Consider the following 56,812-nt stretch of genomic DNA (forward strand, 5'->3'; position numbering starts at 1 on the left):
CGGGCCGCCTTCGCCGAGCGGCTCGCGGCGCTGGCCGACGTCTACGTGGACGACGCCTTCGGCGCGGTGCACCGCGCCCACGCCTCGGTGTTCGACGTCGCCGAGCGGATCCCGCACTACGCGGGCCGCCTCGTCGCCCGCGAGCTCGAGGTGCTCACCCGGTTGACCACCGACCCCGAGCGGCCCTACGTGGTGGTGCTGGGCGGGTCCAAGGTCAGCGACAAGCTGGCGGTGATCGAGGCGCTGCTGCCCAAGGTCGACCGGCTGCTCGTCGGCGGCGGGATGTGCTTCACCTTCCTGGCCGCGCAGGGCCACGAGGTCGGCACGTCGCTCCTGGAGGCCGACCAGGTGGAGACCTGCCGCCGGCTGCTCTCCGAGGCCGGTGACCGGATCGTGCTCCCCGTCGACGTCGTCTGCGCGCCGGAGTTCAGCGCGGAGGCGCCGACCACGATCGTGGCCGTCGACGCCATCCCCGGTGACCAGATGGGGCTCGACGTGGGGCCGCGCACCGTGGAGCTGTTCGGCAGCACCCTGGGCGACGCGCGCACCGTGTTCTGGAACGGCCCCATGGGCGTCTTCGAGCTGGCGCCCTTCCAGGCCGGCACCCGCGGCGTGGCGCAGGCGGTCTCCGCCGTCGCCGGGCTGTCGGTCGTCGGCGGCGGGGACTCGGCCGCCGCGGTGCGGGTGCTCGGCCTCGACGAGAACGCGTACGGGCACATCAGCACCGGTGGCGGCGCGTCGCTGGAGTACCTCGAGGGCCGGGACCTCCCGGGCCTCGCGGTGCTGGCCGACTGAGCGAGGAGCGGACATGGCAGGCACGCGTCCCACCCCGGCCCGCGAGGGCCGCCGGCCGCTCATCGCCGGCAACTGGAAGATGCACATGACCCACCTGGAGGCCATCGGGCTGGTCCAGAAGGTGGTCTTCTCGCTCAAGGAGGAGGAGCTCGAGGCGGCCGAGGTCGTCGTCCTCCCGCCGTTCACCGCCTTGCGCAGCGTGCAGACGCTCGTGGCCGGCGACAAGCTGGACATCGGCTACGGCGCGCAGGACCTCTCGCCCCACGACTCCGGCGCCTACACCGGTGACGTCAGCGGCGCGATGCTGAGCGCCCTGGCCTGCCGCTACGTGACCGTCGGGCACTCCGAGCGGCGCGCGCTGCACGACGAGGACGACGCGGTCGTCGCCGCCAAGGTGCGCAGCAGCCTGCGGCACGGCATCGTGCCGATCCTGTGCGTGGGGGAGGGGCTCGACGTCCGCAAGGCCGGCACGCACGTCGCCCACTGCACCGGTCAGCTGGACGCCGCCCTCGAGGGGCTCACGGCCGAGCAGGTCGCCGGGCCCGGCGGTGGCGTCGTGATCGCCTACGAGCCCGTGTGGGCGATCGGCACCGGCGAGGTGGCCACCCCGGAGGACGCGCAGGAGGTCTGCGGCGCCCTGCGCGCGCGGCTCGCCGAGCGCTTCGGGAGTGACAGCGCGGCCACGGTCCGTATCCTCTACGGCGGGTCGGTGAAGGCCGCCAACACGGCCGGGATCCTGGCCGGGGCGGACGTCGACGGCGCACTCGTCGGCGGGGCCAGCCTGGACGCCGAGGAGTTCGCGCAGATCTGCCGGATCGCCGCCGGGGGTAGCTGAGCCCTGCTGCCCGCCGCCGGCCGGACACGGATGGGGGTGGGCAGCAGGTGGAGCCTTCGACGCTGGAGCGGTGGACCGACCGGCTCCCGCCCTGGGCGCGGGGCTGGTCGCGCCGGCGCCTGCTGGCCTCCGCCGCGGTGATCACGCTGGTCGTGGTCCTCGCCGTGAGCTGCCTCGGAAGCACGGGTGGGCGGGCCGACGTGCCGGTGCTCGCCGACGGCCCCGACGCCGGCGTCGAGGGCGTGCGGTCGCCGTCGGACCAGCGCGGCGGCACGCTGCGGGTGGTCGCGCCCGCCGTCGACAGCCTGGACCCGCAGCGCTCCTACCTGCCGGGCGTGTGGAATCTCATGCGGCTCTACACCCGGACCCTGGTCACGTACTCGAGCGAGGCGGGGGGTACCACCGAACTGGTGCCCGACCTCGCGACCGATCTCGGCACCGTCTCCGAGGACGGGCTGACGTGGACCTTCACGCTGAAGGAGGGCGTCCGCTTCGAGAACGGCCGCCCCATCACCAGCGCCGACGTGAAGTACGGGATCCAGCGGTCGTTCGCGTCGGACGTGATCGTCGGTGGGCCGACCTACCTGGTGGGCCTGCTCGACGACCCGGCCAACCCCTACCCGGGGCCGTACTCCACCGACGAGGACGACCCCGACCTCACCTCCATCGAGACGCCCGACGAGCGCACCGTCGTCTTCCGGCTGCGCACCGCGCAGCCGGAGCTGCCCTACGTGCTGGCGCTGCCGTCGGCCGGCCCGGTGCCGGCCGAGGCCGACACCCGCGGCGCGTACGGTGCCGACCCGGTGTCCTCCGGGCCCTACGCGATCACCTCGGTGGACCCGGAGACCGGCATCCTGCTGGAGCGGAACCCGGAGTGGGACCCGGCGACCGACGAGGTGCGCACGGCGCTGCCGGACAGCGTGGTGGTGCGCACGGGGCTCTCCGGGTTGGCGCGCGACCAGGCGCTGCTCGCCGGCTCCGCCGACCTGGACATCTCCGGCACCGGGGTCATGCCCGCCACCACGGTGCGCCTCGCCGGTGAGGACGGGGAGCAGCTGATGGACCGGGTGGACGACGTCACGACCGGCGCCGTCCGCCTGCTGGCGCTGCCCACGGACGTCGCGCCCATGGACGACGCCGGCTGCCGGACCGCCGTCGCGGCCGCCGTCGACCGGCGCGCCGTCCAGGATGCGCTCGGCGGGGCGGTCGACGCGGTGCGCAGCAGCTCGCTGTGGCCGCGGGTCCTGTCCGGCGGCCCCGAGGGCGGCGCCGAGGGCCCGGACCTGGCCGCGGCCCGGGCCGCCCTGGAGGAGTGCGGGCGGCCCGACGGGTTCGCCACCGTCCTCGCGGTCCCCGACGTGAGCAGCAGCGTCGACGTCGCCGAGGAGCTCGCCGCGCAGCTCGGCGAGGTCGGGATCGACGTCGAGGTGCGCCCGCTGGACCCCGCGACCTTCTACGCCACCGACGTCGGCAACCCCGACAACGTCGCCGCCAGCGGCTACGGCCTGATCCTGGCCACCCGGACCGCGGATTTCCCGACGCCCGGGTCGTTCCTCGTGCCGCTGGTCGACGGGCGCAGCATCGCCCGGGTCGGCAACCCGAACTACGCGCGGCTGGCCGACCCGGAGGTCGACGCCCTGGTCGACCGGGCACGGGCGGGCGAGGCGGAGTGGGCCGAGGTCGCCGCGGCGGCCCAGGCGCGGGCGGCCTACGTGCCGCTCGCCGAGACCCGCATCCAGCTGCTGGCGGGGCAGCGGCTGCGCAACGGCCTGGTGATGCACCCCTACGACGGTTACGACGTCGCCACCGCCGGCGTCCGCTGACAGCCGCGGGAGCATCGCACCGAGGAACGGTCCAGTGGCCGCGCTCCAGGGTCCCGCCGCGAGCGAGCGAGCGGTGCTGGGCAGTGGGGTCCTTCCTGGACCGGGGCGCGGGAGCGGACCGGTGTGTCAGCCCGCTGACAGCGGCGGGCGGCACCGGCAGTGCTGACCGGTGCACCGCCGCCCGTCGGCTACGCTCGAACCGAGAGCTGGCGTCCGTCGCCGGTCGCCGACACTTCCGGAGAGGTCAATGGAGCTGGTCCTCAACGTGCTGCTGGTCCTCAGCAGCCTGCTGCTCGTGGTGCTCATCCTGCTGCACCGCGGCAAGGGGGGCGGGCTGTCCTCGATGTTCGGGGGCTCGGTGTCCTCTTCGCTGTCCGGGTCGTCGGTCGTGGAGAAGAACCTCAACCGCCTGACCGTGCTCACCGCGATCGTCTGGACGGTCTGCATCGTCGCCCTGGGCATCCTGATCAAGGTCAATCCCTGACCTTGCCCCACGTGGCCTGCTTCACAGCCGGCGCGCAATCGTGACCGGGAAACAGCCTCCCAGGCCCTAGACTCCTCCCGCGGTGGTCGGCGTCGCCGCGCCCGGACGGACGATCAGGGGGCACACGTGGCTGGTGGGAATGCGATCCGGGGCACCCGGGTCGGGGCGGGTCCGGTCGGCGAGGTCGAGCGCGGCGAGTCCGCGCCCCGCCGGCGGATCCCCTTCTGGTGCGCCAACGGCCACGAGACGCGCGTGGTCCTCGCGAGCGACGCCGAGGTGCCCGAGCTGTGGGACTGCCCGCGCTGCGGGCTCCCGGCCGGGCAGGACCGGACGGCCCCGCCGCCGGCACCGCGGATCGAGCCGTACAAGACCCACCTGGCGTACGTGCGGGAACGGCGCAGCGACGCCGACGGCGACGCCCTGCTCGAGGAGGCCCTCGACCGGCTCCGCGTGCGCCGCGGCGGCTGACTCAGCCCCCGGCGCGGGGCAGCCGCGACGCGGCACCGGCGTCGAGCAGCCAGCGGGTGGCCCGGGTCCCGTGCACCCCGGCCGCGGGGAGGTCGACCGGGTCGGCTCCGCCCAGCGCGGCGGCCACCGCCTCGGCCTTCCCCTCGCCCGAGACGAGCAGCCAGACCTCCTCGGCGCTGTTGATCGCCGGGAAGCCGAGGCTGACGCGGGTCGGCGGCGGCTTGGGGCAGTCGCGCACCGCGACCACCGGGCGCGCGTCACGCACCGCGGGGGAGCCGGGGAAGATCGAGGCCGTGTGGCCCTCGGCCCCCATGCCCAGGAGCAGCACGTCGAAGCGGGGCAGCTCCGCACCCTCGGCGGCGTGCGCCCGGAGTTCGGCCAGGTAGGCCTCGGCGGCCTCCTCGGGCGAGCCGGAGCCGGAGTCCGACGCCGGCATCGCGTGCACCCGCTCCTCGGGGACGCCGACGCGGTCGAGCAGCGCGGCGCGGGCCTGACCCTCGTTGCGCTCGCCGTCCCCGGCGGGCACGAAGCGCTCGTCGCCCCACCAGACGTCGACCGCGGTCCAGTCGACGGTCTCGCGCACCGGCTCGGCGGCCAGGCCGGCCACCCGCTCCAGCACGGCGATGCCGATGCCGCCGCCGGTCAGCACCACCGATGCGGTGCCGTGCACCGCCTGGGCCGCGGCGAGCCGCGCGACGAGCGCCTCGGCGACCGCGCGGGCCAGCCGGTCGGCGTCAGGCTCGATCACGACGTCGGGGACGGGGCGGCCGGCGTGGGGGAGCTCGGCGGACACCCGGTCGCCGGGGGAGAGGCTCATCCTCCTGCACCGTCCTCGGGGTCGGTGTCGTCGGGCGCGGCGGGGTCGAACCACACGTGCTTCCGGACCGCGGGCCGGTCGGACAGCCCGGTGAGGCCGGTCGCGGCCTCCAGGGCGTCGCTGTAGGGCTCGTCGGGGTCGAGCCGGTGCAGCTCCTCGCTCAGCAGGTCCCCGAGGGGCCGCTCGGGCAGGGCGACGCTCGAGTCCGGCCGGTAGGGCTGGGAGATGACGGCGCCGCCCCGGCGATCGGCCCGGACCCGCACCTCCTCGTCCTGGTCCAGCTGCAGGGCGATCGACCCGACGCCGCTCGGCCCGGTCCGCTGCTCGGCCGGCGTGATCTCGATGCTGCAGCCGCTGCGGGAGGCGAGCCACCCGCCCAGCAGCTGGGCGGTGGCGTTGTGCGGATCGCCCTCGATCGTGCCGCCGCGCACCCGGACGGCGTCGCCCCGGCGGCCGGAGACGGAGTCCAGCGTCGAGGCGAGCGCCGCGCGCCAGGCGGTGCTCCGGGTCCAGGCCAGGTCCGAGTCCCCGGGGGCGTAGTCCTCGGCCCGGATGCGCAGAGCGGCCAGCGGGTCCTGCGCCAGAGCGGTGTCGGTGATCCGCCGGTCGGCGAAGACGCCCAGGGCGTCGGTCGCGATCCGCTCCGGCGGGCCCTCGTGCCACCAGGTGACGACCGGGGCGTCGGCGGCGAGCAGGGGCAGCACCACCGACTCGGCGTGCAGGGCCAGCCGCCCGTACATGCGCATCACGACGGCCTCACCGGGGCCGAGCCGGCCGCCGATGAGCACCTCAGCGTCCAGCCGGGGGCCGGGGGCGTCGATCTGCCGGCGGACCACGATCAGCAGGCGGCAGGGGTGCAGTTCGGCCGCGTGCGTCGCCGCCTCCTCCGCCTCGGCGACCCGGCTCTCGTCGGCCACGACGACCAGCGTCAGCGCGACCCCGGACAGGACGGCACCGCCGGTGCGCCGCTGGGCGGCCAGTTCCTTCACCACGGCCGATCCCGTGGTGTCCCACAGCGTGGTCATGGGGTCTCCTCCGGTCGGTGGCGCGGGCGGGCGGCGCTCACGGCCGCCGCCATCGACGGCCCTCGGCCGCGAGCATCTCGTCGGCGGCCCGCGGGCCCCACTCGCCGGCCCGGTAGGGGTAGGGCTCGTTGCCGGCCCAGAACTCCTCCAGTGGGTCGATGACCGCCCACGACGCCTCCACCTCGGCGTTGCGCGGGAAGAGGGTGGCGTCGCCCAGCAGGACGTCGAGGAGCAGGCGTTCGTAGGCCTCGGGGCTGCTCTCGGTGAACTGCTCGCCGTAGAGGAAGTCCATCGAGACGTCCCGGACCTCCATGACGCTGCCGGGGACCTTCGACCCGAACTTGAGGGTGACCCCTTCGTCGGGTTGCACCCGCACCACCAGCTGGTTGTTTCCCAGTTCCTGGGTGTCGGTCTCCGCGAAGGGCAGGTGCGGAGCCCGCGTGAACACCAGGGCGATCTCGGTGACCCGGCGGGGGAGCCGCTTGCCCGTGCGCAGGTAGAAGGGCACCCCGGCCCAGCGGCGGGTCTCCACGCCCAGCCGCACCGCCGCGTAGGTCTCGGTCGTCGAGGACGGGTCGACGCCCTCCTCCTGGCGGTAGGCCTGGACCCGCTGCCCGGCCAGCCAGCCCTGCTGGTACTGCCCGCGGATGGCTGACCGGCGCAGGTCGTCGGGCAGCGAGATCGCCCGCAGCACCTTGAGCTTCTCGGTGCGGATCTCCTCGGCGGAGAACTCGACCGGCTCCTCCATCGCGGTCAGCGCCAGCAGCTGCAGCAGGTGGTTCTGCAGCACGTCGCGGGCGGCGCCGGTCTTCTCGTAGAAGCCGGCCCGGCCGCCGATCCCGACGTCCTCCGCCATGGTGATCTGCACCGAGTCGACGTGGTGGCCGTTCCAGACCGGCTCGAAGAGGGTGTTGGCGAACCGCAGCGCCATCAGGTTCTGGACGGTCTCCTTGCCCAGGTAGTGGTCGATGCGGAAGACGTCGTCGGCGGTGAAGACCGAGTCCACCAGCGCGTTGAGCTCGCGGCTGGACTCCAGATCGGTGCCGAACGGCTTCTCCACCACGACCCGCCGCCAGCGCTCCGGCGTGCTGTCGGCCATCCCGGTGCGCTGCATCTGCTTGAGGACGACGGGGAACATCGCCGGCGGGATCGACAGGTAGAACGCCGCGTTCCCGCCGATGCCGTGGCTGCCCTCCAGCTCGGCGAGGTGGTGGGCCAGCTCGTCGAAGGCGTTGTCGTCGTCGAAGCTGCCCTGGACGAAGCGGACGGTGCCGGCCAGCCGCTCCCAGACCTCCTCGCGCCAGGGCGTCCGGGCGTTGTGGCGTGCGGCGTCGCGGGCCAGCTCGGCGAACTCGGTGTCGCCCCAGTCGCGGCGGGCGAAACCCAGCAGCGCGAAGTTCGTGGGCAGCAGGCCGCGGTTGGCGAGGTCGTACACGGCCGGCAGGAGCTTCTTGCGCGCGAGGTCACCGGTGATGCCGAAGACGACGAGGGCGCAGGGCTCGGGGACCCGGGGCAGCCGCCGATCGCGGGGATCGCGGAGGGGGTTGGGGATCATCGCGGGCCGCGCAGCGGGGAGAGGTTCACGAGCGGGCCGCACAGCGGGGGAGGAGTCACCAGCGGGCCACGCAGCGGGGAAGATGTCATCGTCCGTCCTCGTGGTCGGAGGGGTCGTCGTCCGGCCCCGGGGAGCCGGACGGCGGGGTGCAGCAGGCGCGGGTCGAGCGGCGGCTCCGGCGTCCTCAGCAGCGCAACGCGGTGAGCAGCTGGTCGATGCCCGCCGCGCGGTCGGTGAGGTGCAGGTGGAGCAGCGGGCGGTCGCGGTCGGCCAGCGCCTTCCGGTCGCCGGCGGCCTGGGCCGCCTGCAGGGTGCCGAAGGTGTACGGCCGGTCGGGCACCGGCAGGTCCTCGCCGATCGCGCCGGTGATCTGCAGGAAGACACCGACCTGCGGTCCGCCCTTGTGGTACTGCCCCGTGGAGTGCAGGAAGCGCGGGCCCCAGCCGAAGGTCACCGCCTGCTCGGTCCGCCTGGCCAGCGCGGTGCGCAGCGCGGCGGCGCGGGCGTCGCGGAGCCGGTCCAGGTAGGCCATGACGGCGAGGTAGCCACGCGGCGGCACGGCGGCGAGGAGGGCGTCCAGCGCCAGCGAGAGCCCGTCGTGGGACGACAGGTCCACCCCCGTGAGCACCGCCGCCGTGCCGCGGATCTCCACCGCGCCGATCGTGGCCTCGGCCGGCTCGTCGGGGAGCCCGGCGGCGAGGATCGCCCGGGTGTTCTCCTTGCTCTCGGTCACGTTCGGCTGGTCGAAGGGGTTGATGCCCAGCACCCGCCCGGCCACCGCGGTGGCGTACTCCCAGCCGAGGAACTGCGCGCCGAGCGGCCCGGTCACCCCGAGCACCGGCTCGGCGCCGGTGGCCTGCGTACCCACGAGACCCAGCAGCACGTCGGCGCCGGAGCGACCGGGCGCCTCGGGCGACTCGAGGACGACCGGCAGGATGCCGCGCCCCTCCTTGCCCGTGGACTCGGCGATGAGCTGCTCGGCCCAGTCGCCGAAGCCCTCGATCGGGGTCTCGCCGGCGTCGGCGAGGGCGAGCTTGTCGCGGCCGGCGCAGACCGCCGCGCCCAGCACCACCCCCAGCTCCATGGCCGGGTTGGCGGGGTCGGCGAGGTGCTCGGCCAGCTGCTCGGCGTCCTCGACGAGCGCGGCGACGTCGGCACCGGCGAGCGCGGAGGGGACCAGCCCGAAGGCGGAGAGCGCGCTGTACCGCCCACCGACGGTGGGGTCGGCGAGGAACACCGCCCGTGCGCCCATGGCCTGGGCCGTCTCCGCCAGCGGCGAGCCGGGGTCGGTGACGACGACGAAGCGCGCGCCGATCCGGCTCTCGTCGAGGCCGGCACGGGCGAACGCGCTCATGAACGCCCGCCGCTGGCTGTCGGTCTCGACCGTGCCGCCCGACTTGGAGCTGATCACCACGACGGTGCGCTCCGGCTCGGTCATGGCCGCCGCCACCTGCCCGGGGTCGGTGGTGTCGAGCACGACCAGCGGCACGCCGGCGGTCCGGCAGATGACCTCCGGTGCGAGCGAGGAGCCGCCCATGCCGCACAGCACGATCCGGTCCAGCCCCTCGGCGACCAGCTGGGCGCGGAGCTCGGCCAGGGACGCGAGCAACGACCGGGAGGTGGCCGGGAGGTCCAGCCACCCGAGCCGGACGGCGGCCTCGTCCTCGGCTTCGGGGCCCCACAGCGTCGCGTCCTTCCGCACGAGGCGGGCCGCGACGCCGTCCTGCTCGAGCTGCGCCCGGAGGGGCTGCGGGATCTCCAGCCCGGTGCAGGTGACCCCGAGGGTCACGCCTTGTCCTCCAGCTCCGTGCGCACCGACTCGGTGAGCTCGTCCCAGGACTCGACGAACTTCTGCACGCCCTCCTCCTCGAGCACCCGGAAGACGTCGTCGAGGTCCACGCCCGCGTCACGCACCGCCTGCATGACCCCCGCGGCGTCGTCGTAGGACTTCTGCACAGGGGTGCCGGGGGCGCCGTGGTCGGCGTAGGCCATGAGCGTCTTCTCCGGCATGGTGTTGACCGTGCCGGGGGCGATGAGCTCGCTGATGTAGAGGGTGTCGGAGTACTCCGGGTTCTTGACCCCCGTGGACGCCCACAGCGGCCGCTGCCGGCGGGCGCCCTTGGCCTCGAGGGCCTGCCAGCGCTCGGAGGAGAAGACCTCCTCGTAGGCCTGGTAGGCCAGCTGCGCGTTGGCGACGCCGGCCTTGCCCTTGAGCGAGGGGTCGGCGCCCGCGGCGTCCAGGCGCTTGTCGATCTCGCTGTCCACCCGGGAGACGAAGAACGAGGCCACCGACTCCAGCTGGGAGAGGTCGGCCTCCGGGTCGTCGGCGAGCCGCTGCTCCAGGCCGGAGAGGTAGGCGTCCATGACGGCCCGGTACCGCTCGAGGCTGAAGATCAAGGTGACGTTGACGCTGATCCCGCGGGCGATCGAGGTGGTGATCGCCGGCAGGCCGGCCTCGGTGGCGGGGATCTTGATGAACAGGTTGGGGCGGTCGACCAGCCACCACAGGTGGGCGGCCTCGGCGGCGGTGGCGTCGGTGTCGTCGGCGAGGCCGGGGGCGACCTCGAGGGACACCCGTCCGTCACCGGGCTGCCGGTCGGCCACCGGCCGCAGCAGGTCGCAGGCGTCGCGGACGTCGGCCGCCGTGACGGTGCGCAGGGCCTCCTCGACGCTCACCTGGCGCACCGCGAGGGCGTGCAGCTGGTCGTCGTAGGACTTCGAGCCGCTGATCGCCGCGGCGAAGATGGTCGGGTTGGTGGTCACGCCGACGACGGAGTGCTCGTCGACCAGTGACTGGAGGTTGCCGCTGCGGATGCGGTCGCGGGAGAGGTCGTCGAGCCAGACGGCGACCCCCGCGGACGACAGCTCGGCCAGGTTCTCGTTCTGTGCCATGTCAGGTGCCTTCCTGAGAAAGGACCCCCTTGCCCCCCACCACTCGCGAGCTCGCGGCGGGACCCTGCAAGGGGGCCAGGGTTTACCGATCGCCTGTTGCGTGGGTGAGGCCGCCGGTGGCGGCGACCGGACCGGCGGGGACGGCCGCTCCGGAGCGGGCCGCCTCGAGGCTCTCGCGCGCGGCGTCGACGACGGCCTGGTCGGTCAGGCCGAACTCCTCGTAGAGCACGGTGTAGGCGGCGCTGGCTCCGTAGTGGGTGAGCCCGACGATCCGCCCGGCGTCGCCGACGAACTCGCGCCAGCCCATGGGCACGCCCGCCTCGACGCTGACCCGGGCGCGGACCGAGGGCGGGAGCACCTCGTCCTTGTAGGCCTGCTCCTGGTCGGCGAACCACTCGACGCAGGGCACCGAGACCACCCGGGTCGGGACGCCGTCGGCCTCCAGCCGCTCGCGCGCCGCCACCGCGATCTGCACCTCGGAGCCGGTGCCGAGCAGGATGACCTCCGGGCTGCCGCCCGAGGCCTCGGCCAGGACGTAGGCGCCGCGCGCCACGCCCTCGGCGGAGGCGAACTGCTCGCGGTCGAAGACCGGCAGGTTCTGCCGGGAGAGCAGCAGGCCGGCGGGCCGGTCGTTGTTCTCCAGGATCGTGCGCCAGGCGACGGTGACCTCGTTGGCATCGGCGGGCCGGACGACGTCGAGCCCCGGGATCGCGCGGAGCGCGGCGAAGTGCTCGATCGGCTGGTGGGTCGGGCCGTCCTCGCCCAGGCCGATGGAGTCGTGCGTCCAGACGTAGGTCACCGGCAGCTGCATGAGGGCGGCCAGCCGGACCGCGCCCCGCATGTAGTCGGAGAAGGTGAGGAACGTCCCGCCGTACACCCGGGTGCCGCCGTGCAGGGCGATGCCGTTCATCACCGCCCCCATGGCGTGCTCGCGGACGCCGAAGTGGATGGTGCGGCCGTAGGGGCCGCCGGACCACATCTTCGTCTGCCGGTCGGCGGGCAGGAACGACGGCTCGCCCTCGACCGCGGTGTTGTTGCTCTCCGCGAGGTCGGCCGAGCCGCCCCAGAGCTCCGGCAGCCGCGGGTAGAGGGCGGCCAGCACCTTGCCCGAGGCCTTGCGGGTGGCCACGCCCTTCTCGTCGGCGGGGAAGGAGGGCAGCTCCTCGGCCCAGCCGTCGGGCAGCCGGCGCTCGCGCATGCGGGCCAGCAGCGCCGCGCCCTCGGGGTTGGCCCGCTCCCAGTCGGCGAACGCCTCGTCCCACTCCGCCCGGTCGGCGCGGCCCTTCTCGACGACGGAGCGGGTGTGGGCCAGCACCTCGCCGTCGACCTCGAAGGTCCGCTCGGGGTCGAAGCCGAGGATCTCCTTGGTGGCCCGCACCTCGTCCTCGCCGAGCGCCGACCCGTGCGAGGCGCCGGTGTTCTGCTTGGTCGGTGCCGGCCACGCGATGACCGTGCGCAGCACGATGAGCGAGGGCCGGCCGGTCTCGGCCTTGGCCGCGGCGAAGGCGGCGTCGACGGCGGCGAGGTCCTCGCCGTCGTCGACGTGCTGCACGTGCCAGCCGTAGGCCTCGTAGCGCTTGCCGACGTCCTCCGTGAAGGCGACGGTCGTGTCGTCCTCGATGGAGATCCGGTTGTCGTCGTAGACCAGCGTCAGGTTGCCGAGCCGCTGGGTGCCGGCCAGCGAGCAGGCCTCGCCGCTGACGCCCTCCTCCATGTCGCCGTCGGAGGCGAAGCACCAGACGTGGTGGTCGAAGAGGCTCTCGCCCTCGGCGGCGTCGGGGTCGAGCATGCCGCGCTCGCGGCGGGCGGCCATCGCCATGCCGACGGCGTTGCCGACGCCCTGCCCCAGCGGGCCGGTGGTGGTCTCCACGCCGGGGGTGTGGTTGACCTCGGGGTGGCCCGGGGTCTTCGAGCCCCAGGTGCGGAGCGCCTGCAGGTCCTCCACCTCGAGGCCGTAGCCGGAGAGGAAGAGCTGCACGTAGAGCGTCAGGCTGGAGTGACCCATCGAGAGCACGAACCGGTCGCGGGCGATCCACTGCGGGTCGCTGGGGTCGTGCCGAAGCCACTTGTGGAACAGCAGGTAGGCGGTGGGCGCCATGCTCATGGCGGTGCCGGGGTGGCCGTTGCCGACCTTCTGGACGGCGTCCATCGCGAGCACCCGCGCGGTGTCGATGGCGCGGCGGTCGAGGTCGCCGAAGTCCTGGGGGAGGGTGGGCTGCGGCTGCGACGGGCTGCCGGTGGGCGCGTCGGTCGCGGCCTCGGCCGGCGCTTCCGGCCCGGTGCTGCGCGTGTCCATCTGGTCGGTTCTCCCTCGAGGTTGGCCTGACGTCGTGCCCGGGCGCGCGGCCGGCCGGCGGTGGACCGGTGCGGAACCGGGGGGCGTGACGGCGTCGTCGTCGCCCCTACCCGCTGCACCGGCGGCAGCAACGTGATCAACCCTAGTCATCCGAGGTCATGCCGCGCGCCTGCGTCGGGACCGGCCGGGGCTACAGTGGGGGAGTTCCGCCTCCAGGCTCGAAGGGATCCCGTGGTGCCCTGCTGCCCGCGCGCGACCGCGCACGAGGGCACCCGGTGACGGCGCTCTCCGAGCGCGTCGCCCCTGCTCCCCGCCTCACCAGCCGGCTGCGTGCCCGCGTCGGCGCCTACGTCGGCCTCACCAAGCCGCGCATCATCGAGCTGCTGCTGATCACGACGGTGCCGGCGATGATGCTGGCCGACCGGGGCTGGCCGTCGCTGTCGCTGCTCTTCTGGACCCTGCTGGGCGGCACCTTCGCCGCCGGCGCGGCCAACGTCTTCAACTGCTACTTCGACCGGGACATCGACCGGTTGATGCAGCGGACCAGCAAGCGGCCGCTGGTGACCGGTGAGGTCACGCCGCGGGCCGCCCTCGTCTTCGGTTCCGTCCTGACGGTCAGCTCCATCGTGCTGCTGCTCGTGACGACGACGCCGCTGGCCGCGGTGCTCGCGGCGGCGGCGATCTTCTACTACGCCGTCCTGTACACGATGGTGTTCAAGCGGCACACCCGCCGCAGCACCGAGTGGGGCGGCGTCCCCGGCGCGGCACCGGTGCTGATCGGCTGGGCGGCCGTGACCGGGTCGCTGGACTGGCCGGCGGTCGTGGTCTTCGGCGTCGTCTTCTGCTGGCAGATGCCGCACTTCTGGGCGCTGGCCCTCCGGTTCAAGGACGACTACGCCCGGGCCGACGTCCCGATGCTGCCGGTTGTGACCACCGCGCTCTCGGTCGGCCGGCAGTCGGTGGCCTGGGCCTGGGCGACCGCGGTGGTCTCGCTGCTGCTCTGGCCGGTGGCCGCCGACTACGGCATCGGGCTGGGATACGCGATCCCGGCGGCGCTGCTCGGTGCCTGGTTCGTCGTGGAGTCCCACCGGCTGCTGGGCCGCATCAAGCGCGGCGGCGACATGAAGCCGATGCAGCTGTTCCACGTCTCGATCTCGTACCTGTCGCTGCTGTCGGTCGCGATCATCGTCGACGCCATCGTCTGAGCCCCGGCCCCGCCGAGCGTGCGCGCCGGCGCCCGGTTCCAGCGCTCGGAACCCGGCCCCAGCGCACACGCGACTGCCCGGATCGACCGGAAGGCCCTGGCCGCCTGGGTGTCGACCGGCCGGCTCCGCCGCATCCAGTCGGGCGTCTACGCGCTCCCCGCCCTGGCCGACGACTGGCGCCTCCGGGCCCGTGCCGCGGTGCAGGCGCGCGACGGGGCGCTCAGCCACCACACGCCGCTCTCGTGCTCTGGGGGCTCCTCCGCCGGGTGGACGGGCTCCCGGTCACCTGCGCGGAACGCGCGGTCGTGGACACCTGGGGCCGGCCGCACGGAACGTGCCGGGCGGATCTCCGGGCTGCCGCGATCACCGCCGTCCGCCGACGGCTGTGCCTCCCCGGGCAGCTGTTCGGCGAGATCGGCGGCGACCGTGCCTGCCGGGGCGCGCGGCGCTGGTCGAGCTGATCGAGCTCTTCGCGGAGGGGTGCCAGAGCGAACCGGGGATCTGGGGGTGCGTCGAAATGCTCCGCGCGCCGGGGATGCCCCGCTCCACCCAGCAGCGGCAGGTCACCGTCGGCGGCCGGACCCACCACCTGGACGCCGCGTACGACGACGTCCTGCTCGCCGTGGAGATGGACGGCGCGGCACGGCACGGTTCGCGGGAGCAGCGCGAGCGGGACATCCGCCGGGACGCGCTGCTCGCGACCGCCGGCCGGCGGACGCTCCGCTCCAGCTACCGCCGGCTGACCGCTGAGCCCGAGGAGTGCCGCCGTCAGATCCGGCCGGTGCACGCCGCGAGGCGACGCCTTCTGCGCGAGGGCGTGCGCTGACGCCCGGTTGCACCGGCCCGAACCGGGCGTCGGCGTACACGCTCAGCGATCCGCGCCGGTCAGCGGGCGGCGACCGCCGGCTCGGCGGGGGCGGTCACCGGCAGCTCGGACGCCGGCCCGCGGACCGACCAGACGAGCCGTGCGGTGTACGCGGTGATGAGCACGGCGCCCAGCATGTGCAGCAGCACGAGCAGGATCGGCAGGCCGGTGAAGTACTGGGCGTAGCCCACGACGCCCTGGGCCAGCTGGACGACGAGCAGGTCGCGGGCGGCCCGGCGGACCCGGCCGGGGGAGTCGGTCGCGTAGAGGGCGACGAGCAGGGCGACGGTGAGGCCCAGCAGCAGGAAGACGGCGTCGGCGTGCAGGTGGCTGACCAGCTCGGGGTCCAGCCCGGTGCGCCCGGCGTCGGGGTCGCCGCTGTGCGGGCCGCTGCCCGTCACGACCGTCCCCATGACCAGCACGAGCGCGGTGACGACGGCGATGGCGCCGACGAGGAGGCGGAACGGCGGCTTCAGCAGCGGCTGCCCGACCCCCGGCTCCCGTGAGCGCAGCCAGAGCACGGTGGTGAGCGCCACCAGGCCCATGGAGACGAGGAAGTGCGCGGCGACGGTCCACGGGTTGAGGCCGGTGAGGACGGTGATGCCCCCGATGACCCCCTGCGCGGGGATGCCGAGGAACGCGGCCGTGGCCAGGGGGCGGAGATCACGGCGCGGCGACCGGACGACCACGACGACGAGCGCCACGGCGAGGACGGCGAGGACGAACGTCAGCAGCCGGTTGCCGAACTCCACCACACCGTGGATGCCCATCTCCGGCGTCGTCACGAAGCTCTCGTCGGTGCACCGGGGCCAGGTGGGGCACCCGAGGCCGGAGCCGGTGAGGCGGACGACACCCCCGGTCAGCACGATCGCCCCGTTGGCCACCACGTTGGCGAGGGCGACCCGGGAGATGGTCGTGGTGGAGAAGGAGGCGGGCAGGACCGGCACGCTCCGATGCTAGTTGACGGACGCCGCTGCCCCGCGGCCCGCGAGCACGCCGCGGGGCCCTGCAGCCCGGGCCGCGTGAGGCTGATCACGAAGGCGTCCGGTCGGCGTCCTTCTTAGGTCGGCCTTGCTTGCGAGGTCCCCGAAATAGGACACACTCGTGTTGTGGAAATTCTCGCGGCGCACCCCCGGCCGTCGGCGACCGCCGACGACGGGCGCACCCGCGACCGCGTGAGCGGGCTGCTGCTCGAGCACGGGCCGCAGACCGCGACCGAGCTCGCCGACCGGCTCGGCGTCTCCCCGGCGGCGGTGCGCCGCCACCTCGACGCCCTGGTCGCCACCGGTCGCGTCGAGGAGCGGCAGGTACGGGACGCCCACCGCGGCCGAGGGCGCCCCGCCCGGCGCTTCCACCTCACCGATGCCGGCCGCTCGGCGTTCCCGCACGCCTACGACGACCTCGCGCTCACGGCGCTGCGCTACGTCGCGGCGGCCGGTGGCCCCGACGCCGTCCGCGCCGTCGCCGAGCAGCAGCTCGCCGGGTTGGAGGCGCGCGCCTCCAGCGCGGTGGAGGCGGCCACGACCGGCAGCTCCGGTGCCCCGGCGGACCGCGCCCAGGCGCTCGCCGCCGCCCTCACGGCCGAGGGCTACGCTGCCACCGCTTCGGCGCTCTCCGGCGGTGGGCAGCTCTGCCAGCACCACTGCCCGGTGGCGCACGTCGCGGCGGAGTTCCCGCAGCTCTGCGAGGCCGAGACAGCGGTGATCGGCCGGCTGGTCGGCACGCACGTCCAGCGGCTGGCCACGATCGCCCACGGCGACGGGGTCTGCACCACCCACATCCCCGGGCCGGTGCTCCGCGGCAGCGGCCGGGGCCACATGCGCGAGGGGAACAGATCGACCCCTGAACGCCCTGTACCAGGTGAGCGAGCAGCGCCCGACCGCGCGCGCACCCGCACGACCGAGTCCACCAGCACCGCCCCCACGAACGACCGGGAGAGGACGCCCGCATGACCAGCACGCAGCAGCCGGTGACCACGCCGCTGACCCAGGACGAGCAGATCGACCAGCTCGGCCGGTACGAGTACGGCTGGGCCGACACCGACGTCGCCGGCGCCTCCGCCCGACGTGGGGTCGACGAGGACGTCGTCCGCGACATCTCCGCGCGCAAGAGCGAGCCCGAGTGGATGCTCGAGCGCCGCCTCAAGGCCCTCAAGCTCTTCGGCCGCAAGCCCATGCCGGACTGGGGCTCGGACCTCTCCGGCATCGACTTCCAGAACATCAAGTACTTCGTGCGCTCCACCGAGGCCCAGGCGGCCTCGTGGGAGGACCTGCCCGACGACATCAAGAACACCTACGACCGGCTCGGCATCCCCGAGGCGGAGAAGCAGCGCCTGGTCTCCGGTGTCGCGGCCCAGTACGAGTCCGAGGTCGTCTACCACCAGATCCAGAAGGAGCTGGAGGACCAGGGCGTGCTGTTCCTGGACACCGACTCGGCCCTCAAGGAGCACCCGGACCTGTTCCGCGAGTACTTCGGCTCGGTGATCCCGTCCGGTGACAACAAGTTCGCCGCGCTGAACACCGCAGTCTGGTCGGGTGGCTCCTTCATCTACGTGCCGCCGGGCGTGCACGTCGAGATCCCGCTGCAGGCCTACTTCCGGATCAACACCGAGAACATGGGCCAGTTCGAGCGGACGCTGATCATCGTCGACGAGGGCGCCTACGTGCACTACGTCGAGGGCTGCACCGCGCCGATCTACAAGTCGGACTCGCTGCACTCCGCGGTCGTGGAGATCATCGTCAAGAAGAACGCGCGCTGCCGGTACACGACCATCCAGAACTGGTCGAACAACGTCTACAACCTGGTCACCAAGCGGGCCGTGGCCCACGAGGGCGCGACCATGGAGTGGGTCGACGGCAACCTCGGCTCCAAGGTGACGATGAAGTACCCGGCCGTCTGGATGACCGGCGAGCACGCCAAGGGCGAGGTCCTCTCCATCGCGTTCGCGGGCGAGGGCCAGCACCAGGACGCCGGCGCCAAGATGGTGCACGCGGCGCCGCACACCTCCTCGACCATCGTGTCGAAGTCGGTGGCGCGTGGCGGTGGCCGCACCTCCTACCGCGGCCTGGTCCAGATCGACGAGGGCGCCTACGGCTCCAAGTCCACGGTGAAGTGCGACGCCCTGCTGGTCGACACGATCAGCCGGTCGGACACCTACCCCTACGTCGACGTCCGCGAGGACGACGTGGCCATGGGCCACGAGGCGACGGTCTCGCGGGTCAGCGACGACCAGCTCTTCTACCTGATGAGCCGCGGCCTCTCCGAGGACGAGGCCATGGCGATGGTGGTGCGCGGGTTCGTCGAGCCGATCGCCCGCGAGCTGCCCATGGAGTACGCCCTCGAGCTGAACCGGCTCATCGAACTGCAGATGGAAGGTGCCGTCGGCTGATGACCGACCAGAACACCGGTACGACCGACCTCACCAGCCAGCCGAGCACCCTCGCCTCGGAGCTCTTCGCTCCGGGCGTAGGCGCACAGGCCGGTCCGCCGACCACCCCGGCTTCTGAGACCGGCACCGCCGGTGACGTGCAGCCTGGTGCGCACTCGCACGGCGGTCCCGCGCCGACCGGTTCGCCGGCCGAGCGGTTCACCTCGACCGACCCGGACGCCTTCGGCGTGCCCACCGGGCGCGAGGAGACCTGGCGCTTCACCCCGATGAAGCGGGTCCGGGCGCTGCTCGACGGCGCCCCGTCCGACGCCCACCTGACCTGGACGACCGACCTCCCCGAGGGCGTCGAGCTCACCAGCGCCGAGGCCGGTGACCCGCTGCTGAAGGAGCTGCCCGAGCCGGTGGACCGGCTCGCCGCGCTGGCCCGCCAGCGCAGCGGCGGCGCCGCCGTCGTCCGGGTGCCCGCCGAGGCCCAGCTCGACCGGCCGGTCACGCTCGGCCTGGCCGGCTCCGGCTCCGACGAGGTCGTCTGGGGCCACCTGGTCATCGAGGTCGGCGCCTTCGCCCAGGCGACGATCGTGCTCGACCACAGCGGTCTCGCGAAGTACGCGGGGGGCGTCTCCGTCCTCGTCGGCGACAGCGCGCAGGTGCGGCTCGTCTCGGTGCAGGACTGGGCCCCGGGTGCGGTGCACGGCGGTCAGTACGACGCCGTCGTCGGCCGGGACGCCACCTTCACCCAGGTCGTGGTGACCCTCGGCGGCGACCTCGTGCGCCTGGTCAGCAACGTGCAGTACGCCGGCCCCGGCGGGAGCGCCGAGCTGTTCGGCGTCTACTTCTCCGACGAGACGCAGCACCAGGAGCACCGCCTCTGGGTCGACCACGCGGTGCCCAACTGCACGAGCAACGTGCTCTACAAGGGCGCGCTGCAGGGCGAGGGCGCCCGCACGGTCTGGATCGGCGACGTCCGCATCCGGCCCGCGGCCACCGGCACCGAGACCTACGAGCTCAACCGGAACCTGGTGCTCACCGACGGCGCCCGCGCCGACTCGGTGCCCAACCTCGAGATCGAGACCGGCGAGATCGTCGGCGCCGGTCACGCGAGCGCCACCGGTCGGTTCGACGACGAGCAGCTGTTCTACCTCTGCTCGCGCGGGATCGACGCCGAGACCGCCCGCCGGCTGGTGGTCCGCGGCTTCTTCGCCGACGTCGTCCAGCGGATCGGCGTCGACGGGCTGCAGGACCGGCTGATGGCCGCGATCGACGAGCGCCTCGGCGCCCTGCCCGCCCTGCACGAGCAGCCGGTCGAGGTGTCCTGAGCCATGGCCTTCGAGCGCGTCTGCGCCCTGTCCGACATCAAGGAGCCGGGGTCGCTGCGGGTGGAGCTCGCGGACATCGACATCGCGGTGGTCCGGTACGAGGGCGCGGTCTACGCGCTCGAGGACCGCTGCTCGCACGCCGACGTCCCGCTCACCGACGGTGACGTCGAGACCTTCGACGGCGCACCCACGATCGAGTGCTTCCTGCACGGGTCGTGCTTCGACCTGCGCACGGGCGCGCCCACCAACCTGCCGGCCACCGAGCCGGTCCCCGTCTACCCGGTCCGCGTGGAGGGGGAGGACGTGTACGTCGACACAGAGGCCGACGGCGCCCTCCCCGCCGCGGCCGCCAACTGAGGAGCGAGAAGAAGTGTCCGTTCTGGAGATCCGCGACCTGCACGTCAGCGTGGGCGAGGGTGACGACGCCAAGGAGATCCTCCGCGGCGTCGACCTGACCGTCCGCTCCGGCGAGACCCACGCGATCATGGGCCCCAACGGCTCGGGGAAGTCCACCCTGGCCTACTCGATCGCCGGCCACTCGAAGTACACGATCACCGGTGGCACCGTCACGCTCGACGGCGAGGACGTCCTCGCGATGAGCGTCGACGAGCGCGCCCGCGCCGGCCTGTTCCTGGCCATGCAGTACCCGGTCGAGGTGCCCGGCGTCTCGGTGTCGAACTTCCTGCGCACCGCTGCCACCGCCATCAAGGGCGAGGCCCCGAAGCTGCGGACGTGGGTCAAGGACGTCAAGAGCGAGATGGAAGCGCTCGAGATGGACCCGGCCTTCGCCGAGCGCAACGTCAACGAGGGCTTCTCCGGCGGTGAGAAGAAGCGCCACGAGGTCCTGCAGATGCGGCTGCTCAAGCCCGGCATCGCGATCCTCGACGAGACCGACTCCGGCCTCGACGTCGACGCGCTGCGGATCGTCTCCGAGGGGGTCAACCGCACCCGCGAGGAGGGTGACGTCGGCGTCCTGCTGATCACCCACTACACGCGGATCCTGCGCTACATCAAGCCCGACTTCGTGCACGTCTTCGTCAACGGCAAGGTCGTCGAGGAGGGCGGCCCGGAGCTGGCGGAGAAGCTGGAGAACGAGGGCTACGCCGCCTACGGCAAGGGCATCACGGAGGTCGCGTCCGCATGACCACGACCGTCTCGCGTCCCGGAGCCGGGGCGCAGCGAGCGCCCCTGCCTCTGGACGTCGAGGCGATCCGGGCGGACTTCCCGATCCTGACCCGCACCGTCCGTGACGGGAAGCGGCTGGTCTACCTCGACTCCGGGGCCACCTCGCAGAAGCCGCGCCAGGTGCTCGACGCCGAGCGCTGGTTCTACGAGAACGTCAACGCCGCGCCCCACCGGGGGGCCCACCAGCTCGCCGAGGAGGCGACCGGCGCCTACGAGCAGGCGCGGACGACGATCGGCGCGTTCATCGGGGCCCCCGAGAACGAGGTGGTCTTCACCCGGAACACGACCGAGGCGATCAACCTGGTCGCCTACGCGCTGTCCAACGCCGCCACGGCGAAGGAGCCGGAGTTCCGGACCTACGCCGTCGGCCAGGGGGACGAGATCGTGGTGACCGAGATGGAGCACCACGCCAACCTGATCCCGTGGCAGCAGCTCTGCGAGCGCACCGGGGCGACCCTGCGCTGGCTGGGGCTCACCGACGACGGCCGGCTGGACCTGTCGGACCTCGCCACGGTGGTCAACGAGCGCACGAAGCTCGTCGCCGTCACCCAGCAGTCGAACATCCTGGGCACCATCAACCCGATCGAGCCGATCGTGGCGCGGGCCCGCGAGGTGGGCGCGCTGGTGCTCGTCGACGGCGCACAGTCGGTGCCGCACCAGCCGATCGACGTGGCGGCGCTGGGCGCGGACTTCCTGGTGTTCTCCGGGCACAAGATGCTCGGGCCCACCGGCGTCGGCGTGCTCTGGGGCCGTTACGAGGTGCTCGACAAGCTGCCCCCGTTCCTGACCGGCGGCTCGATGATCGAGGTCGTGCGCATGGAGGGCTCCACCTTCATGCCGCCGCCGCAGCGCTTCGAGGCCGGCGTCCCGATGACCGCGCAGGTGATCGGGCTCGGTGCCGCGGTCGAGTACCTGACCGCCCTCGGCATGGACAAGGTCGAGGAGCACGAGCGGGTGCTCACCGGGTACGCGCTGGAGCAGCTGGCCGCGATCCCCGGCGTCACGGTGATCGGCCCGCCCGACACCGTCGCCCGCGGCGGCGCGATCTCCTTCACCGTCGAGGGCATCCACCCGCACGACGTCGGCCAGGTGCTCGACGACCTCGGCATCGCCGTCCGCGTGGGGCACCACTGCGCGTGGCCGGTGGTGCGGCGCTACGGCGTCCCGGCCACCACCCGCGCGACGTTCTACGTGCACACCGGGTACGACGACGTCGACGCGCTGGCCGACGGAATTCGCGCGGCCCAGAAGTTCTTCGGAACGGTGTGAGGTCCGTGCACACGAAGATGGCCATCTGATGCAACTCGAGTCGATGTACCAGGAGATCATCCTGGACCACTACAAGAACCCGCACGGGCGCGGTCTGCGCGACCCGTTCGACGCCGAGGTCCACCACGTCAACCCGACGTGCGGTGACGAGGTGACCCTGCGGGTCAAGCTCGACGGCGACACCGTCGCCGATGTGTCCTACGAGGGCATGGGGTGCTCGATCAGCCAGGCGTCGGTGTCGGCGATGTACGACCTCGTGGTCGGCAAGCCGGTGGCCGAGGCGCTGGAGACCGGCGAGCACTTCATGACCCTCATGCAGGCCAAGGGTGACCCGGCGGTCGCCGAGAAGCTCGAGGACGAGCTGGAGGACGCCGTCGCGTTCGCCGGCGTCTCCAAGTACCCGGCTCGCATCAAGTGCGCGCTGATGAGCTGGATGGCCCTCAAGGACGCGTCCGCCCGAGCCCTGTCCACCACCGTGTCGGCCACCCACCCCACCACCCCGGCCGGAGGCCAGTGATGAGCGAGACCACCGAGAACGCCACGACGCAGAACGCGACGCCCGCCACCGACGGTGCGCCCGGCGACCTGCCGGCCTACAAGTCGGCGCTGATCGAGGACCTCGAGGAGGCGATGCGTGACGTCGTCGACCCCGAGCTCGGCGTGAACGTCGTCGACCTGGGCCTGGTGTACGGCCTGGACGTCGACGAGAGCAACGTCGCGATCATCGACATGACGCTCACCAGCGCGGCCTGCCCGCTGACCGACGTCATCGAGGACCAGGCTCGCCAGGCGCTGACCGGTGGCCCCGGCCCCGGCCTCGTCGACGACATCCGGATCAACTGGGTCTGGATGCCGCCGTGGGGCCCGGACAAGATCACCGACGACGGCCGCGAGCAGCTGCGCGCCCTCGGCTTCCGGGTGTAGCGACCCGCAACCGTGCGCTGAACGGGGTCATGGCAGCTGCCATGGCCCCGTTTCGCGCACCACGGGGCCGGGTTCAGCCGCGGAACCGCACGGTGCCGCCGTCGGTCGCACTGAGACGGGCGGCGTCGAGCACCGTCGCCGACGCGATGGCGTCACGCGGGTCCACCGGAGCGAGCCCCAGACCCCGGACCGCGCGCGCGAACGCCGGGTAGAAGCCGTCCCAGCTGCCGCGCTCGCTCGGGACGTGCTCACCGGCGTCCCCCCGGCGCAGCCTGCCCCAGTGCAGGGCGGGCTCGGCACCCCAGGCCGGACCGAGGGACGCAGGCGTGTGGCCGGCGAGCAGCAGCTCCTCCTGCACGTCCATGGGGCTGCCGCTGACGTAGCTGGCTGCCGTCCCGGTCACCCGGAAGCGCGGGCCGGGCGCCCCCTGGATCCAGCTGCCCCACAGGTGCGACCGCCCGCCCGCGACGTGGGTGAGGGCGACGAAGACGTCGTCGTCGAGCCCGTCGTCGCGCAGCCGCCACTCGGCGTAGACGGACGCGACCGGGCCCATGAGGACCAGGGCCTGGTCGACCAGGTGACTGCCGAAGTCGAGGAGCGTGCCCCCGCCCGAGGCGCCCGGCCCGTCACCGGGAGCCAGTCGCTCGAACCGCGACTCGAAGCGGAGGAGCTCGCCCAGCGTGCCGTCGCCGGCGAGCCGCCGCACGGTGAGGAAGTCCGAGTCCCAGCGGCGGTTCTGGTACGGCGCGAGCCGCAGCCCCAGCCGGTCGGCGAGCTCCACCGACCGGGTGGCCGCCGCGGCGTCGAGCGCGAACGGTTTGTCGCACACCACCGCCAGGCCCAGTTCCAAGGCCTGGTCGGTGAGCTCGCTGTGCGTGCTCGCGGGGGTGGAGATCGCCACCGCCTCCGCGCCGGCGGCGGCGAGCTCCTCCATCGAGTCGAAGGTGCGCCGGGCGTGCCCGTCCTGCGCCACCAGCGCCTTCCGTGCGGGGGACGAGGTCACCACCCCGAGGAGTTCGATCTCGGGAGCCGACCGCAGCAACGGGGCGTGGAACCAGCGGCCACCGAAGCCGTAGCCGACGAGGCCGACTCGGACGGGGGGCATCGGGTCGGGCGAGCTCATGTCGCCATCCTCTCCTGCCGCCGTCCGGTGTGGTCCGTGCGCGCGGCCGTGTGCGTCAGCCCTGCCGGCCCGCCAGCTCGGCGAAGGTGTCGGCGTCCCGGTCGGCGAGGACGTGCTCACGTACGGCAGGTGGTCCAGGCCGATGTGCTCGACCACGCCCTCCAGCACCACGGCGTCGGCGAAGTCGAGTGCTCCCAGTAGTGCGGGACCGGCCGCTCGCCCTCGCGCTCCTTGCGGCGGCGCTGCACCGCGCCCCAGTCGTGGTTGGCGGCCCAGGCCACGCACAGGGCGAACCGCTTCTCGAAGGCCGCTGCGCGCGGGGCGTAGTAGCCGCCGAGCGACCAGCCGACGATGCCGATCCCTGCCGCGTCGACGTCGCTCCGGGCCTCGAGCCAGTCGACGGCGGCGCCGGCCCAGACCTCCGTGTCGATGCGGGCGATGAGCCCCTGCAGCCGCAGCTTCTTTGCCCGCTCGTGTTGCTGCGGCCGACGCGGGTCACCGGAGGTCGGCGAGGCGGGCGGCGAAGCCCGCGACCGGCGCGCGTTCGCGCACCACCCCCACGAACAGCAGCACGGTCCCGACCGCCAGCGCGGCGGCCAGCGGCCAGGGCAGCGCCCGCACCGCGAGGCCCAGCGCCAGCACCAGCGCCGACCCGGCCCCGACCAGGATCGGGGCGCGGATGCCGGCTCGGCTCCCCGCCACCATCGCCACCGCGGCAGCGGCCAGCACCAGCACGGCTCGCGGGTCGTCGGGGGAGAGGACGGCGAGCGCGGTCGACGGGACCGCCGCCGCCAGCAGGCCCGGGCCCCACGACGGCCACGACGCCTCCCGCCCGAGGGCCCGCCCCGCCGCCAGCAGCAGACCTCCGGCGGCCGGTAGCGTGTAGGCCTCCACGGTGCCGGTCCCGGCGAGGGCCGCGGCGATCCAGCAGGCCAGGACCAGCTGCGCCGCGCCCACCCGCCAGGCGGTCGTGGCGTCGGTCCCCATGCCGGTGTCGCGGGCGGCCGACCGGCTGGTCCACCACGCCCAGGCGAGCGTGGCCGCGCCCTGGACCGCGAGGTGCACCAGCACCTGGGCCCGGTCACCCTGCACCACGAGGAGCAGCACGGCCAGGGCGGCGACGAGCCCGGCGGCGGTGACCGTGGCCCGCCGGGAGCCGCGGTCCAGCACCGCGGCCGTGCCCAGCGAGGCCACGTACAGCGCGGTCAGCAGGACGGCGGCCCCCGCGGGGGACGCCCAGCCGTCGGGCATGCCCAGGACGGCGGCCCCCGCCAGGCAGCCGACCGCCGTCGGCGCCGCCACTTCCCGGTCGTCGGGCCGCAGCGCCGCCACCCACACCGTCGGGGCCGCCGTGAGGAGCAGCAGGAGCGCCAGCGCCGACCAGTGGGCGCCCGCCACCAGGCGGAGCACCGACAGCACGGCCAGCAGCACGCCCCCGCTCAGCGCCGACGGCAGCAGCAGGCCGCGCCGCCACCCGCTCAGGGAGCCGGCCGGCACGGCGGCGGCCAGCACGCCGGCGAACCCGGCCACGGCGACGGCGACCGGCCCACCGGCGGCGGACGCCCCCGCGACGGCGGCGCCGGTCACCGCCCCGGAGGCGACGGGGACCAGGCGTGGGGGCCCGAGCAGCACGTCCAGCGGTTCGCGCAGCCGGGCGAGCAGCAGACCGGCCGCGGCGCCCGCCACCAGGGCCGCGGCGATCCAGCGTTCTCCGGCCGTGGCCGTCCACGCCTCGCGCAGGCCGGCCAGCACCCCGGCCGCGAACCAGGGAGCCGTCGTCGCCAGGACCAGCCGGGCCACCAGCGGCCGGGCGCAGAGCGCGACCGCGAGCCCCGCCAGCGCGACCGCGAGCAGGAACTCGGTGCGCACGGCGGCCGCGACCCCGTCCAGCAGCCGCAGGACGGCGAGCTGCAGGCCGGCCCAGGCGGCGAGCGGCCAGGCGGCGGTGGCGGGGGAGACGCACTGCAGCCCGACGAAGGCGCCGGCGAGGGCGAGCGGCAGCAGCGCGTCCCCGGTGCCCAGTGCGGCGACGTCACCGGCCGCCAGGGCGAGGCCCGCGGCGCTGGCCGCGAAGGTCTCGGCCGAGCTGCGCAGCCGCACGCGGTCGGCCCGGACGGAGACCGCGGCAGCGACCGCGGCGAGGACCACGAGCGCCCCCTGCAGCAGCGGGCCGCCGTGGGCGGAGGCGAGCGCCGCGGCGCCGCTCACCAGCAGCACGGCCCCCACGGCCAGGAGCACCTGCGGCGGGCGGGCCGCGTACGGGAACGGCGGCGATACCGGGCGGGTCGTCCGCGCCTCCGGGGTCACCGGAGCACCCTGCCCGCGGGGGTGCCGCCCGAATCACGGCCGATCCGTTCGGAACCCGGCGGTCGAGCGCCTACCCTGGGTGCAGTGATCACGACGACCGGCCTCGAGCTGCGTGCCGGCGCCCGCATCCTCATCAGCGAGGCCTCCCTGCGGGTGCAGCCCGGCGACCGCATCGGGCTCGTCGGGCGCAACGGCGCCGGCAAGACCACGACGCTCACCACCCTGGCCGGCGAGCGCCTGCCGCACGCCGGGAAGGTGGAGGTCAGCGGCGAGATCGGTTACCTGCCGCAGGACCCGCGCAGCGGCGACCTCGACATCACCGCGAGCGACCGGGTGCTCTCCGGCCGGGGCCTGGACGTCCTGAAGGCGCAGCTGGTCAAGGCCCAGATCGCCATGGCCGAGCCCGCGGACGACGACGAGCGCGACCGCGCCGTCCGCCGCTACGGCCGGCTCGAGGACCAGTTCGCCGCCCTGGGCGGGTACGCCGCCGAGAGCGACGCGGCGCGCATCTGCACCAACCTGGGCCTGCCCGACCGCGTGCTGGCCCAGCCGCTGCGCACCCTCTCCGGCGGTCAGCGCCGCCGGGTGGAGTTGGCCCGCATCCTCTTCTCCGACGCCGAGACCCTGCTGCTCGACGAGCCGACCAACCACCTCGACGGCGACTCGATCACCTGGCTCAAGGGCTTCCTGGGCGGCCACAAGAGCGGGCTCATCGTCATCAGCCACGACGTCGAGCTGCTCGACGCCGTCGTCAACAAGGTGTGGCACCTGGACGCCAACCGGGCCACCGTCGACGTCTACAACCTCGGCTGGAAGCCCTACCTGGCGCAGCGGGAGACCGACGAGCGGCGCCGCAAGCAGGAGCGGGCCAACACCGAGCGCAAGATCGACACGTTGAACGCCCAGGCCGACAAGATGCGCGCCAAGGCCACCAAGGCCAAGGCCGCCAAGAGCATGGACAAGCGGGCCGAGCGCCTGGCCGCCGGCCTGGCCGACGTGCGGGTGCAGGACAAGGTCGCCAAGCTGCGCTTCCCGACGCCAGCCCCGTGCGGCAAGACGCCCCTCACCGCGGAGGGGCTCTCCAAGAGCTACGGCTCCCTGGAGATCTTCACCGACGTCGACCTCGCGGTGGACCGGGGCGCGCGCGTCGTCGTCCTCGGGCTCAACGGGGCGGGCAAGACCACGCTGCTGCGGATGCTCGCCGGCACCGAGAGCCCCGACACCGGCGAGGTCAAGGCCGGGCACGGGCTGCGGGTGGGCTACTACGCCCAGGAGCACGAGACCCTGGACATGGACCGGACGCTGCTGGAGAACATGCGCTCGTCGGCGCCCGACAGCACCGACACCGAGCTGCGGCGCATCCTCGGCGCCTTCCTCTTCTCCGGCGAGACGGTCGACCAGCGCACCGGCACCCTCTCCGGCGGCGAGCGCACCCGGCTGGCGATGGCGACGCTGGTCGTCTCGGGGGCCAACGTGCTGCTCCTCGACGAGCCGACCAACAACCTGGACCCGGCCAGCCGCGAGCAGGTGCTCGAGGCGCTGCGCACCTACGCCGGCGCGATCGTGCTGGTCACCCACGACGAGGGCGCCGTGCGGGCGCTGGACCCGGACAAGGTGATCCTGCTGCCCGACGGCACCGAGGACGCCTGGAGCGAGGACCTCGCGGACCTGGTCGAGCTCGCCTGACGCTCCGTCGGCCTCCGGCCGACACCGCGGCCAGGTGCCGTCCCCGTGCTGCGCGGAGCGCGTCCCTGGCGCTCGTCGGGGCTCCTCGGGCCCCGCTCGGAAGGCCGCTTCACATGGCCGACGTCACGCGTCTGGGTGATCATGGGGAGGCGGGCGCCGTGGTCGACGGGACGACGGTGACAGCCAACTACGGGCCGCCACCCCCCATCGGCACGCCGGTGGGCCGGTCGGTGGCCGACACGGAGGGGAGCCATGGCCGACACGAGCACTGCGGACCTCGGCAAGGGCAAGCGGATCACCGGCGGTGACCGGTCGACGCTCGCCGACGAGCTGCGCAAGCGGTACGACGAGGGGGAGAGCATCCGCTCCCTGGCCACCTCGACGAACCGGTCCTACGGCTTCGTGCACCGGCTGCTCTCGGAGTCCGGGGCCTCGCTGCGCAGCCGCGGCGGGGCCAACCGGAACAGCAAGAAGGCGTGACCCCCGACCCCACCGATCCCCCCGCGCCCGGCTGGGTGCGGAGCAGTCGCGACGGCGCCGTCCTCACCGTCACCCTCGACCGCCCGGAGCAGCTCAACGCCCAGACGCCGGCCACCTGGCAGGCGCTGGCCGATGTCGGCGCGGCGCTGGACGAGGACGTCCGCGTCGTGGTCCTGCGCGGCTCGGGCCGGTCCTTCTCGGCCGGGCTGGACCGCAGCATGTTCGAGACCGGCAACGGCAGCGGCGGGGGGCTCGGCGAGCTCGCCCGGCTGCCGGTCGACGAGGCCCAGGAGCGGATCCGCGGCTACCAGGCCGGCTTCCGCTGGCTCCGCTCACCGGGCGTCGTCTCGATCGCCGCGGTGCAGGGCCACGCCATCGGCGCCGGCGCGCAGCTGGCCCTGGCCTGCGACCTGCGGGTGTTCACCGACGACGCCCAGCTCCGGCTGCCCGAGGTGACGCTCGGCCTGGTGCCCGACCTGACCGGCACCAGCACCCTGGTCGAGCTCGTCGGCTACTCGCGGGCGCTGGAGCTGTGCATGACCGGTCGCGCGGTCGGCGCCACGGAGGCCCAGGCGATCGGCCTGGCCACGGTCATCGTGCCGCGGGGGGAGCTGGACGACGCCGTCGCCGACCTCGCCGCGGCGCTGGTGGCGCCGCCGGTGGGCGCCAGCCGGGCCACCGCCGCGCTGGTCCGCTCCGCCGTCCGCAACGACCCGGAGAGCCAGGACGCCGCCGAGCGGGCTGCCCAGGTGCAGCGGCTGCACGATCTCGTCAGCGGCCGCTGAGACACTCCCAGGAACAAGCGCGGTCGCGCCCCGGTTGCAGTTGCCGCCGGGGCGTGGCCCCGGGGACGAGGGAGGTGGCATGGACGTGAGCCAGTCCATGACCTCCATGGCGGCGATGCGGTCGTTCAGGCGGGACCCGTCGGTGACCGCCCGGCAGCTGCCCAAGGGGACCGTCCGCCGGATCATCGGCATCGCCCGGCCCTACCGGCGCGAGCTGACCCTCTTCCTGCTGCTCGTCGTCGGCTCCTCGGTCATCGGCGTGATCACCCCGCTGCTCGCCGGCAACATCGTCAACCGGATCGCCGGGCTGGAGGGCACCGCCGGCGACATCGTCCAGATCGCGCTGGTCATCGCGGGCCTGGCCGTGGTCGACGCCGGGATCTCGCTGGGCACCCGGTGGTACTCCGCGCGCATCGGCGAGGGCGTCATCTACGACCTGCGCAGCCAGGTCTTCGAGCACGTCCAGCGCATGCCGGTGGCCTTCTTCACGCGCACGCAGACCGGCGCGCTGGTCAGCCGGCTCAACAACGACGTCGTCGGCGCGCAGCAGGCGTTCACCTCGACGCTGTCGGGCGTCGTCAGCAACGTCATCGGGCTGGTGCTCACCGCCGGCGTCATGCTGACGCTCTCGTGGCAGATCACGCTGCTGTCGCTGGTGCTCGTGCCGCTGTTCGTCCTGCCCGCCCGCCGCATCGGCCGCCGGCTGCAGGAGATCACCCGGGAGTCCTACTCCCTGAACGCATCGATGAACGCGACGATGACCGAGCGGTTCAACGTCGCCGGCGCGCTGCTGGTCAAGCTCTTCGGCCGGCCGACCGCCGAGGCGGAGTCCTTCCGCGGCCGGGCCGCGCGGGTGCGCGACATCGGCGTCCTGTCGGCCATGTACGGGCGCACCTTCTTCACCGCGCTGACACTGGTGGCGGCGCTGGCGACCGCGCTGGTCTACGGCCTCGGTGGCTGGCTGGCGTTCACCGGGCAGCTGAGCGCCGGCGACGTCGTGGCGCTCGCGCTGCTGCTGTCGCGGCTCTACGGGCCGCTGACCGCCCTGTCGAACATCCGCGTGGACGTCATGAGCGCGATGGTCAGCTTCGACCGCGTCTTCGAGGTGCTCGACCTGCCGCCGATGATCCGCGAGGCACCCGACGCCGTGCCGGTGCCGGCCGACGACCGGTCCATCGAGTTCGAGTCGGTCTCCTTCAGCTACCCGGCCGGCGCGGACGTCTCGCTGCCGTCGCTGGAGGAGGTGTCGCTGCCCGAGCACGGCGGCCCGGTCGACGTCCTCCACGACATCTCCTTCCGCGTCGCCCCCGGGCAGCTCGTCGCCCTGGTCGGGCACTCGGGTGCGGGCAAGTCGACGATCGCCAACCTGGTGCCGCGGCTGTACGACGCGACCGGCGGGACCGTGCGGGTGGGCGGCGTGGACGTGCGGCGGGCGACGCTGGCCTCGCTGCGCGACGCGGTCGGGGTGGTCAGCCAGGACGCCCACCTGTTCCACGACACCATCGGCGCCAACCTGCGCTACGCGCGGCCGGAGGCGACCGAGGAGCAGCTGTGGGACGCGCTCACCGGCGCCCGCATCGCCGACCTCGTGCGCTCGCTGCCCGAGGGGCTGGAGACGGTGGTCGGCGACCGCGGCTACCGGCTCTCGGGCGGCGAGAAGCAGCGGCTGGCGATCGCCCGGGTGCTGCTGAAGGCCCCTGGCATCGTGATCCTCGACGAGGCGACCGCCCACCTGGACAGCGAGTCCGAGGCCGCGGTGCAGCGCGCGCTGGACACCGCGCTGGCCGGCCGGACGTCGCTGGTCATCGCGCACCGCCTCTCGACCATCCGCAGCGCCGACCAGATCCTGGTCATCGACGACGGCCGCATCGTCGAGGCGGGCACGCACGAGGAGCTGCTGGCGCGCGAGGGCCGCTACGCCGATCTGCACCGCACCCAGTTCGCGCAGAGGGAGCGACGCTCCGTCGTCGTCGGTTGACCCGATCGGGCCCGGTGCCGATGGCGCTGCGCGCACGACCGGGCACGCATCGTGGCGGGCGCTCGGTGGTCGGCGCGTCGCACCTGATCGGGCGGCGCGGAACACCGGCGAGCGTCGAACGGTGAGGTCACCCGGACCACTAGCGTCACACCTGTCCCAGGCGGCCGCAGCCGGGACACGTGGCCGGGCTGGCGCGGCCACGCAGGACCGCAGCAGGCGTCGGCACGCACCGGCGAACGCCAGCGAGGAGGAGACGTGACCGCAGCGCACCCGCAGGACGCCCAGATCCAGGCTCTGTACGCGGAGTTCATCGACGGTTGGAACCGGCGCAGCGGCGCGGGGGTGGCGGCCGGCTTCGCCGACGACGGCGACATCATCGGGTTCGACGGGAGCCACCACCGCGGCCGGCTCTCCATCGCGGCGGACCTGCGCCAGGTGTTCGCGTCGCACCAGACCCCCGCCTACGTGGCCGTGGTCCGCTCGGTCCGCCCGGTCGGCGACGGCGTCGCGATGCTCACCGCGCACGCCGGCATGATCCCGGCGGGCGCCGGCGACCTGGACCCGGAGCTCAACGCCGTCCACACGATGGTCGCCGTGGACGAGGGGCGCGGCCGGTGGCGGATCTCGCTGTTCCAGGTCACCCCGGCGGCGTGGCACCAGCACCCCGAGGCGCGCGAGGCCCTCACCGAGGAGCTGCGGGGGCTGCTCATCCCGCAGTGAGCCCGGCTCAGCCGACGATCGCCTCCACCCGGACCTCGTCGACCTGCTCCACCCGCGCCCGCGCGCCCTCGCGGCCGATGTCGGCGATCACCCCGCCGGAGACCGAGAGGGCGATCTCCATGGCGGCGGGCGGGCCGATGGCGCGGAACTCGTAGGGCGAGGTGAGCGGCCGGCCGTCGATGCGCAGCGCGCCGGGGGAGCCCGTCACCGCGCTGGAGACCACCACCCGCACGCCGTCGACCTCGAGGGCCTCCGCGCCCGCGCCCCGCAGTTCCTGGATGGCGCCGAGGACCACCGAGGCGGGGACCGTGCCGTCGGGGTCCTGGACGGTCAGCACCACGCCGGGACCGCTCGCCGGGAGGGTTCCCGCCAGGATGCCGATGGCCTCCGCGCGGGAGCGCGCCTCCTCGAGCACGCTGCCCGACTCCTCCTGGCCGCTGCCGAGGTCGTCGAGGGTCTGCCGGGTGTCGCCGATCTCCTGGCGGAGGGCCTCCTCGCGGGCGTTGAGCTCGTCCAGGAGGAGGACCAGGTCGGCCTCCCGGCGCACGTCCTGGTCGGTCGGCTCGGCGGTGTTGCGGATCTGGACGGTGAGGGCGAACCCCAGCGCCACGGTGAGCGCCGCGGTGGCCGCCACGGCGACGGGCCGGCTCCACGAACGGACCGGCCATGACCCTCCGGTGGAGGTCGAGGGTTGCGCGGCGGTGGGCGGGCCCGAGTCAGCCGTGCCGTCCTCGGCGCCCGCCGCCGCGCCGTCCGCGGCGCCGAGGTCCCCTGCGACCTGAGGCGGCACCTCGCCGGCGGGATCGGCGTCCCTGCGCTCGTCCCCGTCCATCGCACTCCACAGTAGGTCAGCGGTCCGGTCCGCCGGCGACGCCCGCTGCTTCCAGCCACTGCAACGGAAACGTGCGGATCGGACCCCGGACCGATCTGAGGGGCCGCCCGGTGGGGCCATACTCCTGCCGTGCCGACCTCGACCGCCCGCGACCTCGGTGCCCTGGCGCTCGCCGCGGTGGCCGGGGCGGCCCACCTGGTGGTCGGCTACTTCTACCTGGTGAGCGGGCTCGCCGTGCCGTCGTACGCGCTGCTCCCGCTCTGGGTGCTCTGGCTGGTGCTCGCGGCGTGGCTGATCCGGCTCGCGCTCGCCCGTTCCTGGTGGACGCCGCTGGTGCCGGTGGTCGCCGCCGCGGTGCTCGTCCTCACGGTCGCGGTCGGCGGCGGTCTGCTCGGCTGGCAGGCCTGAGCCGGGCCGTGCGCCGGGGGCTCACCCGCCCGCGGTGGAAGTCGTCCGGCGCCGCGGCGGCGCGGACTCGGCGTGGTGGGTGCGGAGGGCGTGCAGCACGGCCCGGTCCACCACCGGTAGAGGGCGTGCAGGGTGTGCGCCACGGGGGCGAGACAGACGCAGGCCGATCAGCGAGGTCACCGCGGCGAGGTCATCGGCCGGGTGCGACGGCAGGCAGCGCGGCGTCGTAGCGGTCGAGCAGGACGGCGGCGATCCGCTCGTCGGGGAGCAGCGGTGCGGTGACGACGTCGGCCCCCGCACCGGCGAGCTTGTCGTGGAAGTGCCCCGGGGCGAGGAGGTAGGCGGCGATGACCACCTGCCGGGCGCCCCGGGACCGCGCCGCGGCGACGGCGTCGGGCACCGGCGGCGTGGCGGCCGAGCCGTAGCCGGTGGTCACCGGACCGGCCCAGGAGCCCTGGAGGAGGGCGGCCGTGCGCTGGACGTCGGCCACCGACCGCGGGTCGCTGGAGCCGGCGGCGGCCAGCACGACGGCGGTACGGGGGTCGCCCGGGTCGGCACCGGACTCCCGCAGCCGGTCGTGCAGCACCGCGGCCAGCCGGGGGTCGGGGCCCAGCGGGCGGGCGGCGACCGCGGCGTCGTGCGCGGCGACGGCCCCGGCGATGTCGACGTGCACGTGGTAGCCGCCCGACAGCAGCAGCGGGACGACGACCGCGGGGCGCCCCTCGGCGGAGAGGCCGGCGACGACGTCGACGACGGTGGGTGGCTGCACGTCGACGAACGCCGCGGTCGTCACCAGCCCGGGGCGCTGGGCGCGGGCGGCGAGGGCCAGTTCGGCGATCAGCCGCCGGCCGGTCGGGTTGCGGGTGCCGTGGGCGCAGGCGACGAGGACCGGGGCGTTCACAGGGCGCGCGTGACGCCGCCGTCGACGGCGACCATCGTCCCGGTCAGGTAGGAGGCGGCGGGGGAGAGGGCGAAGGCCGCCACCCGCCCGAACTCTTCCGGGCGACCGACCCGGCGCAGCGGGATGGCTGCCTCGGTACGGGCCCGCATCGCGGCGGCGTCACCGGATGCGGCCTCGATCTCGGCGATCCGGTCGGTGGCGATCGTGCCGGGGAGCAGCCCGAGCACCCGGATGCCGCGCGGCCCCAGCTCGTCGGCGAGGGCCTTGGCGGTCATCGCCAGCCCGGGGCGCAGCCCGTTGGAGATCGCCAGGTGGCCGATCGGCTGGCGCGCGGAGACGGAGAGGACGAAGACGATCGCGGCGCCGTCCGACAGGTGCGGGACGAGCGCCTTGACCAGGCGCAGCGGGCCCAGCAGCACGCTCTCCACGGCGGTCCGCCAGTGCTCCTCGGCGACGTCGAGCACGCTTCCGGGCGCCGGGCCGCCGACGGAGATCAGCGCGCCGTCGATGCTGCCCAGGTACTCCCGGGCGGAGGTGACCAGCCGCTCGGCGGCGCCGGTGTCGGCCAGGTCGGCCGCGATGCCGGACGCCGCCGGCGCCCCACCCAGGGAGGCGACGGCGGCGTCCACGGACTCCGGCGTCCGGGAGCTGACCAGCACCCGGGCGCCGTCGTCGACGAGGGTCCGGGCGGTCGCGAAGCCCAGCCCCCGGCTCGCGCCGGTGAGCAGGTACCCGCGGCCGCCCAGACCCAGGTCCATCAGGCGGCCGAGCCGCGCAGCGAGCGGAGGACGTACTGCATGATCCCGCCGTTGCGGTAGTAGTTCGCCTCGCCGGGGGTGTCGATGCGCACCCGGGCGTCGAACTCGGTCGTCCGACCGTCCGATGCCTGAGCCTTGACCTTCACCGTGCGCGGGACCTCGCCGTCGTTCAGCGCGGTGATCCCGGTGATGGTGAACTCCTCGTCGCCGGTCAGGCCGAGCGACTCGCGGTCCTGGCCCTCGGGGAACTGCAGCGGCAGGACGCCCATGCCGATGAGGTTCGAGCGGTGGATGCGCTCGTAGCTCTCCGCGATGACGGCCTTGACGCCCAGGAGCGCGGTGCCCTTGGCGGCCCAGTCGCGGGAGGACCCGGAGCCGTACTCCTTGCCGGCCAGCACGACCAGCGGGATGCCGGCGTCGATGTAGGCGCGCGAGGCGTCGTAGATCGTCGTCGTCTCGCCGGTCAGGTGGTTCTTCGTGACGCCACCCTCGGTGCCGGGCACCAGCTGGTTGCGCAGCCGGATGTTGGCGAATGTGCCGCGGATCATGACCTCGTGGTTCCCGCGGCGGGAGCCGTAGGAGTTGAAGTCGCGGCGGTCCACGCCGTGCTCGCGCAGGTACTTGCCCGCGGGGCTGTCGGCCTTGATCGAGCCGGCCGGGGAGATGTGGTCGGTCGTCACCGAGTCGCCGAGCACCGCCAGGGTGCGGGCGCCGGTGATGTCCTCGACCGGGGCCGGCTCGGCCGGCATGCCCTCGAAGTACGGAGGGCGCCGCACGTAGGTGCTGTCCTCGGCCCACTCGAAGGTGTCACCGGTCGGCGTGGGCAGGTTCTGCCACTGCTCGGTGCCGGCGAAGACGTCCTCGTAGCTGCGGCCGAACTGTTCCGCGGAGACGGCGTGGTCGATGACCCGCTGGACCTCCTGCGGCGACGGCCAGATGTCGTGCAGGAAGACGTCGTTGCCGTCGGTGTCCTGACCCAGCGGGTCGTTGTTCAGGTCGACGTCCATGGACCCGGCGAGCGCGTAGGCGATGACCAGCGGCGGCGAGGCCAGGTAGTTCATCTTGACGTCCGGGTTGATCCGGCCCTCGAAGTTGCGGTTGCCGGAGAGCACCGAGACGACGGCGAGGTCGGCCTCGTTGACCGCCTGGCTGACCGGCTCGGGGAGCGGGCCGGAGTTGCCGATGCAGGTCGTGCAGCCGTAGCCGACCAGGTAGAAGCCCAGCTTCTCCAGGTACGGGGTGAGCTCGGCCTTCTCGTAGTAGTCCATGACGACCTTGGACCCGGGGGCCAGCGTCGTCTTCACCCACGGCTTGCTGGTCAGCCCGCGCTCGACGGCGTTCTTGGCCAGCAGCGCGGCGCCGATCATCACCTGCGGGTTCGAGGTGTTGGTGCAGGAGGTGATCGCGGCGATCACGACGTGGCCGTGGTCGATCTCGGTCTCGGTGCCGTCCTCCATGACCACACGGGTCGGCTTGGAGGGGCGTCGGCCGACGTCGTGGCCGTCGTAGTGGTGCGGCTTGCCGGCCTCGCCGTTGCCGTGGGTCTCGGCGATCGGGTCGGACGCCGGGAAGGTCTCGGCCACGGCCTCGTCGACCGAGGAGGTGACGCCGTAGGGCTTCTCCTGCGACGGGACGCCGGGCTTGCGGTCCTCGCCGCCGGTCTCGTCGTCGGCCACGTAGTCGGCCAGCGCCGCGCGGAAGGCCGGCTTGGCGTCGGTGATCGCGACGCGGTCCTGCGGGCGCTTCGGGCCGGCGATCGAGGGGACGACGGAGCCGAGGTCGAGCTCCAGGTACTCGGAGAAGGCCGGCTCGCGGGACGCGTCGTGCCAGAGGCCCTGCTCCTTGGCGTAGGCCTCGACCAGCTTGACCTGCTGCTCGTCGCGGCCGGTGAGCTTCAGGTAGGTGATGGTCTCCTCGTCGATGGGGAACATCGCCGCGGTGGAGCCGAACTCGGGGCTCATGTTGCCGATCGTGGCGCGGTTGGCCAGCGGCACCGCGGAGACGCCCTCGCCGTAGAACTCGACGAACTTCCCGACCACGCCGTGCTGACGGAGCATCTCGGTGATGGTGAGGACGAGGTCGGTCGCGGTGGCGCCGTCCGGCAGCTGGCCGAAGAGCTTGAAGCCCACCACGCGGGGGATGAGCATCGACACCGGCTGGCCGAGCATCGCGGCCTCGGCCTCGATGCCGCCGACGCCCCAGCCCAGCACGCCGAGGCCGTTGACCATGGTGGTGTGGCTGTCGGTGCCCACGCAGGTGTCGGGGTAGGCGACGACGCGGTCACCCTCCTGCCGCGGGAAGACCACGCGGGCCAGGTGCTCGATGTTGACCTGGTGGACGATGCCGGTGCCCGGGGGGACGACCTTGAAGTCGCTGAAGGCGCCCTGGCCCCAGCGCAGGAACTGGTAGCGCTCGCCGTTGCGCTCGTACTCGATCTCGACGTTGCGCTGGAACGAGTCCTCGGTGCCGAAGATGTCGGCGATCACGGAGTGGTCGATGACCAGCTCGGCGGGGGCGAGCGGGTTGATCTTCTGCGGGTCGCCGCCGAGCTCGGCCATGGCCTCGCGCATGGTGGCGAGGTCGACGATGCAGGGCACGCCGGTGAAGTCCTGCATGACCACACGGGCCGGGGTGAACTGGATCTCCTGGTCGGGCTCGGCCGACGGGTCCCAGTTGGCGATCGCCCGGATGTGGTCGGCGGTGATGTCCGCGCCGTCCTCCGTGCGCAGCAGGTTCTCGAGGAGGACCTTCAGGCTGAAGGGCAGCTTCTCCGCGCCCTCCACCGCGTCGAGCCGGTAGATGTCGTACTGGGTGCCGTCGACGTCGAGCGTCGACCGGGCCCCGAAGCTGTCCTTGCTGGCTGCCACTTCTCTGCGCCTACCCCTCGTGGTTCATCACGCGTCGTTGACCACCCCCGATCATCCCAGCCCGCGGCCGGGAGCACCGAGTCAGGCGACCCTTCCTTCACCCGGTGACCCCTGTCACGGGTCGGGAAACCGGGCCGGGAGCTCCGGGTGGCTCGTGACCCTCCCGTCCGCGCAGCCGCAGCAGCCCCACCGCTCGGCGGCCGACGGCGCGCCGCGGCCGCGTGTGCCGACCGTGGGTCGCGGTGCGGTTACGGTCCCGCGCCATGACCGCGGTCGACCCATCGGCACCCGCCCTGGCGGCGGCCCCGCCCGTCCTCCGGGACGCCGCGGATGCCGCGGCCGGCGCGCCCGGTACCCGAGCCCGGGTGGTCGCCGGCGGGCTCTGGGGCGGCCTCCTGGTGGCGTTCGCGCTGACCTGCGCCGCGCGCGGCCTGCCGACCGACCGCGTGGTGCTGCTCGGGTGGGTGCTCGCCGGGCTGGCCGTGCACGCCGCCACGCAGGGCTGGCGCCGGGTGCTCCGCCTGCTGGCCGACTGGCTGCCGCTGGTGGCCGTGCTGCTGGCCTACGACGCGACCCGCGGGCTGGCCGACGGGCTCGGGGTGCCGGTGCACGTCCGCGAGGTGGCCGACGCGGACCGCTGGCTCACCGGCGGCGTGCTGCCCACGGTCTGGCTGCAGGAGCACGTGCAGGCCGACTGGTGGAAGGCCGTGGCGACGCTGGTCTACAGCAGCCACTTCGTCCTCACACCCGTGGTGCTCGCGGTGCTGTGGCTGCGCGACCGCGCGCGCTGGGCGCACTGCGCCCGCCTCGTGGTGGCGCTCTCCCTGGCCGGGCTCGTCACCTACGTGCTCTACCCGGCGGCGCCGCCGTGGCTGGCGGCCAAGCAGGGCGTCATCGAGCCGGTCGCACGGATCAGCAGCGCCGGGTGGGAGGTGCTGGGGCTGCCCCGCGCCGGGGTACTGCTGGACACCAGCCAGGGCCAGGTCAACCTGGTCGCGGCGGTCCCCTCGCTGCACACCGCCTTCGCCGTCCTCATGTGCCTCGTGCTCCTGCCGCTGGCCCGGCGGGCATGGCAGCGGGCCGCGCTGGTGGCCTACGCCGTCCTCATGCCCCTGGTGCTGGTCTGGTCGGGGGAGCACTACGTCGTCGACACCCTGCTCGGCGCCGCCTACGCGTGCGCCGTCGTGCTGCTGGCGCCGCCGGCCGGGCGCCTGGCCCGGGCAGGCTCTCGGCGCGCGGCCGCGGCGTTGCGCGTACCCCTACCGTGGCAGGGGTGAGCGGCACCGTTCCCGACCCGCTGCCCGACCCGCTGCCCGGCTGGCTGACCGCCGCGCGTCGGATCACCGTGCTCAGCGGCGCGGGCATCTCCACCGACAGCGGCATCCCCGACTACCGGGGCCCGAACGGCGTGTGGACGCGGGACCCGGACGCCGAGAAGCTGGTCACCCTCTCCTACTACGTGGCCGACCCCGACATCCGCCGCCGCGCCTGGCTGATGCGCCGCGACCTGGGCGCGCAGGACGTGCGGCCCAACGCCGGGCACGCCGCGCTGGTCGACCTCGAGCGGCAGGGCAGGCTGCGCGCGCTGGTCACCCAGAACGTCGACGGGCTGCACCAGGCGGCGGGCTCGGACCCCGCGCGGGTGGTGGAGATCCACGGCACCGTGCACGAGGTCGAGTGCCTGGGTTGCCGCGCCCGGACGACGATGGCCGAGGCGCTGGACCGGGTGGCGGCGGGGGAGCCCGACCCGGCCTGCCGGGCCTGCGGGGGGATCCTCAAGTCGGCGACGATCAGCTTCGGGCAGCTGCTGGACCCCGACGTCGTCGAGGCCGCCGTGGACGCGGCCGCCGACTGCGACGTGCTGCTCGCGGTGGGGACGTCCCTCCAGGTCCACCCGGCGGCGGGGTTGGTCGACGTCGCCGTCCGCCACGGGGCCCGCGTGGTGGTGGTCAACGCCGAGCCGACGCCCTACGACGACGTCGCCGACCTGGTCGTCCGCGAGCCGATCGGCACCGCGCTGCCCCGGCTGGTCGCCGGCGGCTGACCGCGTCCTCCCTCACCGCCGGGCGTCCTGCCGCACGGCCCGCGGTGCGGGAGGACGCCCCGTGATCAGGTCCCCTGATCCCGGCTGGAGCGGCGCCGGGCCGGCCGGGCGCCTCGCCGCTCGTCGCCGTCCCCGCCGACCGCTAGCGTGACGGGGACCACGTCGACGGCCGGCCCGCGCCGGCCCAGCAGCCCGGGAGCCGGCATGCGCGTACCCCTCACCAGTCGCGACTTCCTCGACCGCGCGGAGCTCGTCTACGGCGACCGCGTCGGCATCGTCGACGAGCCGGCGCAGCCCGCGCCGTCCCTGGGCGAGGTGACCTACCGGGAGGTGGCCCGGCGCGGCCGCGCCCTGCAGGCCGGGCTCGACGCGCTGGGCGTCGGGGAGGGGGAGCGGGTGGCGATCGTCAGCCACAACGCCGCCCGGCTCCTCGAGGTGCTGCTGGCGGTGCCGTCGTCGGGCCGCGTCGCGGTCCCGATCAACTTCCGGCTGCAGCCCGAGGAGGTCGAGTACATCGTCGGCCACTCCGGCGCCCGGGTGCTGCTGGTCGACCCCGAGCTGGAGACCTCGCTCAAGGGCGTGCGCACCGACCACCGGTTCGGCACGGGGGACGAGTACGAGCAGCTGCTCCGGTTCGACGACGAGGCGCGGCCGTGGTCGGAGCCCGACGAGGACGCCACGGCGACGATCAACTACACGAGCGGGACGACGGCGCGGCCCAAGGGCGTGCAGATGACCCACCGCAACATCTGGGTCAACGCGGTCACCTTCGGCATGCACATGCAGGTCAGCGACCGCGACGTCTACATGCACACGCTGCCGATGTTCCACTGCAACGGCTGGGGCCTGCCCTACGCCATGGCCGGCGTCGGCGCCCGCCAGGTGGTGATCCGCAAGATCGACGGCGCGGAGATCCTGCGCCGCGTCGACCAGCACGGCGTCACGGTGATGGCCGGGGCACCCGCCGTCTGGAACGCCGTCCTGGACGCCGCCGCCGACTGGGACGGCGAGATCCCCGGGCGCGACCGGGTCCGGATCATCGTCGCCGGTGCGCCGCCGCCGTCCCGGACGATCGCCCGCGTCGAGGCCGAGCTCGGCTGGGAGTTCAACCAGATCTACGGCCTCACCGAGACCGCCCCGCTGCTGACCATCAACCGGCCGCGCGCCGAGTACGACGACCTCGACCCCGAGGAGCGCGCCAAGCGGCTCTCCCGCGCGGGCGTGCCGTCGATCGGCACCCGGATGGCGATCAGCGACAGCGGCGAGGTGCTGGCGCGCAGCAACACCGTGCTCGCCGGCTACTGGGAGAACCCCGACGCCTCGGCCGAGGCCCTCGAGGGCGGCTGGTTCCACACCGGCGACGGCGGATCGCTCGACGAGCACGGCTACCTGACGATCTCCGACCGCAAGAAGGACGTGATCATCACCGGCGGCGAGAACGTCTCCTCGATCGAGGTCGAGGACGTGGTGTTCAGCCACCCGGCGGTCGCGGAGGTCGCGGTCATCGGCATCCCCGACGACAAGTGGGGCGAGATGGTCACCGCCATCGTCGTCCTGGCCGAGGGGGAGCAGGCCACGGAAGCGGACATCATCGCCCACTGCAAGGCGCGGATCGCGGGGTACAAGGCGCCCAAGCGGGTCGAGTTCCGCGACGAGCTGGCCCGCACCGCCACCGGGAAGATCCAGAAGTTCAAGCTGCGCGAGGACTTCTGGGCCGGCAGCGAGCGCAAGGTCAACTAGCCGCCGTCGTCCCACCTCCCGCCGTCTCACCCGACCTGGGGTCCCACCCGTCGGGGTGAGAGGCGTTCAACGACGTCCCCGTCCGCACCGATCACCAGCACGGTGGCGCCCTGCCCGGGCGCCGGTCGTCGATGTGCTGGAAGAGGTCGGACAACGTGGACAGCGCTATCCGGAGCGGTACGGCGCGCACCCCGGGGGCCCGCACGGTGCTGCGGGTCGCCGGGACGGCGCTCGCCGGTCTCGTCCTGCTCGGGCTGACCCCGGCGGTCGCGGAGGCGGCGCCCCGCCGACCCAGCGACAGCCAGATCGCCGCCGCCGAGGGGCGCGCCGCCGCCGTCGCCGACCGCATCGGTGCGCTCAGCGGGCAGCTGGCGGACGCGCAGGCCGAGGTGGACGCCGCCCGCGCCAGGTCGGCGATCGCGCTGGACGAGTACCAGGCGACGCAGGAGGCCTTCGAGGCGGCGCGGGCACACGCCGACGCCGCCGCGGCCGCCTCGGCGCAGGCCGCGGCCGAACTCGGCGTGGCCCGGGACGACGTGGTCGCCTTCGCGCGACGCAGCTACATGGAGGGCAGCACCTACTCCGGCGCGGCGGCGCTGGTCACGGCCGGCGACCCCGGCCAGCTGGTCGAGCGCGCCGCCCTGCTCGAGGCGGCCGGCGCGCACCGGACCGACGTCCTCGTCCGGGTCGCCGAGCTCAAGGTGAGCGCCGACCGCGCCGACGCCGTGGCGCAGACCGCGCTGGTCGAGGCCGACGCGCTGCAGGCCGAGGCGACGGCCACGCTGGAGATCGCGCGCACCGCTGAGATCTCGGCCCGCGCCCAGGCCGCCGACCTCGCGACCGAGGAGCAGCAGCTCCAGCAGGAGCTCGCCACCGCCCAGGAGGAGCTGCAGGACCTCGTCGGCGAGCGGGAGGCGGCGGAGCTCACGGCGACCGTCGTCGCGGCCCCGGCCCCGGCCCCGGCCGCGGCCCCGGCCCCGGCGCCGCGACCGGCCCCCGCTCCCGCCCCGGCCCCCGGGGGCGGCGACCGGCCGGTCAGCACCCCGGCGCCCGTCGGCTCCGGCGACGCCTCCGCGGCGCAGCAGGCCATCGACGCCGCCATGGCGCACCTCGGCCTGCCGTACGCCTGGGGCGGCGGCGGGACGCGCGGCCCCGGCCCCGGCCAGGACCCCGACGCGGGCGTCGTGGGCTTCGACTGCAGCGGCCTCACCCAGTACGCCTACGCCCAGGCCGGCATCCGCATCCCCCGGAACAGCCGGGACCAGTACGCCGCGCTGCCCAAGGTGGCCGGTGACGACCTGCGCCCCGGTGACCTGGTCTTCTGGGGCACCGACCCGGGCAACCCGGGCTCCATCACGCACGTCGCCCTGTACCTGGGCGGGAACCAGGTGGTGCAGGCCCCGCAGAGCGGCGACGTGGTCAAGGTGTCGGCGATGTGGTGGCGCGGCTACGTGGGCGCCGTGCGCCCCAGCGCCCGCTGAGCGGCGGACCCACCGCCGGACGTGAGGCGTCGGGCAGCCACGGGGGGAGCTGCCCGACGCACCGCACACGCTAGCAGCCCCGGCCTGCCGTGGGCAGGGATATCGCGCTCCCTCCGCAGTCGTTCCAGGAGGGGACGCGCGGCGGGTCGCGACGGCGCGGCGGCACACGGCTCCGGTGTAGGACACTGGGCCGGGGCCGGCACGGCACGGCCCCGTCGACGGCCTGCCCGAGCCGGGTGGTCGCGGCCCGGCACGACCAGGGAGCCACGTGTCCAGCGCTGCCAGCACACCGACCGAGAGCGCGCCCGCCCACCCGCAGGCGCCCGTGCCCCCCTCGGTCGACGCCGCCCGGCTGGAACGGGTGCTCTTCGAGATCAAGCGCGTCATCGTCGGCCAGGACCGTCTGGTCGAGCGGATGCTCGTCGCGCTCCTCGCCCGGGGCCACGTGCTGCTCGAGGGCGTGCCCGGGGTCGCCAAGACCCTCGCCGTCGAGACGCTGGCGACCGTCGTGGGCGGCACCTTCTCCCGGCTGCAGTTCACCCCCGACCTGGTGCCGGCCGACATCATCGGCACCCGCATCTACAAGGCCGGCCAGGACGCCTTCGACACCGAGCTCGGCCCGGTCTTCGCCAACTTCCTGCTCACCGACGAGATCAACCGGGCCCCGGCCAAGGTGCAGTCGGCGCTGCTGGAGGTCATGGCCGAGCGGCAGGTCTCCATCGGTGGCGTGACGCACCCGCTGCCCGACCCGTTCCTCGTGCTGGCGACCCAGAACCCGATCGAGAACGAGGGCGTCTACCCGCTCCCGGAGGCCCAGCGCGACCGTTTCCTCATGAAGGTGCTGGTCGACTACCCGAGCTCCGAGGAGGAGCGCGAGATCATCTACCGGATGGGCTCCCAGCCCCCGGTGGCCGAGACGGTGCTCGGCCCCGACGAGCTCCGCCGGCTGCAGCGGACCGCCTCGCAGGTGTTCGTCCACCACGCCCTCGTCGACTACGTCGTGCGCCTCGTCGTCGCCACCCGGTCGCCGCGCGAGCACGGCATGGAGGACGTCGCGACGTGGGTCTCCTACGGCGCGAGCCCCCGGGCCTCGCTCGGGCTGATCGCGGCCGGCCGGGCGCTGGCGCTCGTGCGCGGGCGGGACTACGTGCTCCCGCAGGACGTCCTCGACGTAACCGCCGACGTGCTGCGCCACCGGCTGGTGCTCTCCTACGACGCGCTCGCCGACGGCGTGCCGGCCGACCACATCGTCAAGCGGATCGTGCAGACCGTCCCGCTGCCGCAGGTGGCGCCCCGCCAGGGCGCCTCGGGCGGGGGCCCCGGCGTGCCGGGCGGGCCGTCCGTGCCCCAGGGGCAGGCCGGGCCCTTCTTCGGCCCGCCGCAAGGCATGCCGCAGGGTGGGCCGTGGGGGCAGAACGGGCCGCAGCCGCAGGCCGGCCCGCACTACGGCCACGGACCGCAGGGTCCCGGCCGGCCGGCGCCGGGCGAGCACGGCGCGCACGGCAGCCACAACGGCGCACCCGGGTCGCAGCGGACGTGATCGGCCGCCGTCGCCGGGCGGAGCCGCCGCCGGCCGCGCCCGAGCACAAGGGGCTGCTGCTGCACCCGGCGACGCCGGGCTCGGGCGCCGGCCCGGGGGGTGAGGACGGGGCGCCGCCGCGCTTCACCGACGGGCCGGCGGACGTGCTGCTCCGCCGCCTCGAGCTCACCGTGCGTCGCCGGCTGGACGGCCTCCTGCAGGGCGACCACCTCGGCCTCGTCCCCGGCTCGGGCAGCGAGGCGGGCGACTCGCGCACCTACCACCCCGGCGACGACGTCCGCCGCATGGACTGGCCGGTCACCGCCCGCACCCAGGTGGCGCACGTCCGGGAGACCATCGCCGACCGCGAGCTGGAGACGTGGGCGGTGGTCGACCTCTCGGCGAGCCTGGACTTCGGTACCGCGAACTGCCAGAAGCGCGACCTCGCGATCGCCGGGCTGGCGGCGGTCGGGCACCTCACCGTGCACGGCGGCAACCGGCTGGGCGCCGTCGTCACCACGGGGGAGCGGGTCGACCGGTACCCGGCGCTGCCCGGGCGGCTCGCGGCCGAGCGGCTGCTCCGCTCGGTGGTGGCGACGCCGCGGGCCGGCACCGGCCGCCGGGGCGACCTCGCCGCGGCCCTGGAGACCCTGCGCCGCCCCCCGCGCCGGCGCGGCCTGGTCGTGGTGATCTCCGACTTTCTGGGTGACGACGACTGGGAGCGGCCGCTGCGCGGCCTGGGCGCCCGGCACGATCTGCTGGCGGTCGAGGTCGTCGACCCCCGCGAGCTGGAGCTGCCCGACGTCGGCCTGCTCACCGTCGTCGACCCCGAGACCGGCCAGACGCTCGAGGTACCGACCGGCGACGCCGAGTTCCGCGCCCGGTACGCCGAGGGCGCCGCCGCCCAGCGCGCGCGGGTGGCCGCGGCGCTGCGCCGGGCCGGGGCCGGCCACCTGCAACTGCGGACCGACCGTGACTGGCTCATGGACGTCGTCCGCTTCGTCGCCGAACGCCGGCGTGCCGGCAGCGGAGGGGCCTCTCGATGACGTTCCAGTCCCCGTGGTGGCTGCTGGCCCTGCTGGTGGTCGCCCTGCTGGTGGCCGTCTACGTGGTGCTGCAGCTGCGGCGGAAGGCCTACGCCGCCCGGTTCACCAACGTGGCGCTGCTCGGCTCGCTGGTGCCCAAGCGGCCCGGCTGGAAGCGGCACCTGGCGTTCGGGCTGGTCGCGCTCGGCCTGGCCGCGCTCGTGGTGTCGCTCGCCGTGCCCAGCACCGAGGTGCGGGTGCCGCGGGAGCGGGCGACCGTCGTCATGGCCGTCGACGTCTCGCTCTCCATGGAGGCCCAGGACGTCGAGCCGACCCGGTTCCAGGCGATGCAGCGGGCGGCGACCGAGTTCGTGGACGTGCTGCCCGAGCGGATCAACCTGGGCCTGGTGACCTTCGCCGGTACGGCCACCACGGTGGTGCCGCCGACCACCGACCGCGCGCAGGTGGCGGTCGCCATCGAGAACCTGGACCTCGCGGAGGCGACGGCGATCGGCGAGGCGGTCTTCACCTCGCTGGCCGCGATCGAGAACTTCCAGGCCTCGCTGGAGAGCAGCGGCCAGGAGCCGCCGCCGGCCCGGATCGTGCTGCTGTCGGACGGCACCAACACCGTCGGCCGGGACGACACGCAGGCCATCGAGGCCGCGCGCGCCGCCGGGGTGCCGGTCTCCACGATCGCGTTCGGCACCGACTACGGCACCCTCGACATCGACGGCGAGCGGGTGCCGGTGCCGGTGGACCGCGCGGCGCTCGAGGAGATCGCCGACCAGACCGGCGGCAGCTACAGCGAGGCCGCCAGCGCCGCGGAGCTGGAGCAGGTGTACGCCGACCTGGGCAGCCAGATCGGTTACACCACCGAGCCGAAGGACATCAGCCCGTGGTTCGTGCGGGCCGGCGTCCTGGTGGTGCTGATCGGCGCCGTCCTCAGCCTGTTCTGGACCAACCGCCTGATCTGAGAACGGGCCCCGCCGCCCCCACCGCTCGCTTCGCTCGCGGCAGGCCCCTGCGGCGGGGCCGTTCGAGCCGGTTACCGGGCGGGGTCGAGGACGAGCTTGCCGGTGGTGCGGCGGGCGAGCAGGTCCTGGTGGGCGTCGGCGACGGCGGAGAGCGGGTAGCGGCCGCCGACGACGGGCTTCAGCTCACCGGCGTCGACCATGGCCAGCAGGTCGGTCATGGCGGCGTCCATCATCTGCGGGCGGGCCATGCAGTGCGCCAGCCAGAAGCCGATGACCGCGCGGCTCTTCTGCATCAGGATGCCGGGCGGGACGGCGTGGGTCTGCTGCCGCGCGGCCATGCCGTAGGTGACCAGCCGGCCGAACGGCGCGAGCGCCGACAGCGAGCCGCTGAACACGTTGCCGCCGGTCATCTCCAGCACGACGTCGACCGGCTTGCCGCCGTTGGCCTCGCGGAGGGCGCCGGTGAAGGCCTTCGGGTCGTCGTCGGCGAGCGCCGGGTCGACGGTCGCGTGCGCGCCGAGCTCCTCGGCGAGCTGCCGCTTCTCCGGGCTGGAGGCGGTGGCGATCACCCGGCCGGCGTCCCAGCGGCGGGCCAGCTGGACGGCGAGCGAGCCGACTCCACCGGCGCCGGCGATGACGACGACGGTCTCGCCCTCGGCGAGGTGCGCGCTGGTGCGCAGGAGGTGCCAGGCGGTCGAGCCCTGGAGGACGACGGCGAGGGCCTGCTCGTCGCTCACGCCGTCGGGCACGGCCCAGGTGAGGAAGTCGTGGGCCACGACCTTCTCGGCGTAGCCGCCGCCGTCGAGCAGGCCGACGACCCGCTGCCCGCCGCCGACCGGGGTGCCGACGAACTCCGCACCCGGGATCAGCGGCAGCTTCTGCTCGGCGAGGTAGCTGTTCTCGATCTGGTGGGTGTCTGCAAAGTTGACTCCTGCGGAGCTCACCTCGTAGAGCTGCTGGCCTGGTCCCGGGACGGGGTCAGGCAGGTCGACGATGTCCATGACTTCGGGGCCACCGAAGCGGGTGATTTGCACGGCTCGCATGCGGGTGAGGCTAGGGGTAGCCCTGCGGGCTTGCCGTGAAAGGCAGGCGGAGGCGGACGCCGCTTGCAGCGACTGAGCGTGGTGATGAGGATGCCGGGAGCCCGGGGAAAGTCCCGGCTCGCGAAGCCGGGACCACGGTGAGGCTTGTGAAATGGTCGATCGCTGACGCTCAGTGTTGACACGCGGTCATGGGATCGGCGCTCATCGCCTCCTCCGCGTGGCGAGAGCCGATGTGGTGGGGCTAGTCCAAAGTCGCAGCGACGAGGCGGTTGAATCCATCAGGGCGGAGCGAGATGTGACAGAAACCGTAGTCACGGCCCTTGTTGTGGGTGGCGCGGTGGGTGGCTATGTGGGGTACCAGATCGGAAACTGGCGAGCTGCGCATCGCGCGGCACGGGCCACCTACAAGACGCAACGGGGGCTTCGCTGAGCCAGCCCCGAGATCCAGCGGCAACGCGGGCCCCCACATCTCTAGCAGCACCGACCGAACCAGGTTCGTTGAGAATGCCTGACGTCGAGTACCTCAAGATGATTCAGGGCGTCGTAGGACGGCTGGCGGGCAACTCCTTCTTGATCAAGGGCTGGTCTGTCACGATCGCTGCCGGTCTGAGTGCGTTCGCGAGAACCGAGACGGACCGGAGCCTGGCATGGATTGGAGTCGGCGTCGTTGCCGTGTTCATGGCACTGGATGCTTATTTCTTGGCGGTAGAGCGTGCCTACAGAAAGCTTTACGACACGGCGCTGGGCGCATCCTCAGACTGCTACGTCATGACGGCCGAAAAGGTGGGCCCGCGACACGTAGGCCGTGCACTGGTCAGCATTTCCGTGCTGCCCCTCCATGCCGCTGTCATGGCAGGCGCGACCGTCGTGGCGCTGAACACGTGACCCGGCTTGTCGGACAGAGTGCGCGCTCCGGCCGCGACGACGGTGGGGGCGACGTGTCGCAGTGCAGCTCCGCGTGCGCGTGGGTCGGTCGGGGGTGGGCACGGTGACAACGGACGCGGGCTTGCGCGATCGGAGATCCCTGCCCATGCTCTTCGTTCCCGCCGATCGTCGTGGGAGTCGACCGTGACTAGGCCGCTCTGCTTCGTCCTGATGCCCTACCACGCCGTGCAGGACGAAGTCGGTGATCAGATCGACTTCCGCGCGGTCTACGACCAGCTCATCGCACCGGCGATCACCGAAGCAGGCATGGAGCCGCTGAGGGCGGACGAAGACCCGGAAAGCCGGGGAATCTTCCAGAAGGCGATGTTCGAGCGGCTCGTGGTTTGCGAGTTCGCGGTGGCCGACCTGTCGACCGGGAACGCCAACGTGTATTACGAGCTAGGCGTACGTCATGCACTTCGCCCGTACAGCACTGTGCTCATCTTCAGAGAGGGTTACCGACTGCCCCTCGACGTGGCGCACGGCTCGGCGATGCCCTACCCCCTGAGGCCCGACGGGAAGCCGGCAGACGTCGAGGCGACGAGAAGGAAGCTCGTTGCGCGTCTGCGGGCGGCCCGGGAGGCGCGAGTCGATAGTCCCGTGCACCAACTGGTCACCGGCCTGCCCGTTGTGGAGGTCGATCACGAACGCATCGACAGTTTCCGAGTGCACGCGGATCGCGAGGAGCAGCTGCGGCAGGCACTGGAGCAGGCCGGCCGGCAAGGTGTCGAGCACGTGCGCCGGGTCGAGATGGCGCTGGGCCGGACAGAGGACCTCGAGGTCAAGACGGCCGTCGACCTGCTTATCGCGTACCGCTCCCAGTCAGCGTGGCCAGACATGGTTCGGCTGGTTCGCGGCCTGGCAAAACCGGTGGCCCGCGTGGAACTCATCCAGCAGGCGTACGCGTGGGCTCTCAACCGGTGCGGAGAGGATGCCGAGGCCGAAAGACTGGCGAACGACCTCGTGGGGCAGCGGCCGGGCAGTGAAACGTATGGACTGTTGGGCCGCATTTACAAGGACCGCTGGGTCCGCGCCGGGTCGCCAGCCCGGCGTGCCGGGCTCCTGGCTCGGGCTATCGAAAACTATGTGAAGGGGTTCGAAGCGGACTGGCGGGACCCGTATCCAGGCGTCAACGCCGTCACCCTTATGTCGCTGTCGTCCCCTCCGGACCCGCGCCTGACCGAGCTGCTTCCTGTGGTGAGCTACGCCTTGGCTCAGCGGCTGCGGCGTAAGGATCGAGACCCGCACTATTGGGATCACGCCACCGATTTGGGCCTCGCAGTCCTCGCCGGAGATCAGCGCCGTGCCCACGCGGCGCTGGAGTGCGCCCTCGCGGTGGTGCGCGATCCGTTCGAGCCAGAGACGACTGCCAGGGACCTCACGTTCGTCGCGGATGCCATGCGAATCCGCGGTGAGGATGCGACGTGGGTGGATGAGATCGTTGAGGAGTTGCTCGGCAGTGAGTCGTAGAAGCACGTATGTGGTCGGGTCGTGCCACGTCGATACCGGCTTCGGGCGCGACTTTCGGCCACTGCATCCGTGAAGACGTCGCAACGTCGCCCCGAAACCTCTCCAGATGCGGTCTCCTCCGTCGGAGGTTCATCGAGGAAGGCTGCCCAGCGGGCGTACCAACGCCGGCACCCGGGGCCCACGACCCTGTTATTGATGCGGTTCGACGACACCCGGGTGATGCGCGCTATTCACGACGGCGTCCGGGCCGCTGCGGCCCGGCACGGTCGGGACGTCGTCCGTGCCGACGACCACGACTACACCGGCGAGCTCTGGACGAACGTCGCGCTGTGCCTCGAGAACAGTGACCTCGTGATCGCCGTTCTCGACCAGGTCGAGCGGAGCGACTGCGACGCGAACGTCATGGTCGAACTCGGGTTCGCTCTGGCGGCGGGGCGGAGATGCCTGATCCTCGTCGAGCGTCGTCTCGGGGAGCTTCCCGCCGTACTCAGACACCGGCTCACCTACGACTTCGACGCGCTCGACCTTCCCGGTTCGATCGAGCGCCGGGTCGACGACTGGCTGGCGCGGAACGGCGATGGCTGACGGCGGACACCGCTCCTCCGCATGACGTCAAATCTCCGACAGGAACCGGACGATCCGAGCTGCCGTCAGCGGATACCGAGGGGATCTGAGCCAATCCGCGAGGTCCGGTGGCAGCGTCCGGTAGGTCCCGCCAATCGGATCGAGTCGGGCGGCTGCACCGCCAGGGGCCGTTAGCGGCAGCCTCGCTAGCGTGGGGCGGAGCTCGCCGACTATGGCGTACTCGTCGGCAATCCCTTCCATGCCTCCCACGAACAGCGCGCCCACCATGTCGGTGTTTCGCTCGACCATCATGTGCCGCATGAGCGCGAGGCTTTCGGACAGGTCGCGCCCTCGAGGCGTGGGGACGATAGTGCCGAATCCCAGCCGCTCCAGTTCGCGGGTCGGCTCGGTGATGAGGTCGCGGAACTCCTCGGACTGATACACCGATACGGCATCCCGGGCCGCGTGGTCGGCGGCCATCCTCAGGACGAGTGGGGTGATCGTGGGGTGGCCTCCGAAGACGATGCGACCGTTCGCGGCGAAGACGGCAGCCACCAGAGCGGTGACGGCATCGGCCACCGCGTCCGCGTCGTACGGTGCGAAGCGTTCCCCGCGCCTTCCTGAGGGGAAGCTGGCTGAGAGCAACACCGGACGCAATCCCAGGTCAGCCATCGAGGGCCTCGTTGAGTAGCAGGGTCGACAGCGAACGGCCGCCACTCACCCAGGTGACGATCTCGTGCGCGGCCACATCCAGGTCCGCCACCGGGTGGACGACGACCCCCTCCATGTGCGCGGCGTCGGCCTCGTGCACGAGCGGCTCATGAAGCCCGTGGAGCAGGAAAAGATCCCTGGGAGTAGGCGCCCGCACCGTTGTGAGGAAGATGCGGGGCGGGCCGTTCCCCTCGGTGGGTTGCGCGACGACGGCCCAATCCGCAGCTGGCACGACGTCGTAGCCGTCGCGCGTCAGGACATCGGTCAGCGACCCGAGCAGTTGTTCGCGTCGCCGCCTGATGAGCCCCGCGTACCGCGTCTCCACCATGTCGAGCACGGCCTCGAGCGCCGTGTCGGTGAGTTCGGGGTCGTCGTCCGTCCCGGGCCGCAGGTCTTGGGCGGCATCGAGCTCGTGGCGAAAGGCGTCGTCCACCGTGGGGAAACGGCGGTCGTGCGGCACGCCCGGCAAGGTCAGAGCCAGGTGACTGATGTGGTGGCGCATCGCGTACGCCACCTCTTCTTCGACCCACCGCGAGTCGCGCGCGGACAGGCTCTCGATGAACAGGACGAAGGCCTTGTCAGCCAGGTCGACGTGGATCTGCCGCTGGAAATCCACGCCGACGTCGACGCTGAATCGGTCGAGGAACACGTCGAAACCCCGCTGCACCAGGGCGGTGTGTAGCTGGAGAGAGAGTCGGCCGGCATCCGTCCGGCGGTAGCTGAGAAAGAGCTTTCGGTCTTCTTCGCCGAGGCCGAGGGCGCGCAGCACGACGAGAGCGACGCGCCTGCGATCGGCCCAATCGATGGCGTTCAGCCGTTCGAGGGGTGGCGGCATCAGGGCGCGAACGTCGGTGTGGCCGCTCGGGAACACCGGGACGACCGGATACCCCGCTTCAGCGAGCCGCCGCAATTTGTCCCCTGTCACGGTCCCCCCGGCGGTCGTCGCCAGGTAGACCACGGCGGCGGGACTGTCGGCATCAGGTGGAACGTCGTCGACGACGACGATTCGTTTGTCCGGGAGACCGGCGCTGCGCGCCGCAGCCCGCACTTCATGTTCCACCTCCCGAGCCCACGCGAACTCACCCGCGTGCACCATGACGATGCGGTACATCGCGCCCCTCCCCCCGACCGGCCGGTCCGTCCACCAAAGCACCGGGAACTGCTCGTCGCCAGAGTGGTGTTCCTGGAGAAACCTCCCCGGTGCGCGAGCGAACGCCTGGCCGCCCGGATCGCAGCGCGTTCGATGCTGGACTGCCCGCCAACCGACGACTGTCGACCGTCCTCACGCGGGCCTAGACTCGCCCCCTGCCTACGTCCGGCTTGCTGACCGCTCAGAGTCGGTATTGCTCGCGCACGGGCGAGAGGGGGAACCATGGGGATTCCAGTTTTTCTTAGCCGGGCGCAGCCCCACACCATGTCGCAGAAGCACTTCCTCAAGGCTCTTCGCAAGCACCTTCGGTCGCGTGGCCTAGAGCCGCGGACGGTCGGCGACACGGACTTCGGATTGAACGGCTTGGACGCGGTGCGCGGCCTGCTGCGTCAATGCAACGGGCTCATAAGCGTCGCCTTCCGGCGAACCGTCGTGCGTGTCGGTGTTGATCGTCCCGACGCCGACGAGGCACTCGGCGACGCCGTCCGCGAGGTCGTCCTCACGGACACCTGGCTAACGACGCCGTGGTGTCACATGGAAGCGGCCATGGCGTATCAGATCGGGCTGCCCGTCCTCCTGGTGGTGGAGAAGGGTGTCCGGCAGGACGGCGCGATCGAGAACGGTGTCCTGGGCCAATACCCACCGCAGTTCGATCTCGAGGCCGACGATCGAGACCTCGAGGCTGCGTTCGCCCGGAACCTCGAGAAGTGGCGGCAGTTGGCGGGGACGTGGGAAGGGCAGGTACGCGAGGTGGTGCACACTCGGGCCCGACCGTCCGCGCTGTACGGGATCGCCCATTGTTGACTCGTACGTGTCGTTATCGGAACGGCGCACTGTCCAGCTTCCCCCACCCACGGCGGCCGACCGACAGTTCTACGGCGAGGGCGGGTCTGCGCCGCGCCGCGGCACCGTCGAACACATTCCCGGACGCTTGTCCGTTGAGCACTCGCCGGTGGTGGGTGTCGGCGTAGTTCACGCCGGCGGTGGAGACGTCGTGCAGGGTCTGGCCCGCACCCGCCTCCGGCTCGGGGACGTCGACGACGGTCAGGACCTCGGGGCCACCGAACTCGGTGATCTGGACTGCGCGCATGGGGGCGAGGCTATGGCCTGCTCACCCCCGGACATCGTTCCGGCCGATCCCGTTGGTGTGCTCGGCCGCGGCGCGGTGGTCAGTTGCCGGTGAGCCGCTGCAGCCGGGTGGTCAGCGCGGACCGCCGGTCGGCGTTGCCGTGCAGGTCCACGTACCGCTGCCCGAAGCTGGCCAGCAGCGTGTCGTCCAGCCGGCGCACGGCACCCGGGGGATAGCGGTAGTCCATCCGGGCGGTGATGCCGCTGTCGTCGACACCGCGGAGTACCTCACCCAGCTCCACCAGGCTGGTCACGCCCAGTTCGAGCAGCAGGCCGGAGATCCAGGTGTAGTGGTCCGGGCGCGACCAGCCGGCGTCGGCGTACTGCCCGGCCAGGAAGGCAGCCAGTTCCCGGGGCGCGATCCGAGGGTCGTCGGGGTCGATGTCGTCGGCCTCGTCGCTGGGAACCGGTGCCCGGAGGCGTTCGCGGATCGCGGTGAACTGCTGGTCGGCCAGCTCCAGCAACCCGGCGGCCAGGGTGAACCGGCGGTCGAACTCGGGAGCGTGCTCGTCCGGCACCGTGCCCTTGTAGCGGATGTCGTGCTCGAACTCGGCCCACGCGTGCTGCAGGACCGTGCGCACCTGCACCTGCACCACGCGCCCGACCAGCTCTGGCAGCTCGTCCGCCCGGCCCGGGTCCACGCCGATCAGCAGGTGCCGGCTGGAGTAGCCGAACCGGCCCTGCTGCGCGGTCCGCCGACCCATGTCGAGGTCGTCGATCACCTGCACCTGCGCGGCCAGCAGCTCGGCGACCGCCTCCACGTCGCTCTGCACGTAGGTGATCACCCGCACGCCGATCTGGTCGGTGATCTCCCGTGCCGGGTCCGGGTAGGCAGGCACACCGTCGACCGTGCGGGCCGCCTTCTCCGCGAACGAGGCGATGCTCTTGGTCCGCCCGGTCACCGACAGGTAGTTGATCCCGGCGTCGTCGAGCACCCCGGTGACGAGCGCGAGCGCCTGCGCGCCGGCGACCAGGGTCTCGGGCCGGCCGTCGGCGTACGCCTGGATGGCCTGCTGCACCGGGTCGGCCGGGGGCGCGGCGACCCGGGGGCCGGGCTGCAGGTCCGGCGGCAGGGTCGGGGTCACGATGGCGCCGCCGGCCGCGTCGCCGTAGGTGGTCACCTCGTCCGGGCGCCGGGCGGCGATCCATCCCACGTAGGCGCACACCACGGCGTCCACCTGGTCCTCCGCCGCCCGCAACTCGCTCTTGCGGGTGGCGGCCTGCACCTGCCGGCGCAGCGCGGCGAACGGTGCGCCGAGGTCGAGCTCGGCCACCGCGCCCAGCAGATCGATGAGCAGCAGCAGCTCCGCGCGCATCTGCTCGAGCATCCGGCCGGGCTTGTTCTTGTACTTCAGCGTGCGGCCCAGCCGGAACAGCGCCACCGTCGCCGCGTGCGGGTAGACCTCGATCGCCCGGCGGTCGCGGCCCGAGCGGGGGTCGAGGTCCAGCTTCAAGCGCCGGCCGATCCGCCCGCCGCGGGTGTCACCATCGGTGAACTCGGGTTTGCCGGTGTTCGTCGGGTGCGCTCCGGCTTCGAACCTCGCGAAGTCGGCGTTGAGCGCCCGCTCGGCGGCCCGGTTCCCGCTGGCGTTGGTGACCACCAGCGGGGCGTCGATCGCCACAATGCACGGGCCGGCGGTGAACGGGGCCAGCGCGGTCTCGATCTCCTCGTCGGTGCGCACCGCGCTGACGTGCACCAGCCGGCCGGCGTCGTCCAGCACGGCGAGGCCGGTGGGTTGCTTGAGCCCCCAGGCGAGGTCGATCCCGATGTGGTGCACGAGGTCAGCATGCCCGGCCCCGCAGCTGGTCGGGGCTCGTCCCGTGAGATCTGCCTGGCGTGTGCGCGTCACGATCTGCCCGAGATCCCTCGGCTGAGCGCCGTTCCACTGGCCGGCTGTTCACCGGGTGGACGAACCGCGGGGACATGGAACAGTTGCGCGTAAGCGTGACGACACGGAGTCGCCGCATGCGCGGCTCCCCGAGACGCCCGCCCGCGAGCCGTGAGGTCAGTTGCGAGACAGCCGGTGGTGGGTGTCGGCGTAGTTCACGCCAGCGGTGGAGACGTCGTAGACCTTCTGGCCGGGGCCGGCCTCCGGCTCGGGGACGTCGACGACGTCGAGGACCTCGGGACCGCCGAAGCGGGTGATCTGCACGGCACGCATGAGCAGCAGGCCAGGGCCTCGCCAACGTCGCGCGGGTCGCAGTCCTGACGAGTACGGCCGCGCGGTCAGCCGAGCCGAGGACAACCGACCCGTCTCCGTGAGCCCGCCGCCCCTCGCTCAGGTGACCGGCCGGACACCTGGTCGCCAACGCTCATGGGGTCGCGGTGATGCGCCGAACGGGAACCCGGGTGGGCCGGGCTCCCGACAGCTCGTCGCCCCCGTCCTTCGCGCGCTGGACGTCCCCATGGGACGCGGGCGCCGCCGGAAGTGAGGGGAACCGCGCCTTGGTGTCATTCGGGCGTTATGTGGGCGTGACGCCCTCCTCGCCGTGTGGGAGGTCGAGGTCCGCACGTCGTTGGTCGTCGCCGGGATCGTGGTGCTCCTGGCAGGTCTCCCTTTGTGGGCGCTGCTGAGGGCGCGATCAGCGGCTTTCCCCTCACCGCCGCGGCGCGGGCCCTCGACGTGCTCACCTCGACGACCGGCATCGTCGTTGGCGTCGCCGGAGTTCAGCACCACGGGCATCGGGCGCAGGTCCCGCTGAGCGCGCTCGACCCGTCCACCTTCACCGTGCCGTTCGCCGTGGCGTCGGCCGCCGCAGCTGGGATGGTCGGGGTCTGGGCGGTGGCGTCACATGCCCGCCCGCTTGCCGTCGGAGTGGCCACGGTGGCCGGCGCGCTGGCGTGGACGACGTCGTCCACGGCTGCCGCGTTGAGTGCCGGCCCAGCAGTGGCGAGTGCGACGGCGGCCGTGGTCGTCGGGTCCTGCGGTGAGGCGCTGTCCGATCGGCTGCGGATCCCGCCCCTGCTCGTCGCGGTCTGCGGCATCGTCCCGTTGCTGCCCGGGCTCGCCATCTACCGGGGCCTCTTCGCGGTCGTCGTGGGGGCCGCGAC

Annotated in this window: 53 protein-coding genes (2 of these 53 only partly in view); 33 read left to right on the forward strand and 20 right to left on the reverse strand. The window is 73.4% G+C overall.

Going from position 1 to position 56,812, the window contains the following annotated elements:
- From ACI794_RS08970 to ACI794_RS08990, 5 genes are all read left to right on the forward strand, one after another.
- Positions 1-795, forward strand: the 3' portion of a protein-coding gene (locus ACI794_RS08970; protein ID WP_456616185.1) for a phosphoglycerate kinase. 399 nt of this gene lie to the left of the window's left edge; only the last 795 of its 1,194 coding nucleotides appear in the window; its start codon lies beyond the left edge, outside the window; its stop codon occupies positions 793-795.
- A gap of 13 nt (positions 796-808) precedes the next feature.
- A complete protein-coding gene (tpiA, locus tag ACI794_RS08975) occupies positions 809-1,630 on the forward strand; it encodes a triose-phosphate isomerase (protein WP_456616186.1) in 822 nt (273 codons plus the stop codon).
- A gap of 47 nt (positions 1,631-1,677) precedes the next feature.
- The gene (locus ACI794_RS08980) at positions 1,678-3,453 is read left to right on the forward strand and encodes an ABC transporter substrate-binding protein (protein WP_456616187.1); all 1,776 of its coding nucleotides are present in this window, start codon (positions 1,678-1,680) and stop codon (positions 3,451-3,453) included.
- Positions 3,454-3,700: 247 nt separating this feature from the next.
- Positions 3,701-3,937 carry a preprotein translocase subunit SecG gene (gene secG / locus ACI794_RS08985; RefSeq protein ID WP_456580489.1) on the forward strand — a complete coding sequence of 79 codons (237 nt, stop codon included), beginning with the start codon at positions 3,701-3,703 and terminating at the stop codon, positions 3,935-3,937.
- Between the two features lie 126 nt (positions 3,938-4,063).
- A complete protein-coding gene (locus tag ACI794_RS08990; protein WP_456580490.1) occupies positions 4,064-4,405 on the forward strand; it encodes an RNA polymerase-binding protein RbpA in 342 nt (113 codons plus the stop codon).
- Position 4,406: 1 nt separating this feature from the next.
- On the opposite strand, the gene pgl is transcribed toward ACI794_RS08990, so the two are convergent.
- The 6 genes from pgl to tkt all read right to left on the reverse strand — a co-directional run bounded on the left by pgl (position 4,407) and on the right by tkt (position 12,990).
- Complete coding sequence (gene pgl, locus ACI794_RS08995; RefSeq protein ID WP_456616188.1) at positions 4,407-5,222, reverse strand: 6-phosphogluconolactonase; 816 nt, start codon at positions 5,220-5,222, stop codon at positions 4,407-4,409.
- On the reverse strand, positions 5,219-6,247 hold the full coding sequence (locus ACI794_RS09000) for a glucose-6-phosphate dehydrogenase assembly protein OpcA (protein WP_456616189.1): 1,029 nt from the start codon (positions 6,245-6,247) through the stop codon (positions 5,219-5,221). The genes pgl and ACI794_RS09000 overlap by 4 nt, the downstream gene beginning before the upstream one ends.
- 37 nt (positions 6,248-6,284) lie before the next feature.
- Positions 6,285-7,802 (reverse strand): glucose-6-phosphate dehydrogenase, encoded by a 1,518-nt coding sequence (gene zwf / locus ACI794_RS09005; protein ID WP_456616190.1) that lies wholly within the window; start codon positions 7,800-7,802, stop codon positions 6,285-6,287.
- Between the two features lie 184 nt (positions 7,803-7,986).
- The gene (locus tag ACI794_RS09010) at positions 7,987-9,591 is read right to left on the reverse strand and encodes a glucose-6-phosphate isomerase (protein WP_456616191.1); all 1,605 of its coding nucleotides are present in this window, start codon (positions 9,589-9,591) and stop codon (positions 7,987-7,989) included.
- Positions 9,588-10,694, reverse strand: coding sequence for a transaldolase (gene tal / locus ACI794_RS09015; protein ID WP_456616192.1), 1,107 nt, complete (start codon positions 10,692-10,694; stop codon positions 9,588-9,590). The genes ACI794_RS09010 and tal overlap by 4 nt, the downstream gene beginning before the upstream one ends.
- Positions 10,695-10,776: 82 nt before the next feature.
- On the reverse strand, positions 10,777-12,990 hold the full coding sequence (gene tkt, locus ACI794_RS09020; protein ID WP_456616193.1) for a transketolase: 2,214 nt from the start codon (positions 12,988-12,990) through the stop codon (positions 10,777-10,779).
- Between the two features lie 275 nt (positions 12,991-13,265).
- Between tkt and ACI794_RS09025 the strand changes: the two genes are divergently transcribed.
- The gene (locus ACI794_RS09025; protein WP_456602495.1) at positions 13,266-14,195 is read left to right on the forward strand and encodes a heme o synthase; all 930 of its coding nucleotides are present in this window, start codon (positions 13,266-13,268) and stop codon (positions 14,193-14,195) included.
- Between the two features lie 517 nt (positions 14,196-14,712).
- Positions 14,713-15,021, forward strand: a complete 309-nt coding sequence (locus tag ACI794_RS09030) for a DUF559 domain-containing protein (protein WP_456616194.1) — start codon at positions 14,713-14,715, stop codon at positions 15,019-15,021.
- Between the two features lie 59 nt (positions 15,022-15,080).
- Here the strand turns inward: ACI794_RS09030 and ACI794_RS09035 are convergent, their stop codons facing one another.
- Complete coding sequence (locus ACI794_RS09035; RefSeq protein ID WP_456616195.1) at positions 15,081-16,007, reverse strand: COX15/CtaA family protein; 927 nt, start codon at positions 16,005-16,007, stop codon at positions 15,081-15,083.
- A 162-nt stretch (positions 16,008-16,169) separates the two neighbouring features.
- Between ACI794_RS09035 and ACI794_RS09040 the strand changes: the two genes are divergently transcribed.
- The 8 genes from ACI794_RS09040 to ACI794_RS09075 are packed head-to-tail and all read left to right on the forward strand — an operon-like array spanning position 16,170 to position 23,142.
- On the forward strand, positions 16,170-17,012 hold the full coding sequence (locus ACI794_RS09040) for a helix-turn-helix transcriptional regulator (RefSeq protein ID WP_456602492.1): 843 nt from the start codon (positions 16,170-16,172) through the stop codon (positions 17,010-17,012).
- A complete protein-coding gene (gene sufB, locus ACI794_RS09045) occupies positions 17,009-18,448 on the forward strand; it encodes a Fe-S cluster assembly protein SufB (protein WP_456580501.1) in 1,440 nt (479 codons plus the stop codon). Before ACI794_RS09040 ends, sufB begins: the two co-directional genes overlap by 4 nt.
- Entirely contained in the window at positions 18,448-19,764 is a 1,317-nt protein-coding gene (sufD, locus tag ACI794_RS09050; RefSeq protein WP_456616196.1) for a Fe-S cluster assembly protein SufD, read from the forward strand. Before sufB ends, sufD begins: the two co-directional genes overlap by 1 nt.
- A 3-nt stretch (positions 19,765-19,767) precedes the next feature.
- Positions 19,768-20,121, forward strand: a complete 354-nt coding sequence (locus ACI794_RS09055) for a Rieske (2Fe-2S) protein (protein ID WP_456602490.1) — start codon at positions 19,768-19,770, stop codon at positions 20,119-20,121.
- A gap of 13 nt (positions 20,122-20,134) precedes the next feature.
- Positions 20,135-20,908, forward strand: coding sequence for a Fe-S cluster assembly ATPase SufC (gene sufC / locus ACI794_RS09060; protein ID WP_456616197.1), 774 nt, complete (start codon positions 20,135-20,137; stop codon positions 20,906-20,908).
- Positions 20,905-22,218, forward strand: coding sequence for a cysteine desulfurase (locus tag ACI794_RS09065; protein ID WP_456602488.1), 1,314 nt, complete (start codon positions 20,905-20,907; stop codon positions 22,216-22,218). The genes sufC and ACI794_RS09065 overlap by 4 nt, the downstream gene beginning before the upstream one ends.
- Before the next feature lie 28 nt (positions 22,219-22,246).
- Positions 22,247-22,735 carry a Fe-S cluster assembly sulfur transfer protein SufU gene (gene sufU, locus ACI794_RS09070; RefSeq protein WP_236830023.1) on the forward strand — a complete coding sequence of 163 codons (489 nt, stop codon included), beginning with the start codon at positions 22,247-22,249 and terminating at the stop codon, positions 22,733-22,735.
- The gene (locus ACI794_RS09075; RefSeq protein WP_456616198.1) at positions 22,735-23,142 is read left to right on the forward strand and encodes a metal-sulfur cluster assembly factor; all 408 of its coding nucleotides are present in this window, start codon (positions 22,735-22,737) and stop codon (positions 23,140-23,142) included. The genes sufU and ACI794_RS09075 overlap by 1 nt, the downstream gene beginning before the upstream one ends.
- 73 nt (positions 23,143-23,215) lie before the next feature.
- Here ACI794_RS09075 and ACI794_RS09080 read toward each other — a convergent pair whose 3' ends face one another.
- From ACI794_RS09080 to ACI794_RS09090, 3 genes are all read right to left on the reverse strand, one after another.
- Positions 23,216-24,265: a Gfo/Idh/MocA family oxidoreductase gene (locus ACI794_RS09080; RefSeq protein ID WP_456616199.1), complete on the reverse strand. Its 1,050-nt coding sequence runs from the start codon at positions 24,263-24,265 to the stop codon at positions 23,216-23,218.
- A 116-nt stretch (positions 24,266-24,381) separates the two neighbouring features.
- A complete protein-coding gene (locus ACI794_RS09085; protein ID WP_456616248.1) occupies positions 24,382-24,723 on the reverse strand; it encodes an alpha/beta hydrolase family protein in 342 nt (113 codons plus the stop codon).
- Between the two features lie 37 nt (positions 24,724-24,760).
- Positions 24,761-26,572, reverse strand: a complete 1,812-nt coding sequence (locus ACI794_RS09090) for an SCO7613 C-terminal domain-containing membrane protein (RefSeq protein WP_456616200.1) — start codon at positions 26,570-26,572, stop codon at positions 24,761-24,763.
- A gap of 84 nt (positions 26,573-26,656) precedes the next feature.
- Here ACI794_RS09090 and ACI794_RS09095 point away from each other — a divergent pair, with 84 nt between their 5' ends.
- From ACI794_RS09095 to ACI794_RS09115, 5 genes are all read left to right on the forward strand, one after another.
- Entirely contained in the window at positions 26,657-28,258 is a 1,602-nt protein-coding gene (locus ACI794_RS09095; protein WP_456602485.1) for an ABC-F family ATP-binding cassette domain-containing protein, read from the forward strand.
- 252 nt (positions 28,259-28,510) lie between these two features.
- Positions 28,511-28,738: a helix-turn-helix domain-containing protein gene (locus ACI794_RS09100; RefSeq protein ID WP_347057180.1), complete on the forward strand. Its 228-nt coding sequence runs from the start codon at positions 28,511-28,513 to the stop codon at positions 28,736-28,738.
- Complete coding sequence (locus tag ACI794_RS09105) at positions 28,735-29,523, forward strand: enoyl-CoA hydratase/isomerase family protein (protein WP_456616201.1); 789 nt, start codon at positions 28,735-28,737, stop codon at positions 29,521-29,523. The genes ACI794_RS09100 and ACI794_RS09105 overlap by 4 nt, the downstream gene beginning before the upstream one ends.
- Positions 29,524-29,602: 79 nt before the next feature.
- The gene (locus ACI794_RS09110; protein ID WP_456602483.1) at positions 29,603-31,501 is read left to right on the forward strand and encodes an ABC transporter ATP-binding protein; all 1,899 of its coding nucleotides are present in this window, start codon (positions 29,603-29,605) and stop codon (positions 31,499-31,501) included.
- Positions 31,502-31,756: 255 nt separating this feature from the next.
- Positions 31,757-32,221, forward strand: coding sequence for an SgcJ/EcaC family oxidoreductase (locus ACI794_RS09115; protein WP_456616202.1), 465 nt, complete (start codon positions 31,757-31,759; stop codon positions 32,219-32,221).
- Positions 32,222-32,228: 7 nt separating this feature from the next.
- Here ACI794_RS09115 and ACI794_RS09120 read toward each other — a convergent pair whose 3' ends face one another.
- Complete coding sequence (locus ACI794_RS09120) at positions 32,229-32,855, reverse strand: DUF881 domain-containing protein (protein ID WP_456616203.1); 627 nt, start codon at positions 32,853-32,855, stop codon at positions 32,229-32,231.
- Between the two features lie 327 nt (positions 32,856-33,182).
- Here ACI794_RS09120 and ACI794_RS09125 point away from each other — a divergent pair, with 327 nt between their 5' ends.
- Positions 33,183-33,461, forward strand: a complete 279-nt coding sequence (locus ACI794_RS09125) for a hypothetical protein (RefSeq protein ID WP_456616204.1) — start codon at positions 33,183-33,185, stop codon at positions 33,459-33,461.
- 190 nt (positions 33,462-33,651) lie between these two features.
- Here the strand turns inward: ACI794_RS09125 and ACI794_RS09130 are convergent, their stop codons facing one another.
- The 3 genes from ACI794_RS09130 to ACI794_RS09140 are packed head-to-tail and all read right to left on the reverse strand — an operon-like array spanning position 33,652 to position 37,987.
- Positions 33,652-34,362, reverse strand: coding sequence for a sirohydrochlorin chelatase (locus tag ACI794_RS09130; RefSeq protein WP_456602479.1), 711 nt, complete (start codon positions 34,360-34,362; stop codon positions 33,652-33,654).
- Entirely contained in the window at positions 34,359-35,120 is a 762-nt protein-coding gene (locus ACI794_RS09135; protein ID WP_456616205.1) for an SDR family oxidoreductase, read from the reverse strand. Before ACI794_RS09135 ends, ACI794_RS09130 begins: the two co-directional genes overlap by 4 nt.
- On the reverse strand, positions 35,120-37,987 hold the full coding sequence (locus ACI794_RS09140) for an aconitate hydratase (protein WP_456602477.1): 2,868 nt from the start codon (positions 37,985-37,987) through the stop codon (positions 35,120-35,122). The genes ACI794_RS09135 and ACI794_RS09140 overlap by 1 nt, the downstream gene beginning before the upstream one ends.
- Before the next feature lie 263 nt (positions 37,988-38,250).
- Between ACI794_RS09140 and ACI794_RS09145 the strand changes: the two genes are divergently transcribed.
- The 7 genes from ACI794_RS09145 to ACI794_RS09175 all read left to right on the forward strand — a co-directional run bounded on the left by ACI794_RS09145 (position 38,251) and on the right by ACI794_RS09175 (position 46,770).
- A complete protein-coding gene (locus tag ACI794_RS09145) occupies positions 38,251-39,264 on the forward strand; it encodes a phosphatase PAP2 family protein (protein WP_456616206.1) in 1,014 nt (337 codons plus the stop codon).
- Positions 39,261-40,031: an SIR2 family NAD-dependent protein deacylase gene (locus tag ACI794_RS09150; protein ID WP_456616207.1), complete on the forward strand. Its 771-nt coding sequence runs from the start codon at positions 39,261-39,263 to the stop codon at positions 40,029-40,031. The genes ACI794_RS09145 and ACI794_RS09150 overlap by 4 nt, the downstream gene beginning before the upstream one ends.
- Positions 40,032-40,235: 204 nt before the next feature.
- Entirely contained in the window at positions 40,236-41,771 is a 1,536-nt protein-coding gene (locus ACI794_RS09155; RefSeq protein WP_456602474.1) for a long-chain-fatty-acid--CoA ligase, read from the forward strand.
- A gap of 155 nt (positions 41,772-41,926) precedes the next feature.
- Positions 41,927-43,252: an NlpC/P60 family protein gene (locus tag ACI794_RS09160; RefSeq protein ID WP_456616208.1), complete on the forward strand. Its 1,326-nt coding sequence runs from the start codon at positions 41,927-41,929 to the stop codon at positions 43,250-43,252.
- 268 nt (positions 43,253-43,520) lie between these two features.
- A complete protein-coding gene (locus ACI794_RS09165; RefSeq protein WP_456616209.1) occupies positions 43,521-44,792 on the forward strand; it encodes an AAA family ATPase in 1,272 nt (423 codons plus the stop codon).
- Positions 44,789-45,817 (forward strand): DUF58 domain-containing protein, encoded by a 1,029-nt coding sequence (locus tag ACI794_RS09170; RefSeq protein WP_456616210.1) that lies wholly within the window; start codon positions 44,789-44,791, stop codon positions 45,815-45,817. Before ACI794_RS09165 ends, ACI794_RS09170 begins: the two co-directional genes overlap by 4 nt.
- Positions 45,814-46,770, forward strand: coding sequence for a VWA domain-containing protein (locus ACI794_RS09175; RefSeq protein ID WP_456602470.1), 957 nt, complete (start codon positions 45,814-45,816; stop codon positions 46,768-46,770). The genes ACI794_RS09170 and ACI794_RS09175 overlap by 4 nt, the downstream gene beginning before the upstream one ends.
- Before the next feature lie 71 nt (positions 46,771-46,841).
- Here ACI794_RS09175 and ACI794_RS09180 read toward each other — a convergent pair whose 3' ends face one another.
- Positions 46,842-47,813 carry a quinone oxidoreductase family protein gene (locus ACI794_RS09180; protein WP_456616211.1) on the reverse strand — a complete coding sequence of 324 codons (972 nt, stop codon included), beginning with the start codon at positions 47,811-47,813 and terminating at the stop codon, positions 46,842-46,844.
- Positions 47,814-48,317: 504 nt separating this feature from the next.
- Here ACI794_RS09180 and ACI794_RS09185 point away from each other — a divergent pair.
- The 3 genes from ACI794_RS09185 (at position 48,318) to ACI794_RS09195 (ending at position 50,792) form a co-directional block, all read left to right on the forward strand.
- A complete protein-coding gene (locus ACI794_RS09185; protein WP_456616212.1) occupies positions 48,318-48,698 on the forward strand; it encodes a hypothetical protein in 381 nt (126 codons plus the stop codon).
- Between the two features lie 183 nt (positions 48,699-48,881).
- Positions 48,882-50,207, forward strand: a complete 1,326-nt coding sequence (locus ACI794_RS09190; RefSeq protein WP_456616213.1) for a TRAFs-binding domain-containing protein — start codon at positions 48,882-48,884, stop codon at positions 50,205-50,207.
- Positions 50,208-50,402: 195 nt separating this feature from the next.
- Positions 50,403-50,792, forward strand: coding sequence for a nucleoside 2-deoxyribosyltransferase (locus tag ACI794_RS09195; RefSeq protein ID WP_456616214.1), 390 nt, complete (start codon positions 50,403-50,405; stop codon positions 50,790-50,792).
- 27 nt (positions 50,793-50,819) lie between these two features.
- Here ACI794_RS09195 and ACI794_RS09200 read toward each other — a convergent pair whose 3' ends face one another.
- Positions 50,820-51,443: an SLOG domain-containing protein gene (locus ACI794_RS09200; RefSeq protein ID WP_456616215.1), complete on the reverse strand. Its 624-nt coding sequence runs from the start codon at positions 51,441-51,443 to the stop codon at positions 50,820-50,822.
- Positions 51,436-52,593 carry a toll/interleukin-1 receptor domain-containing protein gene (locus ACI794_RS09205; protein WP_456616216.1) on the reverse strand — a complete coding sequence of 386 codons (1,158 nt, stop codon included), beginning with the start codon at positions 52,591-52,593 and terminating at the stop codon, positions 51,436-51,438. The genes ACI794_RS09200 and ACI794_RS09205 overlap by 8 nt, the downstream gene beginning before the upstream one ends.
- Before the next feature lie 303 nt (positions 52,594-52,896).
- Between ACI794_RS09205 and ACI794_RS09210 the strand changes: the two genes are divergently transcribed.
- A complete protein-coding gene (locus tag ACI794_RS09210) occupies positions 52,897-53,436 on the forward strand; it encodes a hypothetical protein (protein WP_456616217.1) in 540 nt (179 codons plus the stop codon).
- 13 nt (positions 53,437-53,449) lie between these two features.
- On the opposite strand, the gene ACI794_RS09215 is transcribed toward ACI794_RS09210, so the two are convergent.
- The 3 genes from ACI794_RS09215 to ACI794_RS09225 all read right to left on the reverse strand — a co-directional run bounded on the left by ACI794_RS09215 (position 53,450) and on the right by ACI794_RS09225 (position 55,922).
- Positions 53,450-53,722: a hypothetical protein gene (locus tag ACI794_RS09215; RefSeq protein ID WP_456616218.1), complete on the reverse strand. Its 273-nt coding sequence runs from the start codon at positions 53,720-53,722 to the stop codon at positions 53,450-53,452.
- A 79-nt stretch (positions 53,723-53,801) separates the two neighbouring features.
- Positions 53,802-55,538, reverse strand: coding sequence for a DUF429 domain-containing protein (locus tag ACI794_RS09220; protein WP_456616219.1), 1,737 nt, complete (start codon positions 55,536-55,538; stop codon positions 53,802-53,804).
- Between the two features lie 228 nt (positions 55,539-55,766).
- Positions 55,767-55,922, reverse strand: coding sequence for a Zn-dependent oxidoreductase (locus tag ACI794_RS09225; RefSeq protein WP_456602466.1), 156 nt, complete (start codon positions 55,920-55,922; stop codon positions 55,767-55,769).
- A gap of 399 nt (positions 55,923-56,321) precedes the next feature.
- Between ACI794_RS09225 and ACI794_RS09230 the strand changes: the two genes are divergently transcribed.
- A protein-coding gene (locus ACI794_RS09230; RefSeq protein ID WP_456616220.1) for a threonine/serine exporter family protein crosses the window boundary here: on the forward strand, positions 56,322-56,812 show its 5' portion. The gene runs 178 nt beyond the window's last position; only the first 491 of its 669 coding nucleotides appear in the window; its start codon is at positions 56,322-56,324; the stop codon falls past the right edge of the window.

The sequence above is a fragment of the Blastococcus sp. SYSU DS0541 genome, assembly GCF_054050875.1.

Bases quoted from the DNA above. Each gene is read 5' to 3' on its own strand.
- tpiA (WP_456616186.1), top strand. From the start codon at position 809: ATGGCAGGCACGCGTCCCACCCCGGCCCGCGAGGGCCGCCGGCCGCTC.
- secG (WP_456580489.1), top strand. From the start codon at position 3,701: ATGGAGCTGGTCCTCAACGTGCTGCTGGTCCTCAGCAGCCTGCTGCTC.
- pgl (WP_456616188.1), bottom strand. From the start codon at position 5,222: ATGAGCCTCTCCCCCGGCGACCGGGTGTCCGCCGAGCTCCCCCACGCC.
- ACI794_RS09000 (WP_456616189.1), bottom strand. From the start codon at position 6,247: ATGACCACGCTGTGGGACACCACGGGATCGGCCGTGGTGAAGGAACTG.
- zwf (WP_456616190.1), bottom strand. From the start codon at position 7,802: ATGATCCCCAACCCCCTCCGCGATCCCCGCGATCGGCGGCTGCCCCGG.
- tal (WP_456616192.1), bottom strand. From the start codon at position 10,694: ATGGCACAGAACGAGAACCTGGCCGAGCTGTCGTCCGCGGGGGTCGCC.
- tkt (WP_456616193.1), bottom strand. From the start codon at position 12,990: ATGGACACGCGCAGCACCGGGCCGGAAGCGCCGGCCGAGGCCGCGACC.
- ACI794_RS09030 (WP_456616194.1), top strand. From the start codon at position 14,713: ATGCTCCGCGCGCCGGGGATGCCCCGCTCCACCCAGCAGCGGCAGGTC.
- sufB (WP_456580501.1), top strand. From the start codon at position 17,009: ATGACCAGCACGCAGCAGCCGGTGACCACGCCGCTGACCCAGGACGAG.
- sufD (WP_456616196.1), top strand. From the start codon at position 18,448: ATGACCGACCAGAACACCGGTACGACCGACCTCACCAGCCAGCCGAGC.
- ACI794_RS09055 (WP_456602490.1), top strand. From the start codon at position 19,768: ATGGCCTTCGAGCGCGTCTGCGCCCTGTCCGACATCAAGGAGCCGGGG.
- ACI794_RS09065 (WP_456602488.1), top strand. From the start codon at position 20,905: ATGACCACGACCGTCTCGCGTCCCGGAGCCGGGGCGCAGCGAGCGCCC.
- sufU (WP_236830023.1), top strand. From the start codon at position 22,247: ATGCAACTCGAGTCGATGTACCAGGAGATCATCCTGGACCACTACAAG.
- ACI794_RS09075 (WP_456616198.1), top strand. From the start codon at position 22,735: ATGAGCGAGACCACCGAGAACGCCACGACGCAGAACGCGACGCCCGCC.
- ACI794_RS09080 (WP_456616199.1), bottom strand. From the start codon at position 24,265: ATGAGCTCGCCCGACCCGATGCCCCCCGTCCGAGTCGGCCTCGTCGGC.
- ACI794_RS09100 (WP_347057180.1), top strand. From the start codon at position 28,511: ATGGCCGACACGAGCACTGCGGACCTCGGCAAGGGCAAGCGGATCACC.
- ACI794_RS09110 (WP_456602483.1), top strand. From the start codon at position 29,603: ATGGACGTGAGCCAGTCCATGACCTCCATGGCGGCGATGCGGTCGTTC.
- ACI794_RS09135 (WP_456616205.1), bottom strand. From the start codon at position 35,120: ATGGACCTGGGTCTGGGCGGCCGCGGGTACCTGCTCACCGGCGCGAGC.
- ACI794_RS09145 (WP_456616206.1), top strand. From the start codon at position 38,251: ATGACCGCGGTCGACCCATCGGCACCCGCCCTGGCGGCGGCCCCGCCC.
- ACI794_RS09155 (WP_456602474.1), top strand. From the start codon at position 40,236: ATGCGCGTACCCCTCACCAGTCGCGACTTCCTCGACCGCGCGGAGCTC.
- ACI794_RS09175 (WP_456602470.1), top strand. From the start codon at position 45,814: ATGACGTTCCAGTCCCCGTGGTGGCTGCTGGCCCTGCTGGTGGTCGCC.
- ACI794_RS09180 (WP_456616211.1), bottom strand. From the start codon at position 47,813: ATGCGAGCCGTGCAAATCACCCGCTTCGGTGGCCCCGAAGTCATGGAC.
- ACI794_RS09185 (WP_456616212.1), top strand. From the start codon at position 48,318: ATGCCTGACGTCGAGTACCTCAAGATGATTCAGGGCGTCGTAGGACGG.
- ACI794_RS09195 (WP_456616214.1), top strand. From the start codon at position 50,403: ATGCGGTTCGACGACACCCGGGTGATGCGCGCTATTCACGACGGCGTC.
- ACI794_RS09200 (WP_456616215.1), bottom strand. From the start codon at position 51,443: ATGGCTGACCTGGGATTGCGTCCGGTGTTGCTCTCAGCCAGCTTCCCC.
- ACI794_RS09205 (WP_456616216.1), bottom strand. From the start codon at position 52,593: ATGTACCGCATCGTCATGGTGCACGCGGGTGAGTTCGCGTGGGCTCGG.
- ACI794_RS09210 (WP_456616217.1), top strand. From the start codon at position 52,897: ATGTCGCAGAAGCACTTCCTCAAGGCTCTTCGCAAGCACCTTCGGTCG.
- ACI794_RS09215 (WP_456616218.1), bottom strand. From the start codon at position 53,722: ATGCGCGCAGTCCAGATCACCGAGTTCGGTGGCCCCGAGGTCCTGACC.
- ACI794_RS09225 (WP_456602466.1), bottom strand. From the start codon at position 55,922: ATGCGTGCCGTGCAGATCACCCGCTTCGGCGGTCCCGAGGTCCTCGAC.